This is a genomic window from Brachybacterium sp. J144, from assembly GCF_036321705.1.
Taxonomy (GTDB): Bacteria; Actinomycetota; Actinomycetes; order Actinomycetales; family Dermabacteraceae; genus Brachybacterium.
In genome coordinates this window covers 286,694-338,387 of sequence record NZ_JAZDCG010000022.1, presented here as the reverse complement: position 1 = coordinate 338,387, position 51,694 = coordinate 286,694, and the positions used below count along the sequence as shown (strand labels likewise).

Below are 51,694 nucleotides of genomic sequence, written 5' to 3'. Positions count from 1 at the left end.
GGCTCTTCAAGGTTCGTGGTGAAGGAGAGCGTCGCGTCGCTGGCGTAGAACGGCCCGTGGTCCTGCTGTGATGGGTGTTGTCAAGACATCCACACCTCAGAGGACCACGAGCCTGTGCACGAGAATACTGGTTCGCAGCGTGATGCTGCGAGCACGATCTTCAACTTGCCCGATTACCGCGTCACAGACGCGATCGACCTGCCCGACGGAGGCCGTCGAGTGGTGATCGAATCCATCGAGCCGCCGGGCTGTCCGTCCTGCGGGGTGCTCGCGACCAAGGTCCACTCCCGCCGGTCCCAGAAGGTGCGCGACGTCCCCGTGGCCGGGGCGGTGGAGGTGGTGTGGGCCAAGCGGCGCTGGTTCTGCCTCGAGCCGGCCTGCGCCCGGCGCACGTTCTGGGAAGCCACCGATCAGGTCCCTTACCGTGCGCGTTCGACGACCCGGCTGCGGGATCAGGTCGTCTCCGCGGTGCTCACCTCGGGCCGGGCTGCCTCCGAGGTCGCCCGGGCCCATGGCGTCTCGTGGTGGCTGGTCCAGTCCGCGCTGGCGGCGGCCGCAGTGGTCCTCCCCGCCGCCGAGGACGTGCCAGTGACGCGCCTGGGCATCGATGAGCACCGCTACCGGTCGGTGCGCTGGTTCCGCACCGATGAAGGTGCCTGGAGACGGTTCGAGCCATGGATGACGACCCTGGTCGACCTGACCACCGGACAGGTCCTCGGCGTCGTCGACGGCCGGGACTCCACCGCCGTCGGGGACTGGCTTGCCCAGCGCTCTGAGGACTGGCGGGAGCGGATCGAGATCGTCGCCATCGATCCCTCGGCCGCGTTCCGCAAAGCACTGCGGACCTACCTGCCCCGCGCTGCGGTCTCGGTCGACAAGTTCCACCTCGTCAAGCTCGGGAACGACATGGTCACCGCCGTGCGGCAACGCCTAGCCCGCACCCATCACGGTCGCCGGGGTCGGAAGGATGACCCGGCCTGGGCGCACCGGATGCTCCTGCTGCGCGGCGCTGACACCCTCACCCCGAGGGCGTGGGAGCGGTTGGAGAGGGTGTTCCGCACCGATGACCCCACCGACGAGCTCTCCGCCGCCTGGGGCATCAAGGAGCAGCTCCGTCGCCTATTGGCGACCGACACCCTGGCTCAGGCCTGGGAGGAACGGATGCGGATGGGCTACTTCGTGCAGATCGCGAATATGCCCGAGGCGACCAAGCTCTACGACACCGTCGTGACCTGGTGGGACGCGATCGAGGTCCTCATCGTCACCGGCGCGACCACCGCTCGAGTCGAGGCCGCGAACACCGGCATCAAGAACATCAAACGCATCGGCCGTGGCTTCCGCAACGCCGAGAACTACCGGATGCGTATCCTGCTGACCAGCGCCGCGAAAACCGTAGCGTGAATACCCGCCACAGCAGGGTCATTCACCACGAACCGCGAAGAGCCGGTTCACCGCCCCCGACGGGCGGCGCATCCGAGCACCCCGTACCTTCGCCACGCGGCGCGAGGGGGCCGACTACCTCGCCCGAGTCCGAGGCGAGCTGCTCGCCGGCAACGTGGCCGCCGTGGTCCCGACGATGACCACGCTCGAGACCTACGCCCGCACGTACCTGCGCGATGCCGCCGGCACGCTGCGCCCCCGCACCCTGGACCTGTACCGCCGCCTCAGTGCCCGGTACCTGCTGCCCGCCGTCGGTACCGGTGCGGACCGCGTGGAGCTGGGCCCGCTGCCGCTGTCGGCTGTGTCCCCGCCGCTGGTGCGCCGCTGGCACACTGCGGTGCTCGAGCAGGCTCACGCCGGCGCGCTCGAGGCCTCCGAGCGCCGCCGCCCCTCGCCGAGCCGCTCCGCTCGAGCCTGGGCACGGGCCGCCGGCGTGGACGTGGCGAGCACGGGACGGGTCCCCCACACCGTCCTGGCGGCCTGGCGCGCCGCCGGGGCCCCCGAGGTACCCGCGCCCGCTGTGGACGCCTCAGCGGGCCGGACAGTGGCCGCCCAGGCCTACCGGCTGCTGCGGACCATGCTCGCCCAGGCCGAGGATGACGGGCTGATCCGATCCAACCCGTGCAAGGTGAAGGGCGCGGCGACCGTGGAGCACGCCGAGCGGCTGCCGCTGACCCCCGAGCAGGTGAGCGGCCTCGCCGAGGCCGTGCCCGCGAGGTTCCGTGCCGCCGTGCTGGTCGCCGCCTGGTCCGGACTGCGGCCGGGCGAGCTGTTCGCGCTGCGCCGCGCTGACGTGTCCGACGGCGGGGCCCTGGTCACGGTGCGCCGTGCCCTGGTGGAGGTGCCGGGCGAGCCCGTCGCCTACGGGCCGCCCAAGAGCACCGCCGGTCGCCGGTCGGTCACGCTGCCGGGATCGGTCGCCGCCGCCCTCGCCGAGCACCTCGAGGTCCACACCGGCCCCGACGCCGAGGCACTGGTGTTCGCCACCGCCGCCGGGGGGCCGGTGCGCTCCGGGGAGCGCTCCCGCGTGCTGCGCCCGGCCCGGGAGCGGATCGGCCGTCCTGACGTGACGTGGCACCACCTGCGCCACACCGGCGCGACCCTCGCCGCTATCGCCGGGGCGACCCAGGCCGAGCTACAGGCGAGGATCGGGCACAGCTCGAGCCGCGCCGCCGCGATCTACCAGCACGCCCGCTCCGAGCGTGACCGATGGATCGCCGACCAGCTCGACGCCCTCGCCGCCCCAGCCCCGGCCGGGCCCGAGCCGACGCCGCCGACGACTCCGAGACTCGAGCTGCTCCGCACCGCCTAGCACCTCGCCGCGACACTCAACAGCGCCCCTCGCCGCCCCGCGCCGCGAGGGGCGCTCACGTGCTCCCCCGGGGCCGCCCTGACCGCGCCCGAGCCCTGAGCGTGCCCGGCCTCGAGGCACCGGTGCACGCCGCCACCCTGGGCGGAACGACGCCCGGCCCGCCCCGCGTGCCGCTCGTGAGCTGCCCCGGCGGGCGACCTCGAGCTGCCCCGCGCCGTGCCCCGGCACTCGAGCGTGCCCGGCCGTCGCCGTGCCGGGAGCGGCGCGAGCGCGTGCACCGCCGCCGCGCTGCGGCCCTCGCCGGGCCCTCCAGGGGCCCCGTTCCGTGGGACTTCGTGGGACTAGCGATGCTGACTAGGCGTGATCTATGCGTGCCGCTGGGCTATCATGAGTCCCACGACCGCACCCCAATTCCCGCACTGACCTGCGGATACGCACTCCCGGGGGCCGGTTTCCCAAGCTGACAGCGCGGGTTCGATTCCCGTCACCCGCTCCAGACCCGGCCCGGCCGATCCCCACGGATCGCCGGGCCGTTCCCGTGCGCGGCCGAGCGTCTGGGCCGCGCCCGCCTCCTTTCTGGGCCGCGAGGCCAGTCTCCCGGCGCCCCGCTGCTGAACTCCGTGCCAGGCGTGACCTCAACCCCTGTGGAGGCCTGAGGTCACGTCAGGCGCGGAGTTTCAGTCGGTCGGGCGGGGCATGCGGAGCGAACTAGGCGGGGCAGGGCAGGGCAGGCGACGGGGCCGGGCAGGCGGCGGGGCGGGGGCAGGCCCGGCGCAGGCTGGCCCTGCGGGGGCGGGGGACGTGGCGCGCGCCTCAGGTCTGTCAGATCCATGCTGACACCTGCTCCCCTCGGTGCAAGAATGCGGCATGCCCAAGATCATCGGAGGGTCCCTCGAGGAGCATCGCGAGCGCACGCGCGAGAAGATCTTCGCCGCGCTGGCGGAGCTGCTCGAGACCCAGGACTTCGAGTCGGTCACCTTCTCGAAGATCGCCGGAGCCGCCGGCGTCGGCCGCACGGCCATGTACAACCACTTTCCCGACCGGGAGACGCTGCTGGTGGAGTACGCGGTGCACGAGACCGCCGACTACATCGAGCAGCTTCGCGCGGGCGTGAGCGACACCGCCTCCCCGCGCGATGCGGTCCTCGCCTACGTGCGCACCCAGCTCGACCTGTCGGTGTCCTTCCACATGCCGCACACCACCGGGAAGACGCAGCTGAGTCCCGAGACCGCGCAGCGCATGCGCGAGCACGTGGTGATGATCGAGGACGTGCTGCGCCGGATCGTGCGCGACGGCATCACGAGCGGGGATTTCGCCGACGACCTCGACGTCGACGCGACCGTGCGCATCATCAACTCGCTGCTCGTCGGCTCGAGCGCCCGCCGCATCCCGCCGGACGCCCTGCAGGAGTTCGTGCTCCGCTCCCTCGGCGCGGCCGCCTGAGCCCACGCTCCCCCGCCCCCGAAACGTTCCGAGGCCCCCTGCAGCGCATATCGCGCGCAGGGGGCCTCGGCTCGTGAAGGCGGAGCTCAGTCCTCGTCGGTGGTGCCTGAGTCCTCTTCGGAGTCCTCCTCGGCCTCCGCCTTCTTCCGCTCGGCCGCCTCCTGCGCGCGGCGCTGCCGGCGCTTGAGCTTCTTCGGCGCGGTCCGGACGGGGACGGCGACCTGCTCGATCTCGGCGTCCTCGTCCTCCCAGTCCATCGCCTCGAGCGGGGCCTCGGTCTCCTCGGCGGGGCGGGCGAACAGCGGGCGGGCCACCTGCTCCTGCCCGTCCTCGAGGTCCACCTCGGCGGCGGTCGCGGAGACGACCCAGCACACCAGCATGATCAGCAGCGCGATCACGGCGATGCCGAGCCGCAGGTAGGGATCGGTGCCGTCGGTCGAGAGCGCCACCACACCGCTCACCAGCAGCGCGGAGACGGCGGAGGTGACCAGCAGCGCGGGCGCGGCGACGGAGCCCAGCACCGCGCGCAGGATCCCCGTCAGCACCGTGCCGGTGAGCGCCCCGGAGTGCCCCCAGGAGGCGCGTCCGCCATAGCGGCCGCGCGCGATCACGGACTCGGCGCCCTCGAGGGTGCCGGCGGCTCCGAGGGACCACAGGCCGAGTGCCGCCGCCGTCAGCACCCCGCCTACCACGACGCCCGGCAGGGCGGCGGGACCGAGCCCGAAGGCGGCCACGACCGGCAGCAGCACGAGCACGACCACGGGCGTGAGCGTCGCGCGGCGCAGGGTCTCGGCGAGATCGGGCAGATCCGCCCGGTCGCGGTCCTCGAGGATCGCGGCGCGGGTGATGACCACCGCGTCGGCGCCGAGGCGTCGGGCCGCGTCCAGCAGCGACGCCGTCACCAGCAGCACCCCGATGACGCCGACCCCGACACCGCCCAGGAGCGTCAGCGAGAGCGGGGTGAGGGCGTGCAGCGCGCGGTCCTCCCACACGGTGGCACCGCGGGCGGCGACCTGCAGCGCGGTCACCACGGGGCCGACGGCGGTCACCCCGATCATCGCGGCGGCGACGAGGAGGGCGCCGTGGGGGCCGACGGGGGCCGCGCCGGCGGCCTCGCGCAGGGTGCGCGGAGACTCCGGACGATCCCCGAGCGCCGGGGCGAACAGGGAGGCGGAGAAGCAGGCGAGGACCGCGAGGGCGGCGAGCCCGGACTGGGCCAGGAGCGCGAGGGCGAGGCCCGGCACGCCGCCGCTGAGCACGCTGATCACGCCGGCGACGATCACCGCGGCGGCCAGGACGCCCGCGGCGGCGAGCGCCGTCGAGCCGAGACCCGCGGCGAGGCCGAGCGCGCCGCCGGTGCGGCTGGTGCGCGCGGCCCGCAGCACGGTCCCGCCGCTGCGCTGGGCGTTCCCGCCCAGCAGCAGCACCGCGGCGAGCGCGACGATCGCGCCGAGACCCAGCGCCGCAGCGGTGACCGCGCTCGGGGAGATCGTGTACAGGGTGAGGACGTCGAGGAAGGCGCCGGCGTCCCGGCCGTCGTCGGTCGCGGAGACCCACTGGCTCATGTCCTCGACCGCGGGCAGGATCTGCTCCTCGAGGGAGTCGCGGGCCACCGGCTCGGAGCCGGCGATCGCGGGATCGGTGAACATGTCCATGCCGACGTGGGCGAAGCGCAGGTCCTGATAGGCCGAGGGCAGCCACAGCGCGGCGGCGACCACGAGGCCCACCAGCACCAGCCCGGCCGGGATCAGACCGCGCAGCCGGATCGCGTCGGCCTCCTGGCCGATCTCGTCGGCGCGCAGCGGCAGCAGGGCCACGGCGCCTGTCGCCAGCAGCGCGGTGCCCAGGGCGAGCAGCACCACGAGGATCCCCTCTGCGGCGAGCACCGGCACGCCGAGCATCACCCCGAGGGCGGCGCCGGCCGTGGTCAGGGCGACGAGGTCGGCGCTCAGCCCGGCGCCGCGACGGAGCATCCCCGCGGTGCGCAGCAGGGGGCCGCCGAGGTTCTCGGCGTCGTCCGCGGTCTGGTCGTTCTCGTCCACGCCCACCAGCAGCGCGGAGGCGGCGGCCGCGGCCTCCGTCGGGGCGAGGGTCACGCGGATCGCGAGCGCGGAGAGCGCCGCGCCCGCCGCGAGGGACATCAGCGCCGAGGAGCCGCCCTCCTGCAGGAACCACAGGATCAGCGTCACCGGGAGCACCGCGAGCGCGAGCGCCCCGGCGACGGACAGCGCGCCGAGGCGCGTGATCAGCCCCGTGCGCCGCTCCTCGGGCAGCACCAGCGCCGCGAGCTGCAGCGCGAGGCCCCGCCACGCGGCCAGCGGGCCGAGCAGCAGGCCCGCGAGCAGCATCGCGGAGCGCAGCAGCCGGTCGTCGGTGGTCCCGGGGATCAGCCACAGCAGGCCGAGGGCGGGCACGCCCACCCAGAGCAGCAGCCAGCCGGCCGCCGAGAGCTGCTGGCCGAGCCGTCGGCCCAGCTCCCCGTCGATCTCGTCGGCCTCCTCCGCGCCGCGGAGCCGGGCGGGGACCACGGCCCCCAGCACGAGCGCGGCGATCGAGAGGGCCGCGAGGACGAGGAGGGCGACGGCGAGGTCGTCCCCCAGGGGGAATTGCGTGATCAGATCCACGGAGCAGACTTCCGACGGTGGGGCGCGGGCAGGGCGGTCGCGGGACCGGGTCTCAGGCCAGCAGGGACAGGTCCAGGGTGGTAGGGGCGCCCTCCACGATGCGGATCGGCACCCCCCAGTCCTGCTGGTGCATGTGGCAGGCCGGGAACTCGACGGCGGGATCGGCGTCGCACGAGGCGGCGCGCGCGCTGACGTGCAGCACTCCCTCGGTGTAGGCGGGATCGAGCTCGAGGGTGCGCTCGAGCGCGGTGTCGACTCCCCCGCCCGCGGTGAGCATCGAGGCGGGCGTGGTCGAGATGGTGACCTGCGTGGAGGGGCCGAGCGAGTCGTCGAGCTTGTGCCCCTCGGGCGGGGTGAACAGCACCCGCACCGTGAGCGGGCCGGGGCCCACCTCGGTCGCGGGACGCTCGGAGCGCTGGGCGCCCTCGTCGATGATCCGCTCGGCGGCCGGGGCGACGGGCACCCAGGTGACGCGGTGCGCCCCGGACTCGACGACGATCAACTGGCCGATCCCGTCCACGGGCGGACCGACGATCGCGGCCGACGGTTCGTCGAGGTCGGTCGCGACGGTGACGACGGTGGCGGGGCCCGAGCCGTCGCCCTCGTCGATCAGCCGGATCGCGCCGTTGTAGGTGTCTGCGACGGCGATGCGGCCGTCCGGCAGCGCGGTCACCGCGAGGGGATGCTGCAGGCGGGCGACGTCGGCGGGGCCGTCGACGTGGCCGAAGTCGAACAGGCCCTGGCCGACCAGGGTGCTCACGCGCATGGTCTGCGGGTCCAGGACGCGCACCGCGGAGGTCTCCGAGTCGGCGATGACGATGCGACCGTCGGGCAGCTCGTCGAGGCCCGAGGGCTGCGCCCACCAGGAGGTCACGGCGGGGCCGTCGACGAGCCCCTCCTGGGTGGTGCCCGCGAGCACGAGCAGCGCACCGGTGACGGGGTCGTAGCTCCACAGCTGATGGATCCCGGCCATCGCGATGACGACGCGGTTCAGCACGTGGGACCAGGTGAGGTCCCAGGGGGTGGAGAGGGAGTAGGAGCGGGCGTCGCCCTCGCCGCGGGGCAGGGCCTCGCCCTGCATCCACTGCGCGCCGGTGCCGGCGACGGTGGTGACCTCGGTCGCGGTGCGGGAGCGCAGCAGGCGGTCCTGCCCCACCTTCACCCCGCGCAGGAGGTGGTTCGCGGTGTCGGCGACGAGCAGGTCGTAGCCGACCTCGGCGGCGACCTCGAGCGGCAGGGCGAGGACGCCGTTGGGCTCCGCGAAGGAGGCCTCGGCCGCGTCCCCGTCGGCCGCGCCGCGGGTCCCGGTGCCGATGATCTCGTCGACGGTGGCCCCGTCGGCCTGGAAGACGACGAGCCGGTGCTGCCCCGCGTCGGAGACCACGAGGCGGCCGTCGGAGAGGGTGACCAGCTTCGAGGGGAAGCGGAGGGTCTGCGGGACGCGCTCGGTGAGCACGGTCGGGGCGGGACCGCGGCGCAGCGTGCCGTCGGCCTCGGCCTCGGCGACCAGCCGGCCGACGAGGGCGTCGAGGTTCGCGGCGTGCCCCTCGCCGGAGAGGTTCCCGGCGATGCGGCCCTGCGTGTCCAGCACCATCAGGGTCGGCCAGGCGCGGGCGCCGTACTCGGACCAGGTGATCAGCTCGGGATCGTCGAGGACGGGGTGGGTCACCTCGTAGCGCTCGATGTTCGCGGCGAGCGCGTCGGGGTCCTTCTCGAACTCGAACTTCGGGGAGTGCACGCCGACGACGACGAGCTCGTCCGCCCACTTCTCCTCGAGGGGACGCAGCTCGTCGAGCACGTGCAGGCAGTTCACACAGCAGAACGTCCAGAAGTCCAGCAGCACGATCTTGCCGCGCAGCGACTCCAGGGAGAGCTCCGCGCCGCCGGTGTTCAGCCAGCCGCGGCCGGTGAGGGCGGAGCCGTGGGCGCGGGCCGCGAGGGGCGCGGAGGGGTCGATCGGAGTGGTCATGGGGTCCAGTGAACACCGCACCGGCTCGCGGTGGCCAACTGAGGTGACATGGGTGGACATCCGTGCCCGGGCGGGTCGCCCGGGCGGCGGCATGTCACCAGGTGTCGATCCAGGCGGCCAGATCCGGGTCGGTGAGGGCGGTGAGGGTCAGCTCGGCGATGGGGGCCGGGGCGCCGGGCGTGGGCACCCCGATGAGCCGCAGGCCCGCGGCGCGGGCGGCCTGCGCCCCGGTGCCGGAGTCCTCGAGGGCGAGGGCCTCGGCGGGGTCGACGCCCAGGGCGGCGGCCGCGGCGGCGTACATGTCGGGGGCGGGCTTGGCGCGCGCGACGGTGTCCGAGGCCTCGAGCACCGTGAAGTGCTCGCGCAGCCCGCCCGCGGTGAGCTTGTGCTCGAGCGCCTCGAGCCAGGAGTTGGAGGCGCAGCCGAGCGGCACCTTCGCGCTCGCGCGGGCGAGGGTCTCGGCGGCGCCGGGCATGAGCCGGATCCCGCCGGAGAGCTCGCGGTCGAACTCGCGGTGGAGCGCCTCGAGCACCTGCGCCTCCTCGCGGCCGGCGCGGGCGGCGAGGATCTCGGCGGCGACCTCGATGGTCGAGCCGTGGAGCAGGGCGTCGTCCTCGGGGGTGAGAACCGCGCCGATCTCGGTGACCACGGCGTCCTGGGCGCGCTGCCACACCGACTCGGTGTCCAGCAGCAGGCCGTCGCAGTCGAAGACGACGGCGCGCGGGGTCCAGTCGCCGAAGACGGCGGCTAAGCGGGCGGGGACGGTCATCGGCGCACCTCCCAGGTGGAGATCCATGCGGCGAGCGCGGGATCGGCGAGCGAGTCGAGTCGGCGGGGCGCGAGCGGCTCCTGGCCGGGGATCGAGGGCACCGCGATCAGCTGCAGGCCCGCCGCGACGGCGGCCTGCGCCCCGGTCTCGGAGTCCTCGAGCCCGAGGCAGTCGGCGGGATCGGCGCCGAGGGCGCGGGCCGCGGCGAGGTACATGTCCGGGGCCGGCTTGGGCGCGGCGACGTCCTCGATCGCGATGCTCGCGTCGACGAGGTCCGTGAGACCGAGGCCGGCGAGCTTCCGGTCCAGCATCTCGCGGGGCGAGTTGGAGGCGATGGCCACGGGCACCCGGTCCGCCGCCGCGCGCACGGTGTCCAGCGCCCCGGGCAAGGGGGTGAGCTCGTCCTCGAGGTGCCGGCGGTGCTCGGCGAGCAGGTCCCGCACCACCTCTTCGGGGGCGCGGCCGACGGCCTCGGCGATCGTCAGGACGACCACCTCGGCGGCGCGGCCGGTGAGGGCGCGGCGCACCGTCGGGTCGAGCGCCGTGCCGTGCCGGGCGAGGTACGCGTCCTGCACCTGGACCCACTGACCCTCGGTGTCCACGAGCAGACCGTCGCAGTCGAAGACGACCGCGGCGGGCGACCAGCTCGGCGGCCAGGTGTCCAGCGGCGACGGGGGCAGGGGCGCGGGCTCGGTGCTCATGATGCCCCCAGCGTATCCACGCTCCCCGCCCGCGACGAACCCGGCGGCGGTCTCCGCTCAGGCGGCCGCGGCGAGACCCCGCTCGAGATCCGCGAGGATGTCGTCGATGTGCTCGAGGCCGACGGAGAGGCGCACGAAGCCGGGCGCGACGCCCGCGGCGCGCTGCTCCTCCTCGCTCAGCTGCGAGTGGGTGGTGGAGGCGGGGTGGATCACGAGGCTGCGCACGTCGCCGATGTTGGCGACGTGGGAGTGCAGGGTGAGGGCGTCGACGAAGCGACGACCGGCCTCGACACCGCCGGGCAGCTCGAAGCCGAGGACGCTGCCCGCGCCGCGCGGGAGGTAGCGCTCCGCGGTCCCGTGGTGCGGGGACGACGGCAGGGAGGCCCAGGTGACGGTCCCGACCCGGTCGTCGGCCTCGAGGAACTCGGCGACGGCGCGGGCGTTCTCCAGGTGGCGGTCCATGCGCAGCGGCAGGGTCTCGAGACCCTGCCCGATGAGGAAGGCGTTGAAGGGCGAGACGGCGGGGCCCAGGTCGCGCAGCAGGTTTGTGCGGACGCGGGTCGCGAAGGCGGCGGGCAGGCCCGCGAAGACCAGGCCGTTGTACGACTCGTCCGGCTCGTTGAACTGCGGGAACCGCGCCGGGTCGGCGGAGAAGTCGAAGCTGTCGCCGTCGACGATGACGCCCGCGATGGAGGTGCCGTGGCCGCCGAGGAACTTCGTCGCGGAGTGGACCACCACGTCGGCCCCGTGCTCGAGGGGGCGCAGCAGATAGGGCGTGGCGACGGTGTTGTCGACGATCAGCGGGACGCCGACCTCGTGGGCGACGTCCGCGACGGCCCGCAGGTCGGGGATGTCCTGCTGCGGGTTCGGGATGGACTCGACGAAGAAGGCGCGGGTGGTCTCGTCCGCGGCGGCGCGCCAGGACTCCGGATCGGTGGGGTCCGCGACCCACTGCGGGGAGATGCCGAGACGGCGGAGGGTGTGCTTGAAAAGGTTGAAGGAGCCGCCGTAGAGGCTCGGGGAGACGACCACCGAGTCGCCCGCCCCCGCGAGATTGAGGATCGCGAGCGAGATCGCGCTCTGCCCGGAGGCGAGCAGCAGACCCGCGGCGCCGCCCTCGAGGGCCGCGATCCGGTTCTCGACCACGGCCTGCGTGGGGTTGGTGATGCGGGTGTAGATCGGGGCGGCCTCGGCGAGCGCGAAGCGGTCCGCGGCCGACTGCGCGCTCGGGAACACGAAGCTGGTGGTCTGGTGGATCGGCAGAGCCCGCGAGCCGGTGTCGCCGTCGGGTGTCTGGCCGGCGTGGATGGCGAGGGTCTCGAACTTCTGGGGCTGCGCGGGGGTGTCGCTCATGGCGTGCTCCTGGGGTCGTGGTCGATGGCCACAGCCTCACCCGGGGCCGCTCCCCGGTCGAGGACTGTGAACATCTGTGTCCCTCCCCTCAGGCGCCGAGCTCGAGCACCTCGCCCTGCCAGCGGCGGCGCAGCCAGCGGTCGTGGGAGGCGATCAGCACCGTCCCGTCCCAGTCCTCGAGCGCGCTCTCCAGCCGGGTCGCCGTGACCAGGGCGAGATGGTTCGTCGGCTCGTCGAGGACGAGCAGCTCGGGCGGGTCCAGGAGCACCGCGGCGAGCAGGACGCGGCGCAGCTGGCCGCGGGAGAGGGCGGTGAGCGGTCGGGGGAGGTCGCGGGGATGGACCAGCCCGAACAGCTCGGGCACGGCGTCCGGATCCTCCAGCCGCGCGGCCCGCCGCAGGTGCTCGCCGACGCTCCGGCCGGCGACCGGCTCGTCGTCCTGGGCGAGGTGGCCGATCCGGAGACCCCGGGGGCGCGAGAGCGTGCCGGAGGTCGGGGCGAGATCTCCCACCACGAGGTCGAGCAGGGTCGACTTCCCGCTGCCGTTGGGTCCGGTGACCAGGAGCCGCTCCCCCGCCCCGAGGCGCAGGTCGGTCGGGCCGAGGCGGCCGGCGACCTCTACCGCGTGCGCCGCCACGAGCTCGCCGCCGCGGGCCCGGCCGACGGCCGCGGGCAGGTGGGTGAGATGCAGCTCCGCGGGCGGCTTGCGCACCTGCTCCTCCTCGAGCCGGGCCAGGCGCTGCTCGGCGTCGCGCACATGGCGGGACACCCGCACGGCGTTGCGGTCGGCGAAGTACTTGCGGGCCATCCGCACCTCGGCGCGCACCTGCGATTCCCGGCCGAGGGTGTGGGCGTCGCGCGCGACCTCCCGCAGCCGGCGCAGCTCCTCCTGCTCGTCGCGGTAGCGGTGCTCCCACCGGTCACGGGCGTCGAAGCGGGCGAGCAGGTAGTCGCTGAACCCGCCGGTGTAGGCGGTGAGGCCGCCGTCGGGCCGGGTGAGCGGGCTCTCGGCGGGGTCGAGGTCGAGCTGCGCGGCGGTCGCCTCGTCGAGGAAGGCCCGGTCGTGGCTCGCGAGCAGCACCGGCCCGGGATGCGCGGCGATCGCGGCGGTGAGGAAGGCGGCGGCCTCGTCGTCGAGATGGTTCGTGGGCTCGTCGAGCAGCCAGGTGGTGGGGCGGGCGATGAGCAGGTGGGCGAGGGCGAGTCGCTCGCGCTGGCCGCCGCTGAGGGCGCCGAGGGTGCGCTCGGCGGGCAGCGCCTCGAGGCCGAGGCCGGCGAGCACGGCGTCGGCCCGGTGGTCGGCGTCCCAGACGTCGGCGAGGGTCGCCTCGAGGAGCAGCCGGTCGTACTCGCGCGCCGCGGCGGAGGCGTCCGCTCCGCTCTCGGCCGTGGCGGTCGCAGCGAGCGCCTCCCCCGCGGCGATCAGCTCCCGCTCGAGACGACGGGAGCGGGCGAGCGCGTCCTCGACCAGCTCGTGGAGGGTCGTGGAGGCGGGGACGGGGAGGTCCTGGCGGAGCAGTCCGACGGGCCCGGGGACGCGCAGCTCGCCGCGATCCGGGACCAGCTCTCCCGCGAGCAGACGCAGCAACGTCGACTTCCCGCTGCCGTTCTCGCCGAGCAGACCGGTGGGCGTGCCGGCGGGCACCACGAGGCTCACGTCCGTGAGCACGGGACGGTCGGGGAAGGCGAAGGACAGCCCGTCGCCGCGCAGGTGCAGCGACCGGTCGGGCGCGGACGCGTCACGAGGCACCGCAGCGGCGCGGGCCGCGGGGGCGTTCGGGGAGGACGAGGGGTGGGCACGCATGGATCAGCTCCGGGAGGGGTCGGCGTCGACGGTCGGGGGCTGATCAGATCCACATGCCGCCAGGGTAGGGGGTGCGCGGCGGCAGGGTCGATCGATTTACGGCGCGGTGAGCGCGGCGACGGCGGTGCGGATCCCGCCGGGGTCCCCGGTCCGACGGGGATCGCGGGGGAAGCGGGCGAGGGCGTCCCGGGCGGCGGGGACGTCCGCCCCGGCCAGGAGCGCGACGAGCGCCGTCCGCAGCTCCCCGTCGGCCGCCCGCAGCATCTCCTCGGCCGCCGCGGGCTCGGCTCCGGTGGCCTGCACGAGCAGGCGCACGGTGCGGCCGACGAGCTTCGCGTTCGTGGCCCGGACCTGCACCATGAGGTTCCCGTAGGTCGCGCCGAGGCGCACCATCATCGCGGTCGACAGGGCGTTCAGGGCAAGCTTCTGCGCGGTGCCGGCCTTCATCCGGGTCGAGCCGGTGATCACCTCGGGGCCGACGTCGAGCAGCACCGCCACGTCGGCTGCTGCCGCGAGGGGCGCCCCGGGGTTCGCGGAGATCAGCGCGGTCGGCATCCCCGCGGCGCGGGCCGCGCGCAGGGCCCCGCCCACGAAGGGGGTGCGGCCGCTCGCGGCGAGCCCGATCACCACGTCCCCCGGGCGGCACTCGGTGCGCACCAGGTCGGCCCCCGCCTCCGCATCGTCCTCGGCGCCCTCGACCGCCTCGAGGACGGCCCCCGGCCCGCCCGCGAGGTGGGCGGTGACCATGGACGGGTCCGCATCGAAGGTGGGCCCGAGCTCGACCGCGTCGAGCACCCCCAGGCGCCCCGAGGTGCCGGCACCCACGTAGTGCACGGTCGATCCGGCGGAGATCGCCGCGACGCCGATCTCGACCAGTTCGGCGAGGGGGCGCGACTGCGCCTGGACCGCCGCGGCGACGCGCGCGTCCTCGCCGAGGATCACCCCGAGGATGCCCTCGGCGTCGCGGGCGTCGAGGTCCTCGCTCGCCGCGAGGCGCTCCTCGGTCGGCGAGTCGAGGCGAACCACGTCCTCGTCCTCGGCCTCCGCCGCGGGGGCGCGAGCGTCCGGGGCGGCGGGCTGCTCGGGCATCGGTCCTCCAGGGGTGGGGCGGCCCCGTCAGGCTACCGGTGGGCCTCCCGGGCGGGGCCCGGGGACGGAGCACCTGCGGGCGCCGCGCCTACGATGGGTCCCTGAATCCGAGGGAGGGATGGACGATGGACGAGACGACCCAGGGGGCGCGGATCGCGGTGATCGCGGGCGACGTCGGGGCCACCCACGCACGGCTCGCGCTGGCCCCGCTCGGCGGCGGCGTGGTCGCCGAGGCGACCGGTCCCGGGGGGAACCAGCGCTCCTCGGGCCCCGCGGCCCTGGATCACCTCCAGGAGACGGTGCGCGCGGTCCTCGACGAGGGCCGGCGGCAGCTCGGGGAGGACCTGCGGATCGCCGGGGTCGCCCTGGGCATCTCCGGCGCCGGCCCGGCGCTCGCGGCGGAGGTGCGCCGTGCCGTGGGCGAGCGGCTGGCCGACCTCGGCATCCCCGCGGAGCGTCTGCTGGTCACCGACGACCTCCACACCGCCTTCCTCTCCGGCGGCGTCGGCGACGACGGCCTGCTCGTGCTCGCCGGGACCGGGGCCGTCGCCGTCCGCTTCCGGGACCGCGCGGCGATCGCCCGGCGCGACGGCATGGGCTGGCTGCTGGGCGACATCGGCTCCGCGGTGTGGCTCGGCCGCCGCACCCTGCAGGCCGTCGCCGCGGACCTCGACGGCCGCGGTCGCCGCACCCTGCTCACCGAGCGGGTCGGCGACCTGCTGGACCTCGATCTGCGCGACGGCCTGCTGCCGCCCTCCCCCACGGGCGATCCGCGGCAGGACCTGATCCGTGCCCTCGACGAGCTGCTCCCGGCGGGGGCGCCCGCCGCGCTGGGCCGCTTCGCCGCCGTCCCCGGCTCGGTGCCCGAGGACCCCGCGGCCCGCGAGATCCTCGACACCGCCGCCCGGCACGTGCGGGACACCGTCCGGGCCCTGGACCCCGAGGGCGAGCTGCCGGTGGTGCTCGCCGGCTCGGTGCTCGCCACCCCAGGTCCGATCCGCGAGGAGGTCCTCACCGGCCTGCGCGCCGAGGGCCGCTCGGTCGCGACCGTGGCCGATGCGGTGCCCGGGGCGCTGCGGCTCGCCCGCGAGCTCGCGGCCGGGGCCGCAGCCGGCGCCGCGTCCGGGGCCGACGGATGACCGGGCCCGACTCCCCGGCCGCGCAGCCCCGTCCCGCACGTCGGCGGCGCGCCCGCCGTCGGACCCGCCGCCGGCTGCTCTCCGAGAACCTGCGGATGCTGCTGTCCTTCCTCGGCGCGGTGCTCGCGGGCGGCCTCGCCGCCCTCCCGCTCCTTGACCTGTTGGATCCGGACCTGCCGCCCGACGAGCGGCTCGCCCCGCTGCTCGTGGTCATCATCGTCACCACCTCGGTCTACTCCCTGCTCTTCGCCGTCCTCACCTATGCCGCACTCCGCGGCAGGCCGCGCCGCGAGCTGCTCGCGACGGCCCGGCTCACCCGGGTGCGCCGGGGTGTTCCCGAGTACCGCTGGCTGGTGGGCCGCGCGGGCGCCTGGTCGGAGGTGCTGCAGCTGCTGCTGGTCGCCGCCCTCGCCGCCGTCCTCCTCGCGACCCAGCCCGAGCGCCTCTCCCTGACCGCGCTGCTGCTGCTCACCATCGGGGCTCTGGCCAGCGCCTGGATCGCCGCGGTGGTGACCTTCGCGATCGAGTACGCGGCGGAGGACGCCCACGGCGAGGCCTTCTCCCTCGCGGGCACGCCGGTCCCCGAGCGGGTGCTCGCCGACTACGTGTACGGGGCGGTGCTGGTGCAGACCTCGGCCGGTCCCTCGGACCTCGGGCCGCGCACCGCCGCCGCGCGCTCGCTGGTGCGCGGGCACGTCATCCTCGCGCACGTCACCAGCACCATCATCATCACCCTGGGCGTCTCGGCGGTCCTCACGGTCGTCACCTGAGGCGGCGGAGGGGCGACTAGGATGGCGCCGTCCGCCCGCCGCGACCCCCGCGCCACCCGTCCCGGAAGGCCTCACCCGATGCCCGAGCTGTCCCACCCGATCCCCACCCGCGAGAAGGTGCTGGTCATCGGCGCCGGCCCGGCGGGGCTGGCCGTCTCCGCGGCGCTGCAGGCCCTCGAGGTCCCCTTCGACCTGGTGGACCGCGCGAAGCACGTCGGCGGAATCTGGGACCTCGACCGGAAGGACACCCCGGTGTGGCCCGCGATGGAGATGATCTCCTCCCGCCGCACCACCCAGTACGAAGACCTGCTGCGCCCGGTCTCCTACCCCGAGTTCCTGCGTCCCGAGCAGATGGGCAAGTACCTCCGCGCCTACGCCGCCCGCCACGACCTCACCGAGCACTTCCGGCCCGGGGTCGCGGTCCGCCGCGCCCGTCCCTTCGAGGACGGGGTGTGGGAGGTCGAGCTGTCGACCGGCGAGATCATGATCTACCGCGCCGTGGTCTCCGCCCACGGCATCTCCGAGCGTCCCCACCTCCCCGAATGGGCCGCCGACGCCCCGCGGTCCGTGCAGGTCATGCACGCGAAGGACTGGACCGGGGCCGACGGCCTCGAAGGCCGCCGCGTGCTCGTGGTCGGCTCCGGGCAGTCCGCCGCCGACATCGCCGTGGACGCCGCCCGCCGCGCCCTCGAGGTGCGCTGGTCGATGCGCACCGGTCACTGGGTGGTGCCGCGGCGGATCGCCGGCCGCCCCGGGGACGTGGCCCTCACGCGCGAGCCCTCGCGGCTCCGCGGGCTCAACGACCGTATCGCCGAGACCGTCATCGCCCGCACGGTCGGCCGCCCGCAGGACGTCGGCATGCCCGCGCCCGAGGCACCCCTGCTCGAGGACCAGGTGATCGTCTCCGACGACGTGCTGGACCGTGTCCGGGAGGGTCGGATCACCGTGGTCGGCGAGGTGACCGGGTTCCTGGAGGACGGCACCCTCACCCACGACGCCCCCCGCGGCAAGGCCGGCCACCGCTCTTTCGCCGCCGATCTGGTGGTCCTCGCGACCGGCTACGAGACCGGCGCCGACCATCTGCCCGCGGAGGTCGTGCCCCGGACCGGGCAGGGCGACCCGGATCTCTTCCTCGGCGCCTTCCCGCGCGGCCGTGACGATCTCGTCCTGCTCGGTCAGCAGCGGGTGTCCGGACCGGCGCTGCCGATCCTCGTGCAGCAGGCGGATCTCGCCGCGTACCTGCTGAAGGCCACCCTCGACGGCGACGCCGCGCCCTCCTCCGCCCGGACCGCCCTGGCCGAGTTCCGCCGCCTGCGCGCGGGCTCCGAGTCCGCGGTGCCGACCGCGCCCGCCGAGGGCGAGGGCGGTCTGCGGGAGCGGCTCGGCGATCTCGTCGGCGCCCGGTCGGTGCGCCCGCGCCAGGCGGCGCGCAGCGCGCGGGATGCCGGGGACGATCTGGTGCCCGCAGCCGACGGCGCGACGCTGCTCGCGCGCCTGCGGACCGTCCGCGCCCTGTTCGAGGCCGACGCCCGCGCCTGAGGCGTCCGTCGGGCCCGGTGCCTGAGGCGACCGTCGAACTCAGCGGAGTCCTCCGCCGGCCTGCGGCTCAGTCGGCGCGTCGCGGGTTGCGGCGCGCCAGGAGCACCGCCGCGATGGCGCCGAGGCCCGTCGTGAGCAGCACCCCGATCCCCGCGCGTCGCTGATCGGCGAGGGCGTCGGCGAACCAGGTCCGCCCCGTCGCCCCGAACCAGCTCGCGGCCATCAGGTGGTCGGTGAGCAGCAGCGTCACCCCCGCCGCGAGCAGCAGCAGGACGGGTGCCGCGGCGACCAGCAACCGGGCACGCCCCGGCGCTGTCGCCCGCACGCAGAGAGCGAGGAGCACGCCGCCGCCTGCGGCCAGCAGCTGCACCACGAGGTGGGCGGCATGCCCGTCGAGCGCGAGGCGCAGGAACGGGCTCGCGTAGGCGGCGGCGAGCAGGGCCACCGGGGCGGCGGCCGCGAGAGCTCCGAGCAGCGGGCGTCGGCCGAGCGTCCGGCGCAGCGCCCCGGGCGGTCCCGTGAGGGCCGGGACCGTGCCGAGCAGCACGCCGGTGCCGAGCAGCAGCACGTGCTGCAGCACGTGCGCGGAGACCAGGACCTTGCCGTAGACGTTCAGCGGCCCGCTGGTGAGCAGCACCAGCAGCGCCGCACCGACCAGGAGGCGGCGCGTTGCCGCGCGCGGCCGTGCCGCGCTCCCCGGCCACCACCACCACAGCAGCAGGGCGCAGGCGACCATCATCCCGAAGGGATCGGGCCGCCAGGCGGTCAGCACCGCGAGCAGGGTCGGCGCCGATGGCAGCGGGTATCCGGTGAGCAGACCCGCCGTGCCCTCGGGCGGCACCCCGGCATCGGCCGGCGGCGGGGAGGAGCTCATGGCGGCGGCGAGCGCGACAGCGAGGCCCATGAGGGCCAGCTCGAGCAGGGCCAGGCGCCGATAGGACGTGACGGCCGCGCGGCCCTCCTCCCCCGCGTCGAACCCGGTGGCGAGGGCGCGCCGCTGCAGCCAGCCGAGCCCGCCGAGCAGCAGGAGCAGCAGCATCTTCAGCGCGCCGAGCTGCACATAGGCGCTCGTGAGCAGGTCGCCGGGCCCGTTCATGCGCACCGCGAGGGCCCAGACCCCGCTCAGCGCGAGCATGATCCAGCTGATCAGGGCCAGGTGCGAGTAGCCGCGCACCACCGCGGCGTCGTCCCGCGAGCGCGCCGGCAGCAGCTGCAGCGCGCCGAGCCCGCCGAGCCAGAGGCCGACGGCGAGCAGATGGGCGAGCATGGTCGAGGTCGCGGCCTCGTGGTTCGCGTCCCCCGCGGCGTGCCCCGTCATCGCGGTCGCGAAGGTCGCCAGCAGCAGACCCGCCGCGAGCATCCGGGCGACGCCACGGGAGGTGCCGGTGAGGGCCAGGGTGGTCGCGGCGGCGGTGAGCACGAGCGCGGTCACGAGCCAGATGCCGAGCTCGGTGCCGAGATAGACGCCCAGATCCGAGCCGAAGCGGGGCGAGCCGACCGGCTGCCCGGTCGCGACCGCATAGGACAGCACCAGCGCCGCGGCCCGGCCGAGGGTGGCGACGCCCGCGGCGATCGCGGCGGCGGTGAGCGCCCGGATCCGGTCCTCCCTGTCGCGCAGCAGCCAGCCGGCGACCACCGCGCCGCCGAGGCCGAGGGCGCTCGCGAGATCCGCGATCAGGGCGGCGACGGGCGCGCCATGGCGCGCGATCGCCCCGGCGTCGCGGAGGACGAGGTTGCCGCCGGCGGCGGCGTCGGCCGCGAGCACCGCGACCAGAGCCAGCGCGAGCAGCGCGACGACCAGCAGGACCAGGGTCCGCGGGGCGGGTCGTGCGAGGACGGGTGCGGTCACTGGCCGATCACCAGGCCCACCCAGAGGGCGAGCATGCCCGATCCGACGGACAGCAGCAGGTAGGCGACGGAGATCGCGATCGCACCCCGGCGCGCCAGCTCGACCACGTCCAGCGCCGCGGTGGACAGCGTCGAGAGGCCACCGCAGAAACCGGCCGCGAGCAGCAGGTACAGCAACTCGAGCGAGCCGGTCGCAGATCCCAGGCGGGCGACGATCAACCCCAGCAGCAGGCAGGCCACGACGTTCGCGGCGAAGGTCGCCCAGTGGGTCGAGCGCGGGGTCGTGCCCCGACGGGCCTGCAGGCGCGCGCCGCCCACCCGGATCCCCCAGCGGGCGAGGGATCCGGCGGCCCCGCCGACGGAGACCAGCAGCAGGGCGAGCAGGACGACGCCGGCGCTCATGCCCCGTCCTCCTCGTCCTCGATCTGCAGGGTCGACCCGCGACGCCGGAGCCCGCGCAGGGCGGAGGGCTGCGCGAGACGGCGGCCCCCCACGAGGCCGAGCACCACGAAGCCGAGGCACAGCACCACGGTGAGCAGGGCGTAGACGAAGGCGATGAGCGGGAAGTCCGCGCCGATCATCGCCGACCCCTCGAGCACCACGGTGGACATCGTGGTGAACCCCCCGCACAAGCCGGTGCCGAGCAGCGGCAGCATCCAGGGGCGTCCGGGACGGACCTCGAGCACACCGGTGAGGGCGCCGAGACCGAGGCAGCCGATCACGTTGACCCACAGGGTCGCCCAGGGCAGCTCCACCAGGGTGGGGGTGGTGACGGTCGGGGCGAGGACGGTCAGCGCGAAGCGCAACCCGGCGCCGGCCCCGCCGCCCGCGGCCACCAGCAGGGCGGTGCGCAGCGGAGACAGCGGCGGCGCGAGGCGCCCCGAGCTCAAGGTCGTCTCCGGGGCGAGCTCCTCCGCCGTGAGGGCCGCCATCTCCACGGTCTGCATCCGCGGATCATGTCGGCGCGGGGTGCGCGGCGAAGGGGTGGGGCTCGAGGTCACCGGGACAGGGTACCGAGGCCCGCCGAACCGCCGCCCTCCGGCCGCGGGCCGCTCATCCCCAGACCAGTCCCAGCGCCGGGTCCTCGAGCACCGCGGAGATGTCCCGCAGCAGCTCGGCGCCGAGCGCCCCGTCGATCAGGCGGTGGTCGAAGCTCAGTGCGAGCTGGGCGATCTTGCGGATCTCGATCCGTCCCTCGACCGCCCAGGGCTTGTCCTTGATCGCGCCGACGCCGAGGATCACGGACTCCCCCGGGTTGAGGATCGGGGTGCCCGAGTCGATGCCGAAGACGCCGAAGTTGGTGATGGTGATCGTGCCGTCGCGGGTGTCGGACAGCGAGGTGCGGCCGCCGCGGGCGGTGCGGGCCAGCTCGTCGATCCCCTCGGCGAGCTCGCGCAGCGTCATCAGGTGCGCGTCCTTGAGGTTCGGCACGATGAGCCCGCGCGGGGTCGCCGCGGCGATCCCCAGGTTCACGTAGTGCTTGTAGACGATCTCCTGCGCGGCCTCGTCCCAGGAGGCGTTGACCTCGGGGTTGCGGCGGATGGCGACGAGCAGCGCCTTCGCGATCACCGCGAGCGGGCTGATCTTGACGTCCTTCCACTCGCGGGAGGAGCGGAGATCCTCGATGATGCGCACCGTCCGCGTCATGTCGATCTCGTTGAACACGGTGACGTGCGGGGCGGTGAAGGCGGAGGCGACCATCGCCTCGGCGGTGCGCTTGCGGACCGAGCGGATCGGCACCCGGGTGGTGCGCTCGTCGGCCGTGACGCCGGCGAACGGCTGGTGGCGGGTGGACTTCATCGCGCCGCCGAGCCCCTCGGGGGCCTGCGGCGACTCCTCGGGGAAGTAGGCGGTCGAGCCCGCGCCGCCGCTCCGGCCGGGCAGCTCACCCGCCCCGGAGGCTCCCGCGATCGCCCGCTGCTGGGCCGCGAGGACGTCCTCCCGGGTGACGGTGCCGTCGGGCCCGGTCGCGAAGACGTCGGCGAGCGCGACGCCGAGGTCGCGCGCGAGCTTGCGGACGGGCGGCTTGGCGAGGATCCGGTCGATGGGGACCTGCTGCGCCTCGTCGGCGTCCGCGTAGGTCCGCTTGCGGCGGCGCCGCTGCGGCGCGGCGGAGGCGCCGTAACCGACCAGGGTGCGCGGCTCCTCGTCCGCGGGCTCGGATCCGGCGGCCGGCTCCTGCGCCGTCTCTAACTCCGGCTGCGGTGCCGCGGCCGGATCCTGCTCGGCCGACGAAGGCTCGGCTGACGGGGCGGCCCCGCCCGCGGTGTCGATCTCCAGCAGCGGGGCGCCGACGGGCACCTCGTCGCCCACGGCGACCAGCACCCGGACGACGGTGCCGGCGACATGGCTGGGCAACTCGACCGCGCTCTTGGCGGTCTCCACCTCGATCACCGGGTCGTTGATGGCGACGGTGTCGCCCACCTGCACCTTGATCTCGAGGATCTCGGCCTCGGTGAGGCCCTCCCCCGGGTCGGTGAGGAGGATCTGCACGATCGCGGAGGAGCTCTGGGCAGGGGTCATGACGGGGATCCTTTCACGCGGCGACGCGCTCAGTGCTGCAGCAGACGGTCCACGCCGTCGAGCACGCGGTCGAGGTCGGGCAGGTAGGCGTGCTCCATGCGCGCCGGCGGATAGGGCAGGTGGTAACCGCCCACCCGCAGCACAGGCGCCTCGAGGTGGTAGAAGCACTCCTCGCTCACACGGGCCGCGATCTCGCCGCCGAGTCCGCCGAGCACGGGCGCCTCGTGGACGATGAGCACCCTCCCGGTGCGGCGCACCGAGGCGAACAGGGTCGGGTAGTCGACGGGGGCGAGGGAGCGGGCGTCGATCACCTCGAGCTCGACACCTTCCTCGGCCGCGGCCTGGGCGGCCTCGAGCACGAGCGGCATGCTCGGGCCCCAGGCGAGGACGGTCGCGTCGGTGCCGGGGCGCACCACCTGCGCCTGCCAGGGGCCGACGGCGGGGTGGGCATCGGTGTCGACGTCGCCCTTGATCCAGTAGCGGCGCTTGGGCTCGAGCAGGATCACCGGGTCCTCGCACTCGATCGCCTGGCGGGTCATCCAGTAGGCGTCCTGGGCGGTCGCCGGGGCGAGGATGCGCAGGCCGGCGGTGTGCGCGAAGTACGCCTCGGGGCTCTCGGAGTGGTGCTCGACCGCGCCGATCCCGCCGCCGTGGGGGATGCGGATGACCATCGGCACGTGGAGGTGGCCGCCGGTGCGGTTATGCATCTTCGCGACCTGGGTGGTGATCTGGTTGAAGGCGGGGTAGACGAATCCGTCGAACTGGATCTCCACCACCGGCCGGTACCCGCGCACGGCGAGGCCGACGGCGGTGCCGACGATGCCGGCCTCGGCGAGCGGGGTGTCCACGACGCGCTGGGCGCCGAACTCGGCGTGCAGCCCGTCGGTGACGCGGAAGACGCCGCCGAGCACGCCGATGTCCTCGCCCATCAGGAGCACGGAGTCGTCGGCGCGCATCGCGTCGCGGAGTCCCGCGGTGATCGCCTTCGCGATCGGGAGGGTGCTGGTCGTCATCGGGTGGGCTCCTCGTCCTCGAACTGCGAGATGTACTCGAGGTACTGCTGCTTCTCGGCCTCGACGATCGGATGGGGCTCCGCGTAGGCGCCGTCGAACATGCCGATCGGGTCCGGGTCCTCCATGGAGTGGATGTGGTGGTGCAGCCGCATGGCGAGGTCGTGGGCCTCCTCGTCGCAGCGCGTCACGAAGGCCTCGTCGATCTCGCCGAGCTGCTCGAGGTGCCGGCGCAGGCGCAGGATCGGGTCCTTCGCCGCCCACTCCTCCTCCTCGGCGGCGGGCCGGTAGCGGGAGGCGTCATCGCTCGTGGTGTGCGCCGCCATGCGGTAGGTGACGGCCTCGAGGAAGACCGGCCCCTGCCCCGCACGGGCCGTGTCCAGCGCGCTGCGCACCGTCGCGAGGACGGCGAGGACGTCGTTGCCGTCCACCCGGGCCGAGGGGATGCCCCAGCCGCGCGAGCGCTGCGCGAGCGGAACGCGGGACTGCACCGCGGTGGGCACGGAGATCGCCCACTGGTTGTTCTGCGTGTAGAAGACGACCGGCGCCTGCACCGAGGCGGCGAAGGTGAAGGACTCGGAGACCTCGCCCTCGCTCGAGGCGCCGTCGCCGAAGAGGGCGAGCACCGCGGTGTCCGCGGTGCGGTCACCGGTGCCGACGAGGCCGTCGCGCTGCAGTCCCATGGCGTAGCCGACGGCATGCGGGGCCTGGGAGCCGAGCACGATCATGTACGGGTGGGTGCGCAGTTCGTGCGGGTCCCAGCCACCGTGGCTCACGCCGCGGAAGAGCTCGAGCAGCCGCCACGGCTCGATGCCCCGCGCCCAGGCCACGCCGTGCTCGCGATAGGTGGGCACGAGGTAGTCCTGGGTCCTGGCGGCGTGGCCGGCGCCGATCTGTGCGGCCTCCTGGCCGAGCGCGCTCGCCCACAGGCCCAGCTGTCCCTGGCGTTGCAGGGAGGTCGCCTCGAGGTCCGCGGCCCGGATCATCACCATGTCGCGGTAGTAGCCGCGCAGGGCCTCGGGGGCGGCGAGTCCCGCCTCCTCGAGCACGACGTCGAGCTGCTCGTGCGGGGTGCGGGTCCCGTCCGGGGCGAGGAGCTGGAGCATCGGCTCCTGCTCGGGGACGGGAGGGATCGTCGTCGCGAAAACGTTCACGACGGGAGCGTAACCTACGGTGCCGTAGGTGTCACGGAGGGTGCGATCCGCCCCTCCTCCGCGCCGCGCAGCAGCAGGTCCACGGCCGCACGCATCAGCGGCAGACCGCCGCCGTGGGCGAGGACCAGAAGGCGATGGTCCGGGGCGGCCGCGGGCACCCCGGTGTGGACCACGATCGTGGCGGGCCGCGCCGCGAGCAGAGCGGCGAGCGCCCGCGCCTCCTCGGCGTCGGCGCGGGGCAGCCGGGTCAGCGCCAGCACCTGACCCGGCACCGCGAGCGCGGGATCCGCGGGCCCGACAAGAGAGTCAGTGGCAGAAAGGAGCTGGGCGGGATAGTCCGGCACGTCCGCGCGGATCCCCCGCTCGCGCAGCGCCGTGACCAGCTGCGGCGGCCGAGAGCTCGCGGCCCGATGGGCGCCGTGGCGCAGGTCCATCACCGTGACCGGCCCGAGGTCGAGGCGGGCGTGCCCGTGCCGGGAGCGGACCGCGCGGGCCGCGGCCTCCGCTCCGAGACGGTCGAGCCGGTCCAGCGCCGCCTCGAGCGGGGGCGCAGGCACGAAGCGGCGCCGTGTGCGCAGGCTGCGGATCCGCTCGCGGGTGCTCGCGGCCCGTCGTCGCAGCTCCTCGGCGTCCAGGCGGCCGGCCTCCCGGGCGGAGCGGATCGCGTCGTGCGCGCGGCGCAGCATCCCCTCGGCGTCGCCGCCGCGCGGCGAGCCGAGGCACAGCAGGTCCGCCCCGGCCTCGAGGGCGCGCACCGCGGCCTCCTCCGGGCCGGGATCCGCGGCGACCGCGGCCATGTCCAGGGCGTCGGTGATCACCAGTCCGCGGAAGACCCCGCCCACGGCCTCGTCGAGCAGCGGCCGCGACCAGGGCGAGATCGACGCGGGCCCCGCGCCCAGCGCGGGCACCAGCACGTGCGCGGTCATCACCGCGTCGAGCCACGGAGCGATGCGCCAGGGCGCGAGATGGTCGCGGGCGAGCTCCGCGGCGGTCAGGTCGATCCGGGGCAGCGCGGTGTGCGAGTCGACCGAGGTGGCCCCATGGCCCGGGAAGTGCTTGGCGCAGGTGCCGATCCCGGCATCGATCAGTCCCGTCGCGAAGGCCCGGGCGTGGGCCGCGACGAGGTCAGGCTCCGCCCCGAAGGCGCGGGTGCCGATGACCGGGTTCGCGGGATCCGTGGAGACGTCGAGCACCGGGGCCAGGTCGAGGTCCAGGTCGCAGGCGGCCAGCAGATCCCCGAGGGCCCGGCCGAGACAACGGGTCAGCTCGGGGTCGTCGATCTCCCCGAGCGCCCAGGCGCTCGGCACGCTCGACCCGGTCCGGGCCTGGAGCCGGGTGACGTCGCCGCCCTCCTCGTCGATCGCGAGGAGAAGGTCCTCGCGACGGTCGTGGAGGGCGCGGACGAGGCGGGCCGCGGTCGCCGGGTCGGGGGTGTTCTCGGCGAACAGCACGACGGCGGCGAGTCCCGCGTCGACGGCGTCCATGAACCCGCGAGGCACCGTCGGCCTCCCCGCACCACCGACGCCGTCCCCACCGACGTCGCCGGGGACGCCCGGGACGGGAGCCATCAGCAGCCCTAGGATGTCCGCGTCCCACCGGTGGCCGGCACCTGCGCGCGGGTCCCCGCCGACCGGCGCGTCCAGCCCCGCGTCGACCGACGCTTCGCGCCCCGCGTCGACCCCTGCCACGTCCTCGCCCATGCGCCGCCTCCTCGAGGGCCGAGCCTAGTCGTGACGGGTGCTCCGGCACGGGCCCGGGACCCGGCAGGCGGTACCGGGACAAACCGGACGTCGAGGGAGACCGAGGTCAGCCAATACTTAGACTGTCTACACGGCGCACATCCTGGTGGTGGACGATGACCCGGACATCGTGGAACTGGTCTCCCTCAAGCTCCGCGCGAGCGGCCACGAGGTGACGATCGCGGGCAGCGGCGAGGCGGCGCGCGACGTGCTCGCGGCGCGCGGCGACATCGAGCTGGCCGTGGTCGACCACATGATGCCCGGGATGACCGGCGTGGACCTGGTGCGCGCCCTGCGTGCCGAGGGGTCGACCCTGCGGATCCTCATGCTCACCGCCCGCAGCCAGGAGCGGGACCTCGAGAACGGCTTCACCGCCGGGGTCGACGACTACATGACCAAGCCCTTCAGCCCGCGCGAGCTCGCAGCCCGCGTCACCGCGATCCTCGCCCGCCCGTGATCACCCTCGATCCCCGGCTGATCCTCACCGCGCTCGCGGTCCTCTGGGCGGTGATCGTCGTGGCCATCGTCTCCGTGATCCTCCTGCACGGGGTCCGGGTGCTGCTCGCGCGCCGCCGGGATCGCGCGGATGCGCAGGCCCGACCCCTCGTGATCCGCTACGCCCTCGCCGACGACGAGGACGCCGCCGATCCCGCGGAGGTCGCCCTCACCGAGACCCTGCGCGGGGCCACCGGCCTCCTCGGCGAGCGGATCGACGAGCGCCTGCTGTCCGTCCTGGAGACCCTGCGCGGCGACTCCCGGGCGCGGATCGCGGCGATGCTGATCGACCGCGGCCACCCGGCCCGCCTGCGGCGCCGCGCCCGCTCACGACGGACGACCGTGCGCGCGGCGGCAGTCCGCCGCCTCGGCCAACTGGGCCTCCCCTCCGACGAGGAGGCGGTGCGCCGGGCGACCACCGATCCCGCCCCCATCGTGCAGACGGTCGCGGTGCGCGCCCTCGCGGCCTACCCGTCGGCCGCCTCCGTCGAGGCCGTGCTGGATCGGCTGCGCCACCGCGCCGAGGTCCCCTCCCTCGTCATCGTCACCTCCCTCATCACCCAGGGCGGCACCGACCCGCGGGCCCTCGCGGCGATCCGGCAGGCCCTCAGCGACCCCGCCCCCAGGGTCCGCGCCGCGGCCGCCCAGACTCTCGGCGAGCTCTCGAGCGCCGCGGACACCGCCCGTCTCGGCGCCCTGCTGCGGCAGGACCCGACGCCGGGCGTCCAGCTCGCCGCCGCCACCGCCCTGACCCGCGTGGGGACGGCGGAGTCGGTGCCCGCGCTGCTCGAGGGGACCCGCTCGCCCTGGGGCATGGTGCGCAGCCACGCTCTCGGCGCCCTGCTCGCCCTGCCCCGCGAGGAGTCCGCGGAGGCGCTCGCCGCGGTCGCCGCGAGCGGCGACCCGCTGCTGACCTCCCAGCTCCGCACCGAACTCCCCGGGAGCCGCCCGTGATCCCCTGGCTCGATCTCTCCGACACCTGGGTGCACGACCTCGTGCGCACGGTCCTGATCTGGACCGCGTGGCCGACCCTGCTCTACTTCCTCGCGATCAACGCGATCTACCTCGTCCTGGTCCTCCTGGGCTTCGTCGACACCCGCCGCTCGGCGGCCCGCCGTTCCGTGCTCGACCTCCACGAGACCGCGACCGCCCCGGTCTCATTGGGGCTGACCATCGTGATGCCCGCCTACAACGAGGCCGCGCTGATCGCGGAGACGGTGCGCTCCTCCCTCGCCCTGGACTACCCCGACCACGAGCTGGTGGTGGTCAACGACGGCTCCAAGGACGACACCCTCGAGGTGCTCCGCTCGACCTTCGACCTGGTGCCGAGCTCCCGCCGCCTCGACCCCGGCCCGAACATCACGCTGCGATCCGAGGTCCGCGGGATCTACGAGGCGCGCGACCGCAGCATCCCGCTGCTGGTGGTGGACACCGCCAACGGCGGGCGCTCCAACGCGGTCAACACCGGGATCGGCCTGGCCGCGAAGGATCTCGTGGTGCTCGTCGACGCCGACTCGGTCATGGATCCCGATGCGCTGCTGCTCGCCGCCCAGCCCTTCCTCGACGATCCGCTGCGCGTGGTCGCGACCGGCGGCAACATCCGCGCGGTCAACGGCAGCCGGGTGGTCTCGGGCCGCGTGACCGAGGAGGGCATGCCCCGCTCGTGGCTCGCCCGCTTCCAGGTCGTCGAGTACCTGCGCGCCTTCTCCCTCGGCCGAGCCGGATGGTCCCGCCTGGGCACGCTGATGCTCATCTCCGGCGCCTTCGGGGTGTACCGCCGGGACGTGCTGCTGAGCGTCGGCGCCCTGGACCCCGACACCATCGGCGAGGACTTCGAGCTGACGCTGAAGATCCACCGCTGGTGCCGCCGTCGGCGCCGGGACTACCGCATGGTCTACGTCTCCGACCCCACCTGCTGGACCGAGGTGCCGGACACCCGCGCCGTGCTGAAGCGGCAGCGCGTGCGTTGGCACCGCGGGCTCTGGGAGGTGCTGTGGGCCTATCGCGGCATGCTGCTGAACCCGCGCTACGGCCGCATCGGCCTGGTCGGCCTGCCCTACTACTGGATCTTCGAGCTGTTCGCTCCGCTGTTCGAGGTGCTCGGCATGTTCGTCATCGTCGCCGCGCTCCTCACCGGGGCGGTGAGCCCGGTGATGACCCTCGCCCTGCTGGGCGTGGCGCTCGGCTGCGGGATCCTGGTCACGGTGCTGTCCGTGCTGCTCGAGGAGGCGTCGGGCCGACGTCGCTCGACCACCCGGCACCTGCTGCTGATGATCTCCTGCTCGCTCCTGGAGAACCTCGGCTACCGCCAGCTCACCGCCCTCTGGCGGCTGCAGGGCTGGTGGCAGGCGCTGCGCGGGGGCGAGGCGGTGTGGGGCGAGATGACCCGCACCGGCTTCTCCTCCGAGGCCGCGCGCTGAGGTCCCTCAGGTGCGGGCGAGCGGCAGCTCGAACACGACGCTGGTGCCGACCCCGACCTCCGAGGTGATCGTCATGTCGCCGCCGTGGGCGCGCAGGATCCGCCGCGTGATCATCAGCCCCAGACCGTAGCCGGGCACCCCCGCGCCGGTCGCCGTGCGCGCCCGGAAGTAGGGGGTGTACAGGCGGGCGAGATCGTCGGCGTCGATGCCGATGCCCTCGTCGGCCACCGTCAGCCGGGCCCGGCGGTCGTCCCGGGTGAGGGTCACCGTGACCAGCCCGCCCTCGTGCGCGTACTTCACGGCGTTGGAGAGCAGGTTGTCGACCGCCTGGCCGAGCCGCTCCGGGTCGGCGTTGACCAGCTCGACCGGCTCGTCGAGGCCATGGAGCTCCCAGCGCAGGCCGCGCACGGCCGCGCGCGGCCGCATCCCCTCGACCTGGTGGCGCACCAGCTCGTCGAAGGAGGTCACCCGGCGCGGACCGCCCCCGGAGCCGATCCGGTCGCTGCTCACCGAGCGGGCGGTTTCGAGCAGGCCGAGGATCAGTTGCCGCAGCCGGACCACGTTGCGGGTGACCACCTCGAGGTGGGAGCGGATCACGGAGGGGTCTCCGCCGCCGGGCCCGTCCAGCTCGTCCTCGACCAGCTCGACGTAGCCGGTGATCGAGGTGAGCGGGGTCTTCAGCTCGTGCGAGACGTTGGCGAGGAACTGTTCCTCCTGCAGCACGGCGCCGAGGGAGAGGGTCACGTCGTGCACGACCAGCAGCATCCGCTGCTCGTCGAGCCGGGTCGAGGAGATCGACAGCGCCGCCCGTCGGTCGCCCTCGAGCGGCACCCACACCGACTCGCCGGTCAGCACCCGCTCGCCGAGCGCACGGGCCAGCGGGCTGCGCTCGGGCGGGAGCGGCAGCCTGCCGTTCTCCGAGAACAGCGGCCCGGACAGCAGGGCGGCGACGTCCTGGGACCGGGCCGGGCCCGTGAGCCGGCCCGAGCTCTCGAGTACCGTCCCGTCCTCGAGGTCGAGCACGAGGGAGACCACGCCGAGGGCGGAGGTCACCGACTCGAGGCGACGGGCGTGCTCGTCCAGACGCATCGTCACCGACACCACCACGATGGTCACGGCGCTCGCCAGGAAGAGCACCGCCGCCCCGCGCAGGAGCACGGGGAGCAGCTCGTGGCCCGGCACGATGAACGGCCCGATCGCCATCGACGCCGCCGTGATGGAGATGCCGAGGGCGGCGCCGCGCAGGCGGTGCTGCGCCGCGAGCCACACCATCGGCACCGTCATCAGGTACCCCTGGAAGCCGGAGACGTTCACCAGGGACCAGCGGGTCACCGCGAGGATCGCGAGGTCGGCCACGGGCAGGAGCAGCACGGCGAGCTCGACGAACCGCGGGATCTCGGTGCGGGACCGGTTCTGCAGCCGCCCGACGAGCAGCCCGGCCAGCAGGGCGAGGGTCAGGGCGTGGATGAGCCCGTGACCCGTCCAGTACAGCCAGCCGATCCCGAGCCTCTGGTCGTCCAGCAGCAGGATGCCGATCAGCAGGCACAGGGACAGCGCGACCTGGCAGACCGCCGCGAGGCCGGGCCGCAGCATGCCCGCGGTGCCGTGGTGCGGCGAGAGCAGGAGGTGCCGGAGCCGATGTCCGCGAGGTCGGGGGTTCACGAGCGCATCGTAGCCGCGCACCGCCGACTTCGCGGCCCCTGGCTCACCCCTGCTGTGCGGCCTGCTCCGCGGCCTCCTGGGCGGACCAGAGCGCCTCGAGGTCGAGCGGCTCCTGGTCCGCATCGAGGTCCTGGACGGCCAGCGGGCAGTTGCCGAGGTCCTGGATGGGCAGTCGCTCGCCGTCGCGGTTCATCGACTGGTGGGCGATGACCCCGGGGAGGGTGTAGCGGGCGGCCTGCCAGGCGTTGACCATCGGCTGGGCCCCGTCGACGACGGCGCGCGCGAAGTCGTCGACCAGGAAGTGGTGGGCGCCCTCGTGACCGTTGGGCAGGCCCTGGAACTCCTTCGGCAGCCGCGCCTGGTGGTGGACGGGAGCGGCCCCGGCGACGAAGGCGTCGCGGAGGGCGGGCGAGACGTCGGCCAGGCGCGGATCGTCCAGGCTCATGGTCGCGCCGGTGCGGATCTGCTCGGTCACGTCGAGGACCCGCTCCTTGTCGTGCCAGTAGGTGACGTCGATGGTCTCCTCGAAGCTGGAGGTCTCGCCGAAGAAGCGGAAGCGGCTCTCGCGCCTGTGGGAGGGATAGCCGACGCGGCGCAGCTCGTTGGTACGGAAGGCGCCGCCGTTGTCCATGCCGAAGAGGGCGAAGGCGTTGGAGACGTCGTTGGCGAACATCGACACGTCCTTGTCGAAGACGCCGTCGCCGCGGGTGTCCGGGCGGCCCAGCGCCGAGACGGAGGTCGCGTGGCGCTCGCCGAGCACGCCGAGGATGCCGCCGATCGAGTGGGTCGGGTAGAGCAGGGGCGGGTAGGAGGCGGTGGACTTCCAGGCGTCGCCGCCGGAGTACTTGTAGGCGTCATAGAAGCCGAGGTCCATGTCGTGGACGTAGTCGCCCTCGGCGTAGAACACCTCGCCGAAGGCACCGCTGCGGTGGATGCGCCGCGCGAGGACGACGGCGGCGTTGTACTGGCTGGTCTCGCCCATCATGTAGACGAGGCCCGTGCGCTGCACCTCCTCGGTGATCTGGCGGATCTCGTCCTCCTCGATGGCCATCGGCACGGCCGAGTAGACGTGCTTGCCGGCGCGGAGGGCGGCCAGGGCGTGCTGGCCGTGGGTCCACCGCTGGGTGAAGATCGCGACCGCGTCGACGTCGGAGGCGAGCAGGTCCTCGAGGGTCCCGAAGCGACCGGCGAAGCGCACGCCCCGCGCCTCGACGGCGTCGATGCGCTCGGGGACGGAGTCGACGGCATAGATCCCGTCGATCTCGGGATGGGCGGCGAAGAGCTCCGCGAAGTGGGAGCCGAACTGGCCGATGCCGACGATGCCGAGGGTGAACGACATATTTCCTCCTTGAAATTATCTACGGGGAAACGTTACGTCACCGACGGAGAGGGCGGCAAGCCCCGTCCGGCACGACTCTTAGAGGCGGCGCCAGCGGCCGGAGCGCCACACGTCGCGCCACGGGGGCACCTCACGGCCCTGGGCGGCCATCCGGCGGCGCAGGGTCCGCCGGGAGACCAGCATGCCCAGCACGCCGATCGCCAGCAGCGGCAGCTGCACGGCGAAGGCCACGCGGAAGGCGTGCAGGTCGTAGTCGCCGTCGGGCCGCATCAGATCGAGCACCACGCCGATCAGCAGGATCGCGAGCAGGCCGCCGATGAACCCGCCCATGATCACCACGCCGGTCGCGGTGCCGAGGCGATGGCGGGCCAGGTCGGTGCGCGGGAAGTCGAAGCCGACGCTGCTCGCGGGACCGCCGATCGAGAAGCCGGCGACGAGCACGATCAGCAGCCACGTCGGGGCGGGCCCGGGCCACAGGACGAGGGCGAGCAGCGGCACCACGATCGCCGCGACGATGAGCAGCACGAGGGTGGAGCGGCGCAGCGGGTGCCGCTGGGTGAGCGCGCCGATGAGCGGTCCGGCGATCACCGCGACCACGACCAGCACGGTCATCACCGCCGAGGCCGCGGGACGGCTGAGCCCCTCCCCCGCGGTCAGGTACGGGTAGCCCCACATCATCGAGAAGGCGATCCCGGTGAACCCGGCGGTGTAGTGGGTGAAGAAGCCCAGCTGGGTCGAGGGGTGTCGCACGATCCGAGCGAGCACGAGCGGGATCCGACGGAGGTCCTGCCGCACCCGCGGGCGCGGCATCCCGGGCGGCGCGGCGCGCACCAGCAGCAGGATCATGACCGCCGAGATCGCGCTGAGGCTCGCCGAGGCGGAGAAGGCCGCGCCCCAGCCGTGCACCGTCAGCACCGCCACGAAGGGCACCGCGGAGGCGATCTGCCCGACCTGGCCGAGGATGCCGGTCAGCTGGGTCAGCAGCGGCACGCGGGACGCCGGGAACCAGGCGGGGACCAGCCGGATCGCGCTCGAGAAGGTGAGGGCGTCGCCCGCCCCGAGGACGATCCGCGCGACCATCGCCACGCCCACCTCGTCCGTCACCGACATCAGCAGCTGCCCCGCCGCCATCAGCACCGCCCCGGCCACCAGGGTGACGCGGGAGCCGTAGCGGTCCAGCAGCACGCCCGCGGGGATCTGGAACACGGCGTAGACCGCCAGCTGCAGCACCACGAAGGTGGAGACGATCGTGGCGGAGGCGCCGAAGCGCTCGGTGGCCTCGAGACCCGCGACCCCCATCGTGGTGCGCTGCAGCACCGCGACCGAATACGCCGCGAGGGCGGCGACCCAGACGATGCGCGCGCGGGGACCGCCGAGCACGGGGGTGGCCTGGGGGGCGGCGGGCGGGGTCATCGGGTCCTTCCGGGGGCCGGGACGGGGAGGCGACAGTCGGACCGGACGCCTCGGGCGCCCGTCCCGCAGCGGAGGGGTCCCGACCTCCCCCAGGGTATCCGCGTCGGCGGATGGACGGCGGACGCGCCCACCCCGGACCTCGTCTACAGTGCGCTCCATGCGCACCGCGACGATGAGCTGGTGGACCGCCTGAGGGCGGTCCCCCACTGTCGCGTGCGCTGACAGGAAACCGCCCCACGCCGGGCGGTTTCCGAGCAGTACTGCAACGGAGCAGCCCGGGTCGGGCCCGAACCCCGGAGGACACCCATGTCGACCCCCACCCCCGTCACCACCGCGTCCCGCGCCCCGCGCACCCTCGCCGAGGCGAGCGGTCTCACCCGCTCCCCGCAGTTCGCGGGGAACACCGGCGGCCGCTTCGGAGAGTACGGCGGAGCGATCCTGCCGCCGCCGCTCGTCGGCCCGATGGCCGAGGTCGCCGCCGCCTACGAGGAAGCCCGCCATGACGAGGCGTTCTTCGCCGAGTACTCCCGGCTGCTGCGCGACTACGTCGGCCGCCCCTCCCCGATCTCCGCGGCGGACCGCCTCTCCGACAGCCTCGGCGGCGCCCGCATCCTGCTCAAGCGGGAGGACCTCAACCACACCGGCGCCCACAAGATCAACCACACGATCGGGGAGGCGCTGCTCGCGAGGCGGATGGGCAAGCGCACCCTGATCGCCGAGACCGGCGCCGGCCAGCACGGCGTCGCCCTCGCGACCGCCGCCGCGCTCGTGGGCCTCGGGTGCGAGATCCACATGGGCGCGGTCGACGTCGCCAAGCAGCGCCCCAACGTGGTGCGGATGCGACTGCTGGGAGCGAAGGTGGTCTCCGTCGAGGTCGGTCAGCGGACCCTCAAGGAGGCCGTGGACTCCGCCTTCGGCGTGTACGCGGCGGACCCCGAGCAGTACCTCTTCGCGATCGGCTCCGTCGTGGGCCCTGCGCCCTTCCCGGACATGGTCCGCGACTTCCAGTCGGTCGTGGGCCGGGAGAGCCGCGCCCAGCTCCTCGAGGACCTGGGCCGGCTGCCCGATGCCGTGATCGCCTCGGTCGGCGGCGGCTCCAACGCGATGGGCGCCTTCACCGCCTATCTCGAGGACGAGGACGTGCGGCTCATCGGCGTCGAGCCCGGCGGGACCGGCGACGAGCCCGGCGCCCACGCCGCGACGATGACCTTCGGCACGCCCGGCACCCTGCACGGCATGGACACCCGGGTGCTGCAGGACGCCGACGGACAGCCCGGCGAGGTGCACTCCATCGCCTCGGGCCTCGACTACCCCGGCGTCGGCCCGCAGCACGTGCACCTGCACGAGCTGGGCCGTGTCGAGTACGTGCGCGAGGGCGACGCCGCCGTGCTCGACGCCTTCCAGCGGCTGAGCCGCACCGAGGGGATCATCCCGGCGCTCGAGTCAGCGCACGCCCTCGCCCACGCGATCCGGATCGCCCCGGCCCTCCCCCGCGAGGCGGCGCTGCTGGTGAACCTCTCCGGACGCGGCGACAAGGACATCGACTACGTCGCCGAGAAGGTCGGGATGACCGGGGAGGCCGACGAGATCGCACGCTGAGCACGTCCGGTGGAGCCCCCCCGGTCGCTGCGGTGACCGGGGGAACCCGGCTCAGCCGGCGCGCCACTCCTGCGCGATGGCGAGCAGGCGATCGTTCGCCTCGGGCTCGGCGATCGTGGCGCGCACCCCGTCGGTGCCGTAGGCGCGCAGCACGAGGCCGCGCGCCTCCGCGAACTCGGCGAACTCCCCCGAGCGCTCCCCGAGCGGGAAGTACACGAAGTTGCCCTGGCTCGCCGGCAGCACCCAGCCCTGCTCGCGCAGCCCGGCGAGCACCCGGGAGCGCTCGGCCCGCACCGCGGCGGCCCGGGACTCGAGCTCCTCCGCGACGTGCGGCCGCAGGGTCACGAGGGCCGCGGCCTGCGCCGGGGCGGAGGCCCCGAAGGGCACCGTGACCTGGCCGAGGGCGCGGGCCAGGCGCGGGTGCGCGACCGCGTAGCCGATACGCAGCCCGGCGAGGCCCTGCAGTTTGGAGAAGGTGCGCAGCAGCACCACGTTGCCGTGGCGGCGGAAGATCCCGGCGGTCCCCAGCACTGTGGCGGGGTCGTGGAACTCCCGGTAGGCCTCGTCGATCGCGACGACCACGTCCTCGGGCACGCGGGCGAGGAAGTCCTCGACCTGCTCGGTGCTGAGCGAGGGGCCGGTGGGGTTGTTCGGGGTGCACAGCAGCACGAGGCGGGTGCGCTCGGTGATCGCCGCGGCCATGGCGGGCAGGTCGTGCTCCCCGGTGGGCGTGAGCGGGACCGGCACCGGGGTGCCGCCATGGGAACCGACCAGGATCGGGTACGCCTCGAAGGAGCGCCACGCGAAGACGACCTCGTCCCCCTCGCCGACGAGCGCACGGACCAGGTCGCCCGAGACCGCGACCGAGCCCGTGGACACCGCGATCTGCGTCGGGTCCACGCCGTGCCGCTCGCCGAGAGCGGCGCGCAGCTCCTGCGCGGCCGCGTCCGGGTAGCGGTTCGCGCCCGTCATCGCCGCGGTCGCCGCCTCGAGCACCTCAGACACCGGCGGCAGGTGCGACTCGTTCGAAGAGACCTTGAAGCGGTGGATCCCGTCATCGGCGGCGGGTTTGCCGGCGACGTACGCGGGCAGGGCCTCGAGGGCGGGGCGCAGGCGGATGCGCTCCTCGGGCTGGTCGGGGCGGGCGGAGGGGTCGGGCATGCCCCCAGGGTAGGACGCGACGGGGGTCTCGTCCCTCGCGCGTCCGCCGGCCGGGGCGACAGCCGGGCACCCCGCCTCTGCCCCGGCCGCCCCCGGGGGTTCTCCCCCATGCGCTCCCAGTACCGGACGGGGACAATGGGGGCATGCGGTTCCTCGGACACATCATCGTCACCGGCCTCGCGCTGTGGATCACGGCGCTGATCCTGCCCGGCATGCATCTGGGCGACGACAGCGCGCCCCTGCTCACGCAGGTCCTCACGATCGGTGCGATCGCGCTGATCCTCGCGGTGATCAACACCCTCGTGAAGCCGCTGCTCTCCCTCCTCGCCCTCCCCATCACCTGCCTCACGCTGGGGTTGTTCCAGCTGGTGATCAACACGCTCATGCTGCTGCTGGCCGGCTGGGTGTCGGGTCTGGTGGGCCTCACCCTGCAGTTCGACACCTTCTGGTGGGCGCTGCTGGCGGGCGTGATTATCGGAGTCCTCTCGGCGATCGTCGAGGGCGTCACGGGCCTCGGTGAGAGCGACCGCGAGCGCGCCTGAGTCTGGCCCCCTCGGCCGACGGTCGGCCCGGCACCCGCCCGTCGGCCCCGCCACCGCGGCCACCCGTCGGCCGTCCACCGTTCCCGCCCGTCGGCCCCCGTCGGCCCCGCCCCGCGCCCGCCCGTCGGCCCCGCCCCCGCGGCCGCGCGGGGTTCTGGGAGAATGGCCGTCATGGCTCACTCCTTCGCGGACATCACTCCCCCGATCGCCCTCACCCCGCTCGACGGTCGCTACCGCGCCCAGGCCGCGCCGCTGGTCGACCATCTCTCCGAGGCGGCGCTGAACCGCTGCCGCCTCGTGGTCGAGACCGAGTGGATGATCCACCTGCTCGACGGCGGCGTGATCCCGGGCCTGCGCACCCTGACCGACGAGGAGCGCGCCCTGCTGCGCGCGATCCCGGAGGACTTCGGGGCCGAGGGCATCGCCGAGCACGCCGAGATCGAGCGGGAGACCGTCCACGACGTCAAGGCGATCGAGTACTACATCAAGCGCCGCCTCGCGGGGACGAGCCTCGAGCCGCTCTCCGAGGTCGTGCACATCTACTGCACCAGCGAGGACGTCAACAACCTCTCCTACGCGCTGATGATCCGCGGCGCCGTGCACGACGTGTGGCTGCCCGCCTTCCAGGCGCTGGTCGACGATCTCGAGGCCCTCGCCCGGGACACCGCCGAGGTGCCGATGCTCTCCCGCACCCACGGCCAGCCCGCGACCCCGACCACCCTCGGCAAGGAGATCGCGGTCTTCGCGCACCGACTGGGCCGCCAGGCCCGGCGCATCCCCGCGAACCAGACCCTCGGCAAGATCAACGGCGCGACCGGCACCTACGCCGCGCACGCCGTCGCCGTCCCGACCGCGGACTGGGAGGAGGTCGCGCGCACCTTCGTCGAGCACCTCGGCCTGACCTGGAACCCGCTGACCACGCAGATCGAGTCGCACGACTGGCAGGCCGAGGTCTACGCGGACGTCGCCCGCGCCGGGCGGATCATGCACAACCTCGCGACCGACGTGTGGACCTACATCTCGCTGGGCTACTTCCGCCAGCGGCTCTCCGCACAGGGCGGCACCGGGTCCTCGACCATGCCGCACAAGGTCAACCCCATCCGCTTCGAGAACGCGGAGGCGAACCTCGAGATCTCCGGGGCGCTGCTGGACGTGCTCGCGCAGACCCTGGTCACCACCCGCCTGCAGCGGGACCTCACCGATTCCTCGAGCCAGCGCAACGTGGGCATGGCCTTCGGCCACTCGCTGCTCGCGATCTCGAACCTGCGCAAGGGCCTCGCCGGTCTCGACGTGGATCCCGACGCGATGGCCGCGGACCTCGAGGCGAACTGGGAGGTGCTCGGCGAGGCGGTGCAGTCGGTGATGCGCACCCTCGGCGTGCAGGGCGTGCCGGGCCTGGACAACCCCTACGAGCGGCTCAAGGACCTCACCCGCGGTCAGCGCGTGGACGGCGCGGGCATGCGCGCCTTCATCGAGGGACTCGGCCTGCCGGAGGCGGAGCGGGACCGGCTGCTGGCCCTCTCCCCCGCGACCTACACCGGCTACGCCGCACGGCTCGTGGAGCGCCTCGAGGACGGGAAGGCCTGAGCGCCATGTCCGAGGACGTGACGACGACGGGCGCTGATACCGCCAAGCACGGCGGGCACCCCGGGCACGGAGACCACGGCGTGCACGGAGATCACGGCACACAGGGCGATCCCGGCTACCGGGAGACCAAGTCGCCGTACCTCCGACGCCTCAAGCTCATCGAGGGGCAGGTCCGCGGGGTGCACCGGATGGTCGAGGAGGACGCGTACTGCATCGACGTGCTCACGCAGATCTCCGCGGTCACCAAGGCCCTGCAGTCGGTCGCGACGGGTCTGGTCGACGACCACATTCATCACTGCGTGCACGATGCCGCCCGCTCCGGCGACTCCGAGGAGCTCGAGCGCAAGATGGACGAGATCATGCAGGCGGTCAAGCGGCTGATGAAGTGAGCTGACCAGTCGGTTGACGGGCGGCGCCCGGGGGCGCTCCGGGCGGTCGCCGGGCGGCGTCGACGGAGGCTCTGTGCGGTCGCCGTGGGCTCAGCGCGGGCGGACGCTGAGCACGTCGAGGCTCGCCTCGTCGCCGAGACGGAGGGCGAGGCCGACGGTCGCGGCGACCGTCGAGGGGGCGACGTAGTCCTGCTCGCGGTACTCGCCCTGCTCGAAGTCCCGCAGCTCGCGCTGCATGTCGGTCGCGACGCGCCCCGGATGGACCGAGGTGACGCGCACCCCGGCGGCCCGCTCCTCCTCGCGCAGCGCATCGGTGAGGGCGCGCAGCGCGAACTTCGAGGCGGCATAGGCACCGCCGCCGGCCTTGGCGGTGAACCCGTTGCCGGAGTTGATCGTCACGACGGTGCCGCGCGCGGTGCGCAGAGCGGGCAGCAGCAGCCTGGTGAGCGCGGCGACGGCGGTCACGTTGATCGCGAAGGAGCGCTCCCAGGCGGCGGGCTCGAGATCCTCGAGCCTCCCGCTGACCAGTACCCCGGCGGAGTGGACCAGCCCGTCGAGCCCGCGGGGCAGGCGGAGGGCCTCCACCGCCGCAGCGATCTGCTCGGCGTCGGTGAGCTCGGCGACGAAGGGCTGGGCCGAGGGCAGCTCGACGACCACGGCGGCGACCGCCTCGGCGTCGCGACCTCCCACGATCAGGTGGTGATCCGCGGCGAGCTCCTCGAGGACCGCACGGCCGATGCCCCGCGTCGCGCCGGTGACGAGGACGGTCGGACGGTGCGCGGCGCCAGCGGCGGCATCGGCGGGGGAAGACGGGGCGAGAGCGGGGTCGGTCATGGGGCCGAGTCTGGCACGGGACGCCGAGCGTGCCGCCCGGCCCCGCGCGCGGTGAGAGCATGTCGCATGTCGAGAGGAGGACGCTGATGCAGCCGTTCACCCCGAGCCGCGACTGGCTGCGGGCCGAGGTGCTGGTGGTGCTGGGCCTGTCGCTCGGTCGCAGCGCGGTCTACTCGCTGATCGCCCTCGCCCAGGCCCTCGCCGCGGGTCCGCTCGCCGGCCAGTCCACCTCGCTGAACACTTCTCAGGACACCGATCCATGGATGGATCTGCTGCGCCAGCTGCTCTCGATCACCTTCACCCTGGTGCCGGTGGCCCTCGTGATCCTGCTCCTCGCCGTCACGGCCGGAAGCATCGCCCAGGCCCTCGGGGACCTCGGCCTCGAGCGTCGCCGCCTGGGCCGGGACCTCTGGCAGGGCCTCGCCCTCGCCGCGGCGATCGGTGTGCCCGGGCTCGCCGTCTACCTGCTGGGCCGCGCCGTGGGCCTCACCGTCGAGGTGGTGCCCGCAGCGCTCGGCGAGCACTGGTGGACGGTGCCCGTGCTCATCCTGCACGCCGTGAAGAACGCGCTGCTCGAGGAGGTGATCGTGGTGGGCTATCTGATCCAGCGGCTCGAGCGGCTCGGCTGGAGCGGTCGACGTGCCGTGATCGCCTCCGCGATCGTGCGCGGCGCATACCACACCTATCAGGGGGTCGGCCCGGGCCTCGCGAACCTGGTCATGGGGCTGGTGTTCGGCGAGTGGTTCCGACGCACCCGGCGCACCGGCCCGCTGATCGTGGCTCACGCCCTCATCGACGTGGTCGCCTTCGTCGGCTACGCGTTGGTGAAGGACCTGCTGCCGCTGTGAGCCGGCCCGTCGAGGCAGGAGCTGCCGGGGCGGGACTCCGAAGGGGTCCGGCTCAGAGCACGAAGGGCTCGGCCTCGCCGTCGGAGACCATCGGCAGACCGGACTCGAACCACTGGTCCATGCCGCCGGCGACGTTGATCGCGTCGTAGCCGTTGGCGTTCAGCCACTGCGACACCTGGAAGCTGCGACCGCCGCTGCGGCAGACGATGTAGAGGTCGCCGTCCTCCGGGAGCTCGTCGAGCTTCTCCAGCAGGCTGCTGGCGGCGAGGTGGCGAGCGGTCGGCGCATGGCCCGCATCCCACTCGGACTGCTCGCGCACGTCGATCAGGTGGGCGCCCTCGGGCACCTCGGTCGGGGCCACATTCCGCAGTTCCGTCATGCATCCACCCTAACGGCCGCGGTCCGCCCCGCGGGACAGCAGGCGGGTGATCGGAGTCGTGGTCAGTTACTGACGCGTAGCGTTCCACTACGGTCATATATCCGTAGCCCTACGCTACGCGCCAGTAACCGACAGGTTCCCCTGCTCCCTCCACCCTCCGCCGCGGATCAGGCGCCCCGCAGCGCGAACCGGCGCGCCAGCGGGGAGCCGACCAGCACCGCCGCGATCACCAGCGCGTACGCCCCGAGGACGCTCGCGATGTACTGGAGCGCGACCAGCGGATCCTGCGGGGCGCCGCCCAGCACCGCCATCACCACCAGCAGCGCGGTGAAGGTGGCGAGGACGGAGCTGAGCAGTACCGGGAGCACGATCTCCGCGATCCGCGACCGGTGCAGCTGTCCCACCTGTGCCCCGGCGACGTGCTGGGAGCGCAGCAGCGGGGCCTGATCGATGACCCGGGCGGTCTGGGTGACGCCGGTGCTCACCGCGGCGAGCACGGCCGCGATCCCGAGCGTCAGCAGTCCGCCGGTGGACATGGCCGTCGCCATCATCAGGTCCTCCGCGCCACGGAACCCGTCGCCGCGGGTCATCAGCGAGATCACGGTGAGGAAGCCCGCGATCACCAGCGCGAAGGTGATCCCGGAGACGGCCCGCCACCCGGCCTTCGGGTCCGCGGCGAGCCGCCGCGCCCCGACCAGCAGCGAGGGAGTCGGCGCGAGGCGCGCCACCAGCAGCGCCACGAGCCACACCAGATAGGGACCCACGAGGTTGACCCCCGCGACCACGGCGCCGATGAGCGCGACCATCACCGCGATGACCACCGCCTCGCCGGCGATCGGGCCCAGCACCATCGAGCCGATCTGCGCGAAGACCAGGAAGCCGACGACCAGCGTCGCCCAGATCGCCAGGCGCACCACCGACATCCGCACCGTGCGGGAGTTCCGCGCGACACCGAGGGGGCTGAGCACCACCCCGGTGAGGGACACGGTCGCGGAGCCCGCCGCGAGGAGCACCATCCCGATCACGAGCAGCGGGTAGGCCCACCAGGGCATGAGCAGATCCGCAGTGGTGAAGGGAGTGATCCCGAAGTCGAGAGCGGTCAGCGGCGGCGTCGCGACCAGGTGCAGCACCACGCCGAGCAGCCCGCCGAGCAGCGCCTGCGCGGCGACGTCGAGGACCGCGACGGCGCCCACCTGCGTGGCGGTGCCGCCCACGAGGCGTATCGCGGCGAGGTCCTGCTCGCGCCGGGCGAGCGAAAGCCGTGCCGCGGAGCCGCCGAGGCCGACGGCGCTCGGGATCAGCAGCACGGAGGCGACCATCGCGCAGGTGACCAGGAAGGGGATGACGGAGGCTTCGCCGGTGTGGACGACCTCGCCCCCGTCGGGGAGCCGGCCGACGAAGGCGGCCGCCCCGCCGAGCACGGTCAGGGTGATCCCGGTGGCGGCGGCGAAGGCGATGACGGGCAGCAAGTCCGCGAGCGCGCCGCGGCGGCGCAGCAGCAGCGGGGCGGAGGCGAGCAGGGCACTCATCGGGCCGCACCCTCGATCGCGGCCTCCGGCCGCACGAACTCCCGGGCGATGCGGCCGTCGCGCATCGCTACCGTGCGGCGGCAGGCCGCGGCGATCTGGGCGTCGTGCGTGACCATCACCAGGCTCGCCCCGGTCTCCGTGCAGGAGTCGACAAGGGTGCGCAGCACGGACCGCCCGGTCTCCTGGTCCAGGGCACCCGTCGGCTCGTCGGCGAAGACCACCGCGGGTCGGCCGGCGAGCGCTCGGGCGACGGCGACGCGCTGGGCCTGACCGCCGGAGAGCTGGGTGGGCCGACGGTCGTGCATCCCGGCCAGACCCAGGCGGTCCAGCCAGGCGCGCGCCTCCGCGGTCGCGGCGCGGCGCGAGGTGCCGCCGAGCATGCGCGGCAGGATGACGTTCTCCAGCGCGGTGAGCTCCGGGAGCAGCTGCCCGTCCTGGAAGACGAAGCCGAACCGGCTGCGGCGCAGCAGCGTGCGCCGGGAGTCGCCGAGCCCCGCGAGGTCCTGGCCATCCAGGTGCACGGTGCCGGCGGTCGGGGCGAGGATGCCGGCGAGGACGTGCAGCAGGGTGGTCTTGCCGCAGCCGGAGGGGCCCATTACGGCGAGGGAGTCGGCCCGGGCGACGTCGAGATCGACGCCGTCGAGGGCGCGGGTCGCGGCCGAATCGCGGCCGTAGGTGCGGACCAGGCCGCGCGCCGCGAGGATCGGGGTGGGGTGGGCGGCGGCCAGGGGGTCGCCGACGGATCGGAATGCAGGGGGCGAGACGTTCATGGCTCCACGATCCGTCGCGGCCCCTCCCCGCGCGTCAGCCCGCGGAGCGGTTCCGCGCCCGCGGGGTCAGACCGTGGGATGACGCGACCGTGCGACCACCGGCCGGGCATGGGGCAGGGACGACGGAGCGCCGGGCCCGGGCTCGCTGCCCGTGACCCGGCGCGCTCCAGGGAGTCCGTTTTCGCCAGTACACGTCGATCAGGCCCTGCCTGACAGCTGATCTCCTCCCGGCTCGTCCCTCGCCAGCACGTCGATCAGGCCCTGCCTGACAGCTGATCTCCTCCCGGCTCGTTCCTCGCCAGTTCGTCGATCAGGCCCTGCCTGACAGCTGATCTCCTCCCGGCTCGTTCCTCGCCAGTTCGTCGATCAGCCGAAGCGACCGGAGATGTAGTCCTCGGTCTGCTTGTTCGAGGGGTTGGTGAACATCTTCTCGGTATCGTCCATCTCGATGAGATGACCGGGCTTGCCGGTGCCGGCGATGTTGAAGAAGCCGGTGCGGTCCGAGACGCGCGACGCCTGCTGCATGTTGTGCGTCACGATCACGATCGTGTACTCCTCCTTGAGCTCGTGGATCAGATCCTCGATCGCGAGCGTGGAGATGGGGTCGAGCGCCGAGCAGGGCTCGTCCATGAGGACGACCTCGGGCTTGACCGCGATGGTGCGGGCGATGCAGAGACGCTGCTGCTGACCACCGGAGAGGCCCATGCCGGGCTTGTCCAGACGGTCCTTGACCTCGTTCCACAGGTTCGCACCCTTGAGCGAGCTCTCGACCAGCTCGTCGGCCGCGGACTTGGAGATGCGACGGTTGTTGAGCTTGACGCCGGCGAGCACGTTGTCGCGGATCGACATGGTCGGGAAGGGGTTGGCCTTCTGGAACACCATGCCAACGCGGCGGCGCACGTTCACCGGGTCCACGCCCTGGGCGTAGATGTCCTGGCCGTCGATCTGCACGGTGCCCTTCGCGTACGCGCCGGGGATGACCTCGTGCATCCGGTTCAGGGTCCGCAGGAAGGTCGACTTGCCGCAGCCCGAGGGGCCGATGAGCGCGGTGACCGAGCGGGGCAGGATCTGGACGTTGACGTCCTCCACGGCGAGGAAGTCGCCGTAGTAGATGTTGAGGTCCTCGACGGTGATGGGCTGGGGGGCTGCCATCGGAAGTCCTTTCGCGGGGGTCGTCAGCTCAGCGGCTGAGCTTCGGGGAGAAGTAGTGGCTGATGAGGCGGGCGACCAGGTTCAGGACCATGACGATCACGATCAGCGTGAGGGCCGCGGCCCAGGCGCGATCGATGTTGGTCGAGACCGAGCAGGCGTACTCCGCACCGGAGACCGGGTTGGACACCGTCTCGCTCATGCAGTTGGCCCTGCCGGCACGGTACTGCTGGTTGATGAAGGTCGGCAGCGTGGCCATGCGGCCGTCGAACATGTTCCAGTTGACGGAGGTGACCATGCCGACCGTGAGCAGCAGCGGGGCCGTCTCACCGATGACACGGGCGATCGCGAGGGTCACGCCGGTGGCGAGGCCCGCGATCGAGGTGCGCAGCACGACCCGCACGATGGTCAGCCACTTCGGCACGCCCAGGGCGTAGGCCGCCTCGCGCAGGTCCAGCGGGACCAGGCGCAGCATCTCCTCGCTCGAGCGGACCACGGTGGGGATCATCAGCAGCGACAGGGCGACCGAGCCCATGATGCCCATGCGCACGCTCTGGTCCGGCATGAAGGCGATGAACAGCGCGAGGCCGAAGAGACCGGCGACGATCGAGGGGATGCCGGTCATCACGTCGACCAGGAAGGTGACGCCCTTGGCGAGGGTCTTCTTCCACCCGGTGCTCGCGTACTCCACGAGGAAGATCGCGGTGAACAGGCCCACCGGGATCGAGATCAGGGAGGCCCAGAAGGTGATCAGCAGGGTGCCGACGGTCGCATGGACCACGCCGCCCGCATCCGCGCCGCCGATGACCCCGGACATGTCGCTGGTCCAGAAGGCGAGGGGGGTCGGCGCCGCCTTGAGCAGGCGCGAGCCGCCCTCGATGATCACCTGCCACAGCAGCGAGACCAGCGGGAACAGGGCGATCGCGAAGGCGCCGATCACCAGGAGGGTCATCACGCGGTCCGCGGCCCACCGACGCCCCTCGCGCACGCGCGAGTAGATGTAGGTGATCACCAGGTGCAGCACGTAGCCCAGCAGGATGACGTTGACGAGGCCGAGCGCCCCGAAGACGGACAGCAGCACGACGGACACGACGATCGCGATCGCGCCGGTGAGCAGCAGGTGCCAGGCGGGGAGGTGGCGCTCGGAGGCGCGCGCCCCCGAGATCGGGGTCTTCGCAGTGGTGGTTGCAGTGCTCATGGCGTCATGCCTTCACAGTCGTGCGGGAGACGATCCAGCGGGCGAGGGCGTTGATCAGGAAGGTCAGCACGAACAGCACCAGACCCGTGTAGATCAGGTAGGCCATGTCCGGACCGGAGGCCTCGGCCTGCTTGCCCGCGATGTTGGAGGCGATCGTGTTGTGCTGGCCGACGACCAGGATGTGCCAGGAGTACGTCGCGCCGGGCGCGAGGATCATCAGCACGGCCATGGTCTCGCCGAGCGCGCGGCCGAGGCCGAGCATCGAGGCGGCCACGACGCCCGAGCGCCCGAAGGGCAGCACGACCGTCTTGACGACCTCGAAACGGGTCGCGCCGAGGGCGAGCGCCGCCTCCTCCTGGAGCCGCGGCACCTGCAGGAAGACCTCACGGGACATCGCGGTGATGATCGGCAGGATCATCACCGCGAGGACCACGGAGGCCGAGGCCAGGTTGCGCATGGGGGCGGTGGGGTCCCCGGCGAACAGCGGGATGATCGCCTCGCCCGCGGGCACGAGGGGCACCCACGAGGGCCACACGAGGGTGGAGTTGAGGAAGACGTACAGCGGCTCGAGGCGGGGCACGAGCCAGAGACCGCCCCACAGGCCGTAGACCACGGAAGGGACCGCGGCCAGCAGATCGATAGCGTAGCCGAGGCCCGCCGCCATGCGCCGCGGCGCGTAGTGCGAGATGAACAGGGCGATGCCGAGCGAGATCGGGATCGCGACCACGAGCGCGATGAGCGCCGCGAGGATCGTGCCGTACACGAAGGGGCCGACCCCCGCGAGCAGCTCGAAGGATCGATCCTCCGAGCCGAAGAGGAAGCCGAGCTCCTTGCTCCGGCGGATCGCCGGCATCGACTCGCTCGTGAGGAAGATGGCGACCAGGGCGAGGGTGACGAAGATGAGGACACCCGAGCCGATGCTCAGGATGGAGAAGACGGAGTCACCGAGGCGACGACCGCTGCGCTTCATGGAGGAGGAAGCGGCGGGCGCCTGCGGAGTCTCCGGGGCGGCGTCAGTGCTGCTCACGTGGGGCCTTCCTCAGAACGTGCGGGGACGGGGAGGGGGACACGCCGATGCCGCCGGGCCAAGAAAGCTGACCCGGCGGCACGACGATGTGCGCTCGACGCAGGTGATCAGCCGACGGCGATCGCGTCGATGGCGGCCTGCGCCTCGGTGCGGAGCTCATCGGAGAGGGGAGCCGAGCCCGCGTTCTCGAGACCGGTCTGCTGACCCTCCTCGGAGACGATGTAGGACGCGTAGGCCTTCACGGCCTCGCCCTGGGCGGAGTCGGCGTAGGAACCGCACAGCGCCAGGTAGGAGACGAGGACGATCGGGTACACGCCGGCCTCGGTGGTGGTGCGGTCGAGCTCCACGACGATGTCGTTCTCCGCACGGCCCTCGGCGCGCGGGGAGACGTCGACGGCCTTCGCGGCGGCCTCGGGCGAGTACTCCACGAACTCCTCGCCGACCTGGATGGCGGCGGTGCCGAGGTTGCCGGCCTGCGAGGCGTCGGCGTAGCCGATGGTGCCGTTGCCGCCCTCGACGGTGGAGATCATGCCGGAGGTGCCGTCACCGGACTGGCCACCGTCGATCGGCCAGGTCTCGATCGGGCCGTGGGTCCACGCCTCGGGGGCGTTCGCCGAGAGGTACTCGGTGAAGTTCTCGGTGGTGCCCGAGTCGTCGGAGCGGTGGACCGGGACGACGGCGAGGTCGGGGAGGGTGACACCCTCGTTGAGCTCGGCGATCTTCGGGTCGTTCCAGTTGGTGATGGTGCCGGCGAAGATCTCACCGATGACCGCGGGGCTCAGGTTGAGGGAGTCGACGCCCTCGATGTTGAAGACGACCGCGATCGGGGAGATGTAGACGGGCAGGTCGAAGGCCTGCTCACCGTTGCACACCTCGGCGGAGGCAGCGAGCTCCTCCTCGTCGAGGGCGGCGTCGGTGCCCGCGAACTGGACCTGGCCCGCGAGGAACTGCTCACGCCCGGTGCCGGACCCGGTGGGGTCGTAGGTGATCGTGAGGTCGGAGCCCTCGGCGCCGGCGAGGCCCATGAAGGTCTCGGTCCACGCGGTCTGGGCGTTCTGCTGCGAGGAAGCGCCCGAGCCGGCGAGGTTGCCGGTCAGCTCGGCGTAGCCGCCCGCAGCCGCCGCGCCGCCGCCGTTGTCGGAGGAACCGGAGCCGCCATCGGTGGTCTCCGAGCCGCCGCCGCACGCGGTGAGGGCGAGTCCGCCGACGAGGCCGAGGGCGGCGAGGGAGACGAGCTTGTTCTTACGAACGTTCACTGCGAGTCCTTTCGGGGCCGGGGCGGCCCGGGAATGGCGTCTGAAGTCTGACGTCAGGGACGCTAAGGAGCGCAGGTGTCCGCACGACCCTTCCCATGTGAACAGCAGGTGAACAGCCCCTCCGGACACATGAACCCACAGGTCAGCGAGAGATAGGGATGGGTCACACTTCTGGTCACGAAGCAGTAACGGGTCCTCGGACCGGAGTCGGCGCGGCGGCCCTCAGGACGACTCGGAGACGGCGACGAGCCCGACGATGAACACGACGTAGAGCACGAGGCCGATCAGGGTCAGCAGGCCGAGGATGTTGATCACCAGGCCCGAGATCGCGAGGCCCCGGCCGCCCTTGGGGGGCATGGCCTGCGGCGAGGTGTCCCTCATCCCCAGGATCGAGAGGAGCAGGCCCACCGGCGACAGGACGCCCGCGCACATCAGGTACCCGACGAGGCCGACCACGAAGCCGGCGATCGCCGTCCCGGAGCTCGGCGGCGACGGCGCATACGGTCCCGGCTGCCCGATGTACGCGGGGCCCTGCCCGAACTCGGGCGCGAAGCCGACGGGGGCCGCGAGCGGGTCCGAGTTCGTCGCGTACGGATCCGAGGACGATCCGTACGGATCGCTGCCGACGGCATAGGGGTCCTGGCCCCCGGCGTACGGGCCCCCACCCGATGCCGAGGACTGCCCCGCGGCGTACGGGTCGTGCCCGCCGGCGTACGGGTCCTGCCCGCCGTAGCCGCCCTGGCCTCCACCCGACCAGTTGTCCGATGCGTTCATGTCGTTCCCCCTTCACCCGTCATGGGTCATCCGCCGATGTTCGGCAGGTGTCGTTCGATCGCGACCACTCTGCCAGAGCTCGTGGTGTGCAGCAGCAGCGCCTCTCCCGCCGCGAGGAACGGGTCCTCGCGCGGCAGCTCGAGCGCGGCCCCCGGATCCGCGACCTCGCGGATCACCTCGATCACCGTCGGCAGCACCGGGCGGTGCGTGCACACGACGGTGCCGCGAGCCTCCTGCAGCACGCGATGGATCACCGCGGCCGTGCGGGCGGGCTGGCGCCGGGTCCCGTCCTCGGTGAGCTGCTCCTTGGTGCGCACGCGCAGACCCTCGAGCGAGGCGAGCGGGGTCACGGTCGCCAGGCAGCGCTCCCACGGGCTGCTCAGCACGCTCGCCGGGTCGAAGGCATCGATCAGGGTCGGCAGCGCCTTCGCCTGCTTCTTCCCCTTGCTGTTGAGCGGCCTGCTGGCCTCACCCTTGCGCCACTTCGCCCGGGACACCGCCGCGCCGTGCCGCTGGATGATGATCGGCACCGTGTCCAGCTCGTCGGCGTCGAGGAAGCGCCGCAGCGCCGCGAGGGCGACCTGGTCCCCCTGCCGGGTGACCAGCCGCTCCGCCTCGTCGAGGGAGGTCCAACGCACCTCGTCGATCTCGGCGGGGTTCTTCGGCCCCGGGGCGATCTGCGCGCGGACGGTCCCGATCCAGAACTGGACGATCTTGGTGCGGCCGTCCGGCAGCAGGTAGACCGAGGCGGGCAACGGGCGGTGCAGGCGCACCCGGAAGCCCGTCTCCTCGGCCACCTCGCGCACGGCAGCGGCGGGGAAGGTCTCCCCCGGATCCAGCTTGCCCTTGGGCACGGACCAGTCGTCGTAGCGGGGACGGTGCACGAGCATCACCTCGAGACCGTCGGCGCCCTCGCGCCAGGTGAGGGCGCCGGCGGCGAGGACGGGCTGCGGCATGCCGGGGGCGACGCGCATGATCAGGCCCCGCCCGTCCCCGCGGATCCCGGCGCCTCGGCCCGGGCGCGCAACTGCACGTCCCGGCCCGCAACCGTGAAGCCCCAGCGCTCGTAGAGGGAGAGGGCAGCGGTGTTGTCCGCCTCCACGTAGAGCTCGACCCCGCCGGCCCCCGTCGTCGCGAGGCGCGCGAGCGAGGCGCCCAGCAGGTGCCCGGCGACCCCGTGGCCCTGGACCGACGGGTCGGTGCCGACGACGTAGATCTCGGCGTCGGCCCCCGCGGAGCGGTCCTCGCGCTTCACCCAGACGAAGCCGACCATCCGGCCGTCCTGGCGGGCGACCAGCAGGTCCTCGGCGTCGAACCACGGCTCGGCGAGGCGGAGCCGGAGGTCCTCGAGGGTCATCGCGCCCTGCTCGGGGTGCGCGGCGAAGGCGGCGGCGTTCACCCGCACCCAGTCCTCGGCGTCGCGCTGTGCGTCGAAGGGCCCGAGCTGCAGACCGGGCAGGTCCGAGGGGCGCAGTGCGGGGAGCGGCGCGGCCTCGCCGAGGGGGCGGTGAAGGGTCAGCAGGCGTCGGGTCTCGACCAGGCCCTCCCCGGTGAGGAGGGCGAGGGCTCCGTCGAGGGCGCCGTGCGCCCACACCCCGGCGTCGGGCCGTGCGGCGAGCGCGGCGCGCAGCAGCACCGTGCCGTGCCCCGCACGGCGGTGCGCGGGGTCGACCATCCCCTGCACGGTGCCGTCGGGCAGCAGGTTCGCGTATCCGATCAGAGCCCCGGCGCGGTCCGCGCCGTCCACCGGCTCCGTCGCGTCGGCGGTCAGCAGCAGGTGCTGGGCGGAGTCCCCGGTGAGGGAGAGGCGCGCGGCCTCGTCGAGCGGGGCGACGCCGTCGTGCGCGGTGGTCCGCGCCAACAGATCCTCGACCGTCGTTCGCACCGCGGGGGCGAGGACGGACGACGTGATCATGGGGACCTTCCGGACGAGGATGCGGGGAGGGTGCGCACCGCTCACGGCGGTCGCTCGTAGACTGCCACTGTAGCGCCCGCCCGGCCCCGTCCGCGGCACGGGACTGACCATCGGAATCGACCGCGAGGGAGGCCTCATGTCCGCTCCCGAGCGAGCCCCTCTCGGTGCCGCGCTCGCCCTGCTGGTGGCGCTGGTCTCCCTGACCGGACCGATCTCGCCGCTGCTCATGGCGGGGACCGCGGCGCTGCTCGGGGTGCTGATCGGCCTCTCCTGGTCGGAGCTGCTTGAGCTCCCCTCCCGCGCCGGGACCCGCACGGTGATCATCCTCGTGGGCCTCGCCGCCTCCCTCGTCACGGCCTTCGGGGGCGAGAGGGTCGATCCCGTCGGCGGAGTGCTCATGGTCTCCGCCCTCGGCGTGCTCGCCGCCTTCCTCCACCAGATGCTGCGGCGCGACCGCCGCGACCTGACCGCCTCGCTGACCGGCACGGTGGCCGGGGCGTTCGTCTCCGGACTCGCGGCGACGTGGGTCCTCGCCCAGCAGCAGGCCGAGACCGGCGGGCCCACCGGCGTGGTGACGGCGGTGGCGACGGGCCTCGCGGCGACCCTGCTGCTGAACGCCACGATGCTCCCCTCGACGCTGCGGTTCCTGCTCTCGGGGGCGGCCGGCGCCGCGTTGACCGCCGCGATCGCGGTCTCCCTGGCGGCGGTGTCGCTGCCCATGGCCATCGTGCTCGGCCTGGTCAGCGCCGTCGGCTCCTCGAGCGCCCACCTGCTCGTCGGCTCCTCGCTCGTGGCCCGGGAGCCCGTGCCCTCGATCGCCGTGGCGGCGGTGCCGGTGGCGACCGTGGGCGTGCTCGCGCACCTCGCGGTGGTCCTCGTCTCCTGAGGCCTCGGGGCCGCGGTTCCCCGGTAGACTCGCGGGCATGTCCGCGCTCAGCCTGTTCTTCATCGCGCTCGTGGTCCTCGTGGGCCTCGGCACCCTCGCCTTCACGATCCTGGTGCTGCTCCGTCTCTTCTCCCGCTGAGCGGCACCATGCCGATCGAGCTGGACCCCAGCCTCCCCCCGTCGCTCTACCCCCTGGCCTGGCTGGTCGGGTCGTGGTCGGGCTCGGGCGCGGTCCATCGTGCGGGAGACGCCGACGTCCCCGACCGACGGATCGAGCAGACCCTCACCACCACCGC

General features: G+C 73.7%; 45 protein-coding genes (1 of these 45 only partly in view). 16 read left to right on the top strand and 29 right to left on the bottom strand.

Annotated features, from left to right (window positions below; genetic code table 11):
• Nucleotides 1-114: 114 nt before the first annotated feature.
• From V1260_RS09090 to V1260_RS09080, 3 genes are all read left to right on the top strand, one after another.
• The gene (locus V1260_RS09090; RefSeq protein WP_329746494.1) at nt 115-1,401 is read left to right on the top strand and encodes an ISL3 family transposase; all 1,287 of its coding nucleotides are present in this window, start codon (nt 115-117) and stop codon (nt 1,399-1,401) included.
• 175 nt (nt 1,402-1,576) lie between these two features.
• Entirely contained in the window at nt 1,577-2,752 is a 1,176-nt protein-coding gene (locus V1260_RS09085) for a tyrosine-type recombinase/integrase (RefSeq protein WP_329746493.1), read from the top strand.
• 867 nt (nt 2,753-3,619) lie between these two features.
• Nucleotides 3,620-4,195, top strand: a complete 576-nt coding sequence (locus V1260_RS09080; RefSeq protein ID WP_329746492.1) for a TetR/AcrR family transcriptional regulator — start codon at nt 3,620-3,622, stop codon at nt 4,193-4,195.
• 86 nt (nt 4,196-4,281) lie between these two features.
• Here V1260_RS09080 and V1260_RS09075 read toward each other — a convergent pair whose 3' ends face one another.
• The 7 genes from V1260_RS09075 to V1260_RS09045 form a co-directional block, all read right to left on the bottom strand.
• The gene (locus V1260_RS09075; protein WP_329746491.1) at nt 4,282-6,819 is read right to left on the bottom strand and encodes a pyrophosphatase; all 2,538 of its coding nucleotides are present in this window, start codon (nt 6,817-6,819) and stop codon (nt 4,282-4,284) included.
• 52 nt (nt 6,820-6,871) lie between these two features.
• Nucleotides 6,872-8,788 (bottom strand): thioredoxin-like domain-containing protein, encoded by a 1,917-nt coding sequence (locus V1260_RS09070; RefSeq protein ID WP_329746490.1) that lies wholly within the window; start codon nt 8,786-8,788, stop codon nt 6,872-6,874.
• A gap of 94 nt (nt 8,789-8,882) precedes the next feature.
• On the bottom strand, nt 8,883-9,557 hold the full coding sequence (locus V1260_RS09065) for an HAD family hydrolase (RefSeq protein WP_329746489.1): 675 nt from the start codon (nt 9,555-9,557) through the stop codon (nt 8,883-8,885).
• Nucleotides 9,554-10,258 (bottom strand): HAD family hydrolase, encoded by a 705-nt coding sequence (locus V1260_RS09060; protein WP_329746488.1) that lies wholly within the window; start codon nt 10,256-10,258, stop codon nt 9,554-9,556. The genes V1260_RS09065 and V1260_RS09060 overlap by 4 nt, the downstream gene beginning before the upstream one ends.
• Before the next feature lie 57 nt (nt 10,259-10,315).
• Nucleotides 10,316-11,611 (bottom strand): O-acetylhomoserine aminocarboxypropyltransferase/cysteine synthase family protein, encoded by a 1,296-nt coding sequence (locus tag V1260_RS09055; RefSeq protein ID WP_329746487.1) that lies wholly within the window; start codon nt 11,609-11,611, stop codon nt 10,316-10,318.
• An 88-nt stretch (nt 11,612-11,699) separates the two neighbouring features.
• Entirely contained in the window at nt 11,700-13,415 is a 1,716-nt protein-coding gene (locus V1260_RS09050) for an ABC-F family ATP-binding cassette domain-containing protein (protein WP_329746486.1), read from the bottom strand.
• Between the two features lie 96 nt (nt 13,416-13,511).
• Entirely contained in the window at nt 13,512-14,504 is a 993-nt protein-coding gene (locus tag V1260_RS09045) for an N-acetylmuramic acid 6-phosphate etherase (protein ID WP_329746485.1), read from the bottom strand.
• A 125-nt stretch (nt 14,505-14,629) separates the two neighbouring features.
• Between V1260_RS09045 and V1260_RS09040 the strand changes: the two genes are divergently transcribed.
• The 3 genes from V1260_RS09040 (at nt 14,630) to V1260_RS09030 (ending at nt 17,952) form a co-directional block, all read left to right on the top strand.
• Nucleotides 14,630-15,643, top strand: coding sequence for an N-acetylglucosamine kinase (locus V1260_RS09040; RefSeq protein ID WP_329746484.1), 1,014 nt, complete (start codon nt 14,630-14,632; stop codon nt 15,641-15,643).
• The gene (locus V1260_RS09035) at nt 15,640-16,413 is read left to right on the top strand and encodes a DUF1345 domain-containing protein (protein ID WP_329746483.1); all 774 of its coding nucleotides are present in this window, start codon (nt 15,640-15,642) and stop codon (nt 16,411-16,413) included. The genes V1260_RS09040 and V1260_RS09035 overlap by 4 nt, the downstream gene beginning before the upstream one ends.
• Before the next feature lie 78 nt (nt 16,414-16,491).
• Nucleotides 16,492-17,952, top strand: coding sequence for a flavin-containing monooxygenase (locus tag V1260_RS09030; protein ID WP_329746482.1), 1,461 nt, complete (start codon nt 16,492-16,494; stop codon nt 17,950-17,952).
• Nucleotides 17,953-18,019: 67 nt separating this feature from the next.
• Here the strand turns inward: V1260_RS09030 and V1260_RS09025 are convergent, their stop codons facing one another.
• The 7 genes from V1260_RS09025 to V1260_RS08995 all read right to left on the bottom strand — a co-directional run bounded on the left by V1260_RS09025 (nt 18,020) and on the right by V1260_RS08995 (nt 26,187).
• The gene (locus V1260_RS09025; protein ID WP_329746481.1) at nt 18,020-19,801 is read right to left on the bottom strand and encodes a CopD family protein; all 1,782 of its coding nucleotides are present in this window, start codon (nt 19,799-19,801) and stop codon (nt 18,020-18,022) included.
• Complete coding sequence (locus tag V1260_RS09020) at nt 19,798-20,202, bottom strand: fluoride efflux transporter FluC (protein ID WP_329746480.1); 405 nt, start codon at nt 20,200-20,202, stop codon at nt 19,798-19,800. Before V1260_RS09020 ends, V1260_RS09025 begins: the two co-directional genes overlap by 4 nt.
• Nucleotides 20,199-20,801, bottom strand: coding sequence for a fluoride efflux transporter FluC (locus tag V1260_RS09015; RefSeq protein WP_329746479.1), 603 nt, complete (start codon nt 20,799-20,801; stop codon nt 20,199-20,201). Before V1260_RS09015 ends, V1260_RS09020 begins: the two co-directional genes overlap by 4 nt.
• 52 nt (nt 20,802-20,853) lie before the next feature.
• Nucleotides 20,854-22,323: a dihydrolipoamide acetyltransferase family protein gene (locus tag V1260_RS09010; protein ID WP_329746478.1), complete on the bottom strand. Its 1,470-nt coding sequence runs from the start codon at nt 22,321-22,323 to the stop codon at nt 20,854-20,856.
• 29 nt (nt 22,324-22,352) lie between these two features.
• Entirely contained in the window at nt 22,353-23,336 is a 984-nt protein-coding gene (locus V1260_RS09005) for an alpha-ketoacid dehydrogenase subunit beta (RefSeq protein ID WP_329746477.1), read from the bottom strand.
• Nucleotides 23,333-24,439 (bottom strand): thiamine pyrophosphate-dependent enzyme, encoded by a 1,107-nt coding sequence (locus V1260_RS09000; RefSeq protein ID WP_329746503.1) that lies wholly within the window; start codon nt 24,437-24,439, stop codon nt 23,333-23,335. The genes V1260_RS09005 and V1260_RS09000 overlap by 4 nt, the downstream gene beginning before the upstream one ends.
• Before the next feature lie 62 nt (nt 24,440-24,501).
• Nucleotides 24,502-26,187 (bottom strand): glycoside hydrolase family 3 N-terminal domain-containing protein, encoded by a 1,686-nt coding sequence (locus V1260_RS08995; RefSeq protein WP_329746476.1) that lies wholly within the window; start codon nt 26,185-26,187, stop codon nt 24,502-24,504.
• Between the two features lie 148 nt (nt 26,188-26,335).
• Here V1260_RS08995 and V1260_RS08990 point away from each other — a divergent pair, with 148 nt between their 5' ends.
• Genes V1260_RS08990 through V1260_RS08980 form a run of 3 tightly spaced genes read left to right on the top strand, consistent with a single transcriptional unit; the run spans nt 26,336 to nt 29,141 of the window.
• On the top strand, nt 26,336-26,683 hold the full coding sequence (locus V1260_RS08990; protein ID WP_329746475.1) for a response regulator transcription factor: 348 nt from the start codon (nt 26,336-26,338) through the stop codon (nt 26,681-26,683).
• Nucleotides 26,680-27,675, top strand: coding sequence for a HEAT repeat domain-containing protein (locus V1260_RS08985; protein WP_329746474.1), 996 nt, complete (start codon nt 26,680-26,682; stop codon nt 27,673-27,675). The genes V1260_RS08990 and V1260_RS08985 overlap by 4 nt, the downstream gene beginning before the upstream one ends.
• The gene (locus tag V1260_RS08980; RefSeq protein ID WP_329746473.1) at nt 27,672-29,141 is read left to right on the top strand and encodes a glycosyltransferase family 2 protein; all 1,470 of its coding nucleotides are present in this window, start codon (nt 27,672-27,674) and stop codon (nt 29,139-29,141) included. The genes V1260_RS08985 and V1260_RS08980 overlap by 4 nt, the downstream gene beginning before the upstream one ends.
• A 6-nt stretch (nt 29,142-29,147) precedes the next feature.
• On the opposite strand, the gene V1260_RS08975 is transcribed toward V1260_RS08980, so the two are convergent.
• The 3 genes from V1260_RS08975 to V1260_RS08965 all read right to left on the bottom strand — a co-directional run bounded on the left by V1260_RS08975 (nt 29,148) and on the right by V1260_RS08965 (nt 33,555).
• Nucleotides 29,148-30,803, bottom strand: a complete 1,656-nt coding sequence (locus tag V1260_RS08975) for a sensor histidine kinase (protein ID WP_329746472.1) — start codon at nt 30,801-30,803, stop codon at nt 29,148-29,150.
• Nucleotides 30,804-30,846: 43 nt separating this feature from the next.
• On the bottom strand, nt 30,847-32,142 hold the full coding sequence (locus tag V1260_RS08970; protein ID WP_329746471.1) for a Gfo/Idh/MocA family protein: 1,296 nt from the start codon (nt 32,140-32,142) through the stop codon (nt 30,847-30,849).
• A 78-nt stretch (nt 32,143-32,220) separates the two neighbouring features.
• Complete coding sequence (locus V1260_RS08965; protein WP_329746470.1) at nt 32,221-33,555, bottom strand: MFS transporter; 1,335 nt, start codon at nt 33,553-33,555, stop codon at nt 32,221-32,223.
• 306 nt (nt 33,556-33,861) lie between these two features.
• Here V1260_RS08965 and trpB point away from each other — a divergent pair, with 306 nt between their 5' ends.
• A complete protein-coding gene (trpB, locus tag V1260_RS08960) occupies nt 33,862-35,154 on the top strand; it encodes a tryptophan synthase subunit beta (protein ID WP_329746469.1) in 1,293 nt (430 codons plus the stop codon).
• A 51-nt stretch (nt 35,155-35,205) separates the two neighbouring features.
• On the opposite strand, the gene V1260_RS08955 is transcribed toward trpB, so the two are convergent.
• On the bottom strand, nt 35,206-36,315 hold the full coding sequence (locus V1260_RS08955; RefSeq protein WP_329746468.1) for a histidinol-phosphate transaminase: 1,110 nt from the start codon (nt 36,313-36,315) through the stop codon (nt 35,206-35,208).
• 143 nt (nt 36,316-36,458) lie between these two features.
• On the opposite strand from V1260_RS08955, the gene V1260_RS08950 reads away from it, so the two are divergent.
• The 3 genes from V1260_RS08950 to V1260_RS08940 all read left to right on the top strand — a co-directional run bounded on the left by V1260_RS08950 (nt 36,459) and on the right by V1260_RS08940 (nt 38,833).
• Complete coding sequence (locus V1260_RS08950; RefSeq protein WP_329746467.1) at nt 36,459-36,857, top strand: phage holin family protein; 399 nt, start codon at nt 36,459-36,461, stop codon at nt 36,855-36,857.
• Nucleotides 36,858-37,028: 171 nt separating this feature from the next.
• The gene (purB, locus tag V1260_RS08945) at nt 37,029-38,444 is read left to right on the top strand and encodes an adenylosuccinate lyase (RefSeq protein WP_329746466.1); all 1,416 of its coding nucleotides are present in this window, start codon (nt 37,029-37,031) and stop codon (nt 38,442-38,444) included.
• Between the two features lie 5 nt (nt 38,445-38,449).
• Nucleotides 38,450-38,833: a metal-sensitive transcriptional regulator gene (locus tag V1260_RS08940; RefSeq protein ID WP_329746465.1), complete on the top strand. Its 384-nt coding sequence runs from the start codon at nt 38,450-38,452 to the stop codon at nt 38,831-38,833.
• Between the two features lie 90 nt (nt 38,834-38,923).
• Here the strand turns inward: V1260_RS08940 and V1260_RS08935 are convergent, their stop codons facing one another.
• Nucleotides 38,924-39,667, bottom strand: a complete 744-nt coding sequence (locus V1260_RS08935) for an SDR family oxidoreductase (RefSeq protein WP_329746464.1) — start codon at nt 39,665-39,667, stop codon at nt 38,924-38,926.
• Nucleotides 39,668-39,753: 86 nt separating this feature from the next.
• On the opposite strand from V1260_RS08935, the gene V1260_RS08930 reads away from it, so the two are divergent.
• Nucleotides 39,754-40,515 carry a CPBP family intramembrane glutamic endopeptidase gene (locus V1260_RS08930; protein ID WP_329746463.1) on the top strand — a complete coding sequence of 254 codons (762 nt, stop codon included), beginning with the start codon at nt 39,754-39,756 and terminating at the stop codon, nt 40,513-40,515.
• 52 nt (nt 40,516-40,567) lie between these two features.
• Here V1260_RS08930 and V1260_RS08925 read toward each other — a convergent pair whose 3' ends face one another.
• The 10 genes from V1260_RS08925 to mshD all read right to left on the bottom strand — a co-directional run bounded on the left by V1260_RS08925 (nt 40,568) and on the right by mshD (nt 50,512).
• A complete protein-coding gene (locus V1260_RS08925) occupies nt 40,568-40,894 on the bottom strand; it encodes a rhodanese-like domain-containing protein (RefSeq protein WP_329746462.1) in 327 nt (108 codons plus the stop codon).
• 167 nt (nt 40,895-41,061) lie between these two features.
• Nucleotides 41,062-42,423 carry an FtsX-like permease family protein gene (locus V1260_RS08920; protein ID WP_329746461.1) on the bottom strand — a complete coding sequence of 454 codons (1,362 nt, stop codon included), beginning with the start codon at nt 42,421-42,423 and terminating at the stop codon, nt 41,062-41,064.
• On the bottom strand, nt 42,420-43,193 hold the full coding sequence (locus tag V1260_RS08915; RefSeq protein WP_329746460.1) for an ABC transporter ATP-binding protein: 774 nt from the start codon (nt 43,191-43,193) through the stop codon (nt 42,420-42,422). The genes V1260_RS08920 and V1260_RS08915 overlap by 4 nt, the downstream gene beginning before the upstream one ends.
• A 366-nt stretch (nt 43,194-43,559) precedes the next feature.
• Nucleotides 43,560-44,345, bottom strand: coding sequence for a phosphate ABC transporter ATP-binding protein PstB (gene pstB / locus V1260_RS08910; RefSeq protein WP_329746459.1), 786 nt, complete (start codon nt 44,343-44,345; stop codon nt 43,560-43,562).
• Nucleotides 44,346-44,373: 28 nt separating this feature from the next.
• Nucleotides 44,374-45,540, bottom strand: a complete 1,167-nt coding sequence (gene pstA / locus V1260_RS08905) for a phosphate ABC transporter permease PstA (protein ID WP_329746458.1) — start codon at nt 45,538-45,540, stop codon at nt 44,374-44,376.
• Between the two features lie 4 nt (nt 45,541-45,544).
• The gene (gene pstC / locus V1260_RS08900; RefSeq protein ID WP_329746457.1) at nt 45,545-46,567 is read right to left on the bottom strand and encodes a phosphate ABC transporter permease subunit PstC; all 1,023 of its coding nucleotides are present in this window, start codon (nt 46,565-46,567) and stop codon (nt 45,545-45,547) included.
• A gap of 107 nt (nt 46,568-46,674) precedes the next feature.
• Nucleotides 46,675-47,823 (bottom strand): phosphate ABC transporter substrate-binding protein PstS, encoded by a 1,149-nt coding sequence (gene pstS, locus V1260_RS08895; protein WP_329746456.1) that lies wholly within the window; start codon nt 47,821-47,823, stop codon nt 46,675-46,677.
• A 222-nt stretch (nt 47,824-48,045) separates the two neighbouring features.
• Nucleotides 48,046-48,597 carry a DUF4190 domain-containing protein gene (locus tag V1260_RS08890; RefSeq protein WP_329746455.1) on the bottom strand — a complete coding sequence of 184 codons (552 nt, stop codon included), beginning with the start codon at nt 48,595-48,597 and terminating at the stop codon, nt 48,046-48,048.
• A gap of 26 nt (nt 48,598-48,623) precedes the next feature.
• Nucleotides 48,624-49,571, bottom strand: coding sequence for an NUDIX hydrolase (locus V1260_RS08885; protein ID WP_329746454.1), 948 nt, complete (start codon nt 49,569-49,571; stop codon nt 48,624-48,626).
• Nucleotides 49,572-49,573: 2 nt separating this feature from the next.
• On the bottom strand, nt 49,574-50,512 hold the full coding sequence (gene mshD / locus V1260_RS08880) for a mycothiol synthase (protein WP_329746453.1): 939 nt from the start codon (nt 50,510-50,512) through the stop codon (nt 49,574-49,576).
• A 136-nt stretch (nt 50,513-50,648) separates the two neighbouring features.
• On the opposite strand from mshD, the gene V1260_RS08875 reads away from it, so the two are divergent.
• Nucleotides 50,649-51,398 (top strand): hypothetical protein, encoded by a 750-nt coding sequence (locus V1260_RS08875; protein ID WP_329746452.1) that lies wholly within the window; start codon nt 50,649-50,651, stop codon nt 51,396-51,398.
• 147 nt (nt 51,399-51,545) lie between these two features.
• Nucleotides 51,546-51,694, top strand: the 5' end (the start) of a protein-coding gene (locus tag V1260_RS08870; RefSeq protein ID WP_329746451.1) for a heme-binding beta-barrel domain-containing protein. It continues 499 nt past the right edge of the window; 149 of the gene's 648 nt are visible here — the first part of the coding sequence; the start codon lies at nt 51,546-51,548; the stop codon falls past the right edge of the window.

Coding starts and splice junctions, on each gene's coding strand:
- V1260_RS09085 (WP_329746493.1), top strand. CDS start 1,577: ATGACCACGCTCGAGACCTACGCCCGCACGTACCTGCGCGATGCCGCC.
- V1260_RS09080 (WP_329746492.1), top strand. CDS start 3,620: ATGCCCAAGATCATCGGAGGGTCCCTCGAGGAGCATCGCGAGCGCACG.
- V1260_RS09070 (WP_329746490.1), bottom strand. CDS start 8,788: ATGACCACTCCGATCGACCCCTCCGCGCCCCTCGCGGCCCGCGCCCAC.
- V1260_RS09065 (WP_329746489.1), bottom strand. CDS start 9,557: ATGACCGTCCCCGCCCGCTTAGCCGCCGTCTTCGGCGACTGGACCCCG.
- V1260_RS09060 (WP_329746488.1), bottom strand. CDS start 10,258: ATGAGCACCGAGCCCGCGCCCCTGCCCCCGTCGCCGCTGGACACCTGG.
- V1260_RS09055 (WP_329746487.1), bottom strand. CDS start 11,611: ATGAGCGACACCCCCGCGCAGCCCCAGAAGTTCGAGACCCTCGCCATC.
- V1260_RS09050 (WP_329746486.1), bottom strand. CDS start 13,415: ATGCGTGCCCACCCCTCGTCCTCCCCGAACGCCCCCGCGGCCCGCGCC.
- V1260_RS09045 (WP_329746485.1), bottom strand. CDS start 14,504: ATGCCCGAGCAGCCCGCCGCCCCGGACGCTCGCGCCCCCGCGGCGGAG.
- V1260_RS09040 (WP_329746484.1), top strand. CDS start 14,630: ATGGACGAGACGACCCAGGGGGCGCGGATCGCGGTGATCGCGGGCGAC.
- V1260_RS09035 (WP_329746483.1), top strand. CDS start 15,640: ATGACCGGGCCCGACTCCCCGGCCGCGCAGCCCCGTCCCGCACGTCGG.
- V1260_RS09030 (WP_329746482.1), top strand. CDS start 16,492: ATGCCCGAGCTGTCCCACCCGATCCCCACCCGCGAGAAGGTGCTGGTC.
- V1260_RS09020 (WP_329746480.1), bottom strand. CDS start 20,202: ATGAGCGCCGGCGTCGTCCTGCTCGCCCTGCTGCTGGTCTCCGTCGGC.
- V1260_RS09010 (WP_329746478.1), bottom strand. CDS start 22,323: ATGACCCCTGCCCAGAGCTCCTCCGCGATCGTGCAGATCCTCCTCACC.
- V1260_RS09005 (WP_329746477.1), bottom strand. CDS start 23,336: ATGACGACCAGCACCCTCCCGATCGCGAAGGCGATCACCGCGGGACTC.
- V1260_RS09000 (WP_329746503.1), bottom strand. CDS start 24,439: ATGCTCCAGCTCCTCGCCCCGGACGGGACCCGCACCCCGCACGAGCAG.
- V1260_RS08995 (WP_329746476.1), bottom strand. CDS start 26,187: ATGGGCGAGGACGTGGCAGGGGTCGACGCGGGGCGCGAAGCGTCGGTC.
- V1260_RS08970 (WP_329746471.1), bottom strand. CDS start 32,142: ATGTCGTTCACCCTCGGCATCGTCGGCATCGGCCAGTTCGGCTCCCAC.
- V1260_RS08965 (WP_329746470.1), bottom strand. CDS start 33,555: ATGACCCCGCCCGCCGCCCCCCAGGCCACCCCCGTGCTCGGCGGTCCC.
- trpB (WP_329746469.1), top strand. CDS start 33,862: ATGTCGACCCCCACCCCCGTCACCACCGCGTCCCGCGCCCCGCGCACC.
- V1260_RS08955 (WP_329746468.1), bottom strand. CDS start 36,315: ATGCCCGACCCCTCCGCCCGCCCCGACCAGCCCGAGGAGCGCATCCGC.
- V1260_RS08950 (WP_329746467.1), top strand. CDS start 36,459: ATGCGGTTCCTCGGACACATCATCGTCACCGGCCTCGCGCTGTGGATC.
- purB (WP_329746466.1), top strand. CDS start 37,029: ATGGCTCACTCCTTCGCGGACATCACTCCCCCGATCGCCCTCACCCCG.
- V1260_RS08940 (WP_329746465.1), top strand. CDS start 38,450: ATGTCCGAGGACGTGACGACGACGGGCGCTGATACCGCCAAGCACGGC.
- V1260_RS08935 (WP_329746464.1), bottom strand. CDS start 39,667: ATGACCGACCCCGCTCTCGCCCCGTCTTCCCCCGCCGATGCCGCCGCT.
- V1260_RS08930 (WP_329746463.1), top strand. CDS start 39,754: ATGCAGCCGTTCACCCCGAGCCGCGACTGGCTGCGGGCCGAGGTGCTG.
- V1260_RS08925 (WP_329746462.1), bottom strand. CDS start 40,894: ATGACGGAACTGCGGAATGTGGCCCCGACCGAGGTGCCCGAGGGCGCC.
- V1260_RS08920 (WP_329746461.1), bottom strand. CDS start 42,423: ATGAGTGCCCTGCTCGCCTCCGCCCCGCTGCTGCTGCGCCGCCGCGGC.
- V1260_RS08915 (WP_329746460.1), bottom strand. CDS start 43,193: ATGAACGTCTCGCCCCCTGCATTCCGATCCGTCGGCGACCCCCTGGCC.
- pstB (WP_329746459.1), bottom strand. CDS start 44,345: ATGGCAGCCCCCCAGCCCATCACCGTCGAGGACCTCAACATCTACTAC.
- pstA (WP_329746458.1), bottom strand. CDS start 45,540: ATGAGCACTGCAACCACCACTGCGAAGACCCCGATCTCGGGGGCGCGC.
- V1260_RS08890 (WP_329746455.1), bottom strand. CDS start 48,597: ATGAACGCATCGGACAACTGGTCGGGTGGAGGCCAGGGCGGCTACGGC.
- V1260_RS08885 (WP_329746454.1), bottom strand. CDS start 49,571: ATGCGCGTCGCCCCCGGCATGCCGCAGCCCGTCCTCGCCGCCGGCGCC.
- mshD (WP_329746453.1), bottom strand. CDS start 50,512: ATGATCACGTCGTCCGTCCTCGCCCCCGCGGTGCGAACGACGGTCGAG.
- V1260_RS08875 (WP_329746452.1), top strand. CDS start 50,649: ATGTCCGCTCCCGAGCGAGCCCCTCTCGGTGCCGCGCTCGCCCTGCTG.